Source organism: Microcoleus sp. B3-D2 (assembly GCF_036705345.1).
Classification (GTDB): Bacteria; Cyanobacteriota; Cyanobacteriia; order Cyanobacteriales; family Microcoleaceae; genus Microcoleus.
In genome coordinates, this window is record NZ_JAUBUG010000003.1 from 115,343 (window position 1) to 170,929 (window position 55,587).

Annotated in this window: 61 protein-coding genes and 1 pseudogene (1 of these 62 running past the window's edge); 21 read left to right on the plus strand and 41 right to left on the minus strand. The window is 45.9% G+C overall.

All coding sequences use genetic code 11. The annotated features are described in order from the left end of the window. The 3 genes from QUB14_RS02155 to QUB14_RS02165 form a co-directional block, all read right to left on the minus strand. Positions 1-337 carry the 5' end (the start) of a hypothetical protein gene (locus QUB14_RS02155; RefSeq protein WP_333214036.1) on the minus strand. It extends 545 nt beyond the left edge of the window, so only the first 337 of its 882 coding nucleotides appear in the window; the start codon lies at positions 335-337; its stop codon lies beyond the left edge, outside the window. Between the two features lie 243 nt (positions 338-580). Next, entirely contained in the window at positions 581-1,186 is a 606-nt protein-coding gene (locus QUB14_RS02160; protein ID WP_190657330.1) for a DUF1517 domain-containing protein, read from the minus strand. A 459-nt stretch (positions 1,187-1,645) separates the two neighbouring features. Beyond that, positions 1,646-2,188, minus strand: coding sequence for a hypothetical protein (locus tag QUB14_RS02165; protein ID WP_333214039.1), 543 nt, complete (start codon positions 2,186-2,188; stop codon positions 1,646-1,648). 357 nt (positions 2,189-2,545) lie between these two features. Here QUB14_RS02165 and rfbB point away from each other — a divergent pair, with 357 nt between their 5' ends. From rfbB to hpsJ-A, 4 genes are all read left to right on the plus strand, one after another. Next, positions 2,546-3,652, plus strand: a complete 1,107-nt coding sequence (gene rfbB / locus QUB14_RS02170; RefSeq protein WP_190657334.1) for a dTDP-glucose 4,6-dehydratase — start codon at positions 2,546-2,548, stop codon at positions 3,650-3,652. A gap of 387 nt (positions 3,653-4,039) precedes the next feature. After that, the gene (gene crtA / locus QUB14_RS02175) at positions 4,040-4,891 is read left to right on the plus strand and encodes a cyanoexosortase A (RefSeq protein ID WP_333214042.1); all 852 of its coding nucleotides are present in this window, start codon (positions 4,040-4,042) and stop codon (positions 4,889-4,891) included. Beyond that, positions 4,891-5,559 carry a cyanoexosortase A system-associated protein gene (locus QUB14_RS02180; protein WP_333214043.1) on the plus strand — a complete coding sequence of 223 codons (669 nt, stop codon included), beginning with the start codon at positions 4,891-4,893 and terminating at the stop codon, positions 5,557-5,559. Before crtA ends, QUB14_RS02180 begins: the two co-directional genes overlap by 1 nt. Positions 5,560-5,738: 179 nt before the next feature. Continuing rightward, positions 5,739-6,416 (plus strand): HpsJ-like protein, cyanoexosortase A-associated, encoded by a 678-nt coding sequence (hpsJ-A, locus tag QUB14_RS02185; RefSeq protein WP_333214045.1) that lies wholly within the window; start codon positions 5,739-5,741, stop codon positions 6,414-6,416. Positions 6,417-6,447: 31 nt separating this feature from the next. Here hpsJ-A and QUB14_RS02190 read toward each other — a convergent pair whose 3' ends face one another. The 3 genes from QUB14_RS02190 to rpaB form a co-directional block, all read right to left on the minus strand. Then, positions 6,448-6,744: a hypothetical protein gene (locus tag QUB14_RS02190; RefSeq protein WP_333214047.1), complete on the minus strand. Its 297-nt coding sequence runs from the start codon at positions 6,742-6,744 to the stop codon at positions 6,448-6,450. A gap of 342 nt (positions 6,745-7,086) precedes the next feature. After that, positions 7,087-7,728: a cofactor assembly of complex C subunit B gene (locus tag QUB14_RS02195; RefSeq protein ID WP_333214049.1), complete on the minus strand. Its 642-nt coding sequence runs from the start codon at positions 7,726-7,728 to the stop codon at positions 7,087-7,089. A 122-nt stretch (positions 7,729-7,850) separates the two neighbouring features. Then, entirely contained in the window at positions 7,851-8,582 is a 732-nt protein-coding gene (gene rpaB / locus QUB14_RS02200) for a response regulator transcription factor RpaB (RefSeq protein WP_071587789.1), read from the minus strand. Positions 8,583-8,745: 163 nt separating this feature from the next. On the opposite strand from rpaB, the gene radA reads away from it, so the two are divergent. The 6 genes and pseudogenes from radA to QUB14_RS02225 all read left to right on the plus strand — a co-directional run bounded on the left by radA (position 8,746) and on the right by QUB14_RS02225 (position 12,459). Next, complete coding sequence (radA, locus tag QUB14_RS02205; protein ID WP_333214050.1) at positions 8,746-10,302, plus strand: DNA repair protein RadA; 1,557 nt, start codon at positions 8,746-8,748, stop codon at positions 10,300-10,302. A gap of 84 nt (positions 10,303-10,386) precedes the next feature. Further along, complete coding sequence (locus QUB14_RS02210) at positions 10,387-10,569, plus strand: DUF2281 domain-containing protein (protein WP_333214052.1); 183 nt, start codon at positions 10,387-10,389, stop codon at positions 10,567-10,569. Positions 10,570-10,661: 92 nt separating this feature from the next. Then, complete coding sequence (locus tag QUB14_RS02215) at positions 10,662-10,886, plus strand: hypothetical protein (protein ID WP_333214054.1); 225 nt, start codon at positions 10,662-10,664, stop codon at positions 10,884-10,886. Positions 10,887-11,013: 127 nt separating this feature from the next. Next, positions 11,014-11,094: pseudogene (locus tag QUB14_RS28680) on the plus strand (type II toxin-antitoxin system HicA family toxin); the annotation flags it as partial. A gap of 109 nt (positions 11,095-11,203) precedes the next feature. Continuing rightward, complete coding sequence (locus tag QUB14_RS02220) at positions 11,204-12,058, plus strand: TIGR02587 family membrane protein (RefSeq protein WP_333214056.1); 855 nt, start codon at positions 11,204-11,206, stop codon at positions 12,056-12,058. After that, positions 12,055-12,459, plus strand: coding sequence for a TIGR02588 family protein (locus tag QUB14_RS02225; protein ID WP_333214058.1), 405 nt, complete (start codon positions 12,055-12,057; stop codon positions 12,457-12,459). Before QUB14_RS02220 ends, QUB14_RS02225 begins: the two co-directional genes overlap by 4 nt. Positions 12,460-12,601: 142 nt before the next feature. On the opposite strand, the gene QUB14_RS02230 is transcribed toward QUB14_RS02225, so the two are convergent. The 10 genes from QUB14_RS02230 to QUB14_RS02275 all read right to left on the minus strand — a co-directional run bounded on the left by QUB14_RS02230 (position 12,602) and on the right by QUB14_RS02275 (position 21,102). After that, complete coding sequence (locus QUB14_RS02230; protein WP_333214060.1) at positions 12,602-13,195, minus strand: CPBP family intramembrane glutamic endopeptidase; 594 nt, start codon at positions 13,193-13,195, stop codon at positions 12,602-12,604. A 31-nt stretch (positions 13,196-13,226) separates the two neighbouring features. Further along, positions 13,227-14,309: a DUF3326 domain-containing protein gene (locus QUB14_RS02235; protein WP_333214062.1), complete on the minus strand. Its 1,083-nt coding sequence runs from the start codon at positions 14,307-14,309 to the stop codon at positions 13,227-13,229. Beyond that, the gene (locus QUB14_RS02240) at positions 14,306-14,497 is read right to left on the minus strand and encodes a hypothetical protein (RefSeq protein WP_190738159.1); all 192 of its coding nucleotides are present in this window, start codon (positions 14,495-14,497) and stop codon (positions 14,306-14,308) included. The genes QUB14_RS02235 and QUB14_RS02240 overlap by 4 nt, the downstream gene beginning before the upstream one ends. A gap of 57 nt (positions 14,498-14,554) precedes the next feature. After that, positions 14,555-14,872 (minus strand): 2Fe-2S iron-sulfur cluster-binding protein, encoded by a 318-nt coding sequence (locus tag QUB14_RS02245; protein ID WP_333054544.1) that lies wholly within the window; start codon positions 14,870-14,872, stop codon positions 14,555-14,557. A gap of 245 nt (positions 14,873-15,117) precedes the next feature. Continuing rightward, positions 15,118-15,663 (minus strand): Uma2 family endonuclease, encoded by a 546-nt coding sequence (locus tag QUB14_RS02250; RefSeq protein WP_333214065.1) that lies wholly within the window; start codon positions 15,661-15,663, stop codon positions 15,118-15,120. Positions 15,664-15,796: 133 nt separating this feature from the next. Further along, positions 15,797-16,978, minus strand: coding sequence for a GTPase (locus QUB14_RS02255; RefSeq protein WP_333214067.1), 1,182 nt, complete (start codon positions 16,976-16,978; stop codon positions 15,797-15,799). A 195-nt stretch (positions 16,979-17,173) separates the two neighbouring features. Next, positions 17,174-17,713, minus strand: coding sequence for a Uma2 family endonuclease (locus QUB14_RS02260; protein WP_333214069.1), 540 nt, complete (start codon positions 17,711-17,713; stop codon positions 17,174-17,176). Between the two features lie 241 nt (positions 17,714-17,954). Next, the gene (locus tag QUB14_RS02265) at positions 17,955-20,180 is read right to left on the minus strand and encodes a Z1 domain-containing protein (protein WP_333214071.1); all 2,226 of its coding nucleotides are present in this window, start codon (positions 20,178-20,180) and stop codon (positions 17,955-17,957) included. A 15-nt stretch (positions 20,181-20,195) separates the two neighbouring features. After that, complete coding sequence (locus QUB14_RS02270) at positions 20,196-20,651, minus strand: hypothetical protein (RefSeq protein WP_333214073.1); 456 nt, start codon at positions 20,649-20,651, stop codon at positions 20,196-20,198. 7 nt (positions 20,652-20,658) lie between these two features. Continuing rightward, the gene (locus QUB14_RS02275; protein ID WP_333214075.1) at positions 20,659-21,102 is read right to left on the minus strand and encodes a hypothetical protein; all 444 of its coding nucleotides are present in this window, start codon (positions 21,100-21,102) and stop codon (positions 20,659-20,661) included. 149 nt (positions 21,103-21,251) lie between these two features. Between QUB14_RS02275 and QUB14_RS02280 the strand changes: the two genes are divergently transcribed. Further along, the gene (locus tag QUB14_RS02280) at positions 21,252-21,464 is read left to right on the plus strand and encodes a helix-turn-helix transcriptional regulator (RefSeq protein ID WP_332958465.1); all 213 of its coding nucleotides are present in this window, start codon (positions 21,252-21,254) and stop codon (positions 21,462-21,464) included. Positions 21,465-21,736: 272 nt separating this feature from the next. On the opposite strand, the gene QUB14_RS02285 is transcribed toward QUB14_RS02280, so the two are convergent. The 9 genes from QUB14_RS02285 to QUB14_RS02325 all read right to left on the minus strand — a co-directional run bounded on the left by QUB14_RS02285 (position 21,737) and on the right by QUB14_RS02325 (position 28,738). Beyond that, the gene (locus QUB14_RS02285) at positions 21,737-22,687 is read right to left on the minus strand and encodes a F0F1 ATP synthase subunit gamma (RefSeq protein ID WP_006631110.1); all 951 of its coding nucleotides are present in this window, start codon (positions 22,685-22,687) and stop codon (positions 21,737-21,739) included. A 128-nt stretch (positions 22,688-22,815) separates the two neighbouring features. Then, positions 22,816-24,333, minus strand: coding sequence for a F0F1 ATP synthase subunit alpha (atpA, locus tag QUB14_RS02290; protein ID WP_333214077.1), 1,518 nt, complete (start codon positions 24,331-24,333; stop codon positions 22,816-22,818). Positions 24,334-24,561: 228 nt separating this feature from the next. Then, entirely contained in the window at positions 24,562-25,107 is a 546-nt protein-coding gene (gene atpH / locus QUB14_RS02295) for an ATP synthase F1 subunit delta (RefSeq protein ID WP_333214079.1), read from the minus strand. Positions 25,108-25,110: 3 nt separating this feature from the next. Next, on the minus strand, positions 25,111-25,638 hold the full coding sequence (locus QUB14_RS02300; protein ID WP_333054531.1) for a F0F1 ATP synthase subunit B: 528 nt from the start codon (positions 25,636-25,638) through the stop codon (positions 25,111-25,113). Positions 25,639-25,725: 87 nt separating this feature from the next. Beyond that, positions 25,726-26,211: a F0F1 ATP synthase subunit B' gene (locus QUB14_RS02305; RefSeq protein ID WP_006631106.1), complete on the minus strand. Its 486-nt coding sequence runs from the start codon at positions 26,209-26,211 to the stop codon at positions 25,726-25,728. Positions 26,212-26,308: 97 nt separating this feature from the next. After that, positions 26,309-26,554 (minus strand): ATP synthase F0 subunit C, encoded by a 246-nt coding sequence (atpE, locus tag QUB14_RS02310; protein WP_006631105.1) that lies wholly within the window; start codon positions 26,552-26,554, stop codon positions 26,309-26,311. A 128-nt stretch (positions 26,555-26,682) separates the two neighbouring features. Next, a complete protein-coding gene (atpB, locus tag QUB14_RS02315; protein ID WP_333214081.1) occupies positions 26,683-27,441 on the minus strand; it encodes a F0F1 ATP synthase subunit A in 759 nt (252 codons plus the stop codon). A gap of 55 nt (positions 27,442-27,496) precedes the next feature. Beyond that, complete coding sequence (locus QUB14_RS02320) at positions 27,497-27,958, minus strand: ATP synthase subunit I (RefSeq protein WP_006631103.1); 462 nt, start codon at positions 27,956-27,958, stop codon at positions 27,497-27,499. Between the two features lie 330 nt (positions 27,959-28,288). Beyond that, positions 28,289-28,738: a nitrate reductase associated protein gene (locus QUB14_RS02325; RefSeq protein WP_333214082.1), complete on the minus strand. Its 450-nt coding sequence runs from the start codon at positions 28,736-28,738 to the stop codon at positions 28,289-28,291. A 186-nt stretch (positions 28,739-28,924) separates the two neighbouring features. On the opposite strand from QUB14_RS02325, the gene moaA reads away from it, so the two are divergent. Further along, a complete protein-coding gene (gene moaA, locus QUB14_RS02330; protein WP_333214084.1) occupies positions 28,925-29,914 on the plus strand; it encodes a GTP 3',8-cyclase MoaA in 990 nt (329 codons plus the stop codon). Between the two features lie 37 nt (positions 29,915-29,951). On the opposite strand, the gene QUB14_RS02335 is transcribed toward moaA, so the two are convergent. From QUB14_RS02335 to QUB14_RS02360, 6 genes are all read right to left on the minus strand, one after another. Further along, positions 29,952-30,170, minus strand: coding sequence for a type II toxin-antitoxin system HicA family toxin (locus tag QUB14_RS02335; protein ID WP_333214086.1), 219 nt, complete (start codon positions 30,168-30,170; stop codon positions 29,952-29,954). Then, on the minus strand, positions 30,167-30,370 hold the full coding sequence (locus QUB14_RS02340; RefSeq protein ID WP_172184525.1) for a type II toxin-antitoxin system HicB family antitoxin: 204 nt from the start codon (positions 30,368-30,370) through the stop codon (positions 30,167-30,169). Before QUB14_RS02340 ends, QUB14_RS02335 begins: the two co-directional genes overlap by 4 nt. A gap of 151 nt (positions 30,371-30,521) precedes the next feature. Next, positions 30,522-30,887 carry a DOPA 4,5-dioxygenase family protein gene (locus QUB14_RS02345; protein ID WP_333214089.1) on the minus strand — a complete coding sequence of 122 codons (366 nt, stop codon included), beginning with the start codon at positions 30,885-30,887 and terminating at the stop codon, positions 30,522-30,524. A 329-nt stretch (positions 30,888-31,216) separates the two neighbouring features. Beyond that, entirely contained in the window at positions 31,217-31,489 is a 273-nt protein-coding gene (locus QUB14_RS02350) for a DUF5615 family PIN-like protein (RefSeq protein WP_333214091.1), read from the minus strand. Next, a complete protein-coding gene (locus QUB14_RS02355) occupies positions 31,486-31,710 on the minus strand; it encodes a DUF433 domain-containing protein (RefSeq protein WP_333214093.1) in 225 nt (74 codons plus the stop codon). The genes QUB14_RS02350 and QUB14_RS02355 overlap by 4 nt, the downstream gene beginning before the upstream one ends. Before the next feature lie 56 nt (positions 31,711-31,766). Next, positions 31,767-32,072: a hypothetical protein gene (locus QUB14_RS02360; RefSeq protein WP_333214095.1), complete on the minus strand. Its 306-nt coding sequence runs from the start codon at positions 32,070-32,072 to the stop codon at positions 31,767-31,769. A gap of 227 nt (positions 32,073-32,299) precedes the next feature. Here QUB14_RS02360 and QUB14_RS02365 point away from each other — a divergent pair, with 227 nt between their 5' ends. Then, positions 32,300-33,070 (plus strand): hypothetical protein, encoded by a 771-nt coding sequence (locus tag QUB14_RS02365; protein ID WP_333214097.1) that lies wholly within the window; start codon positions 32,300-32,302, stop codon positions 33,068-33,070. Between the two features lie 413 nt (positions 33,071-33,483). Beyond that, complete coding sequence (locus QUB14_RS02370) at positions 33,484-33,921, plus strand: hypothetical protein (RefSeq protein ID WP_333214099.1); 438 nt, start codon at positions 33,484-33,486, stop codon at positions 33,919-33,921. Between the two features lie 151 nt (positions 33,922-34,072). Here QUB14_RS02370 and QUB14_RS02375 read toward each other — a convergent pair whose 3' ends face one another. Next, entirely contained in the window at positions 34,073-34,318 is a 246-nt protein-coding gene (locus QUB14_RS02375) for a hypothetical protein (protein ID WP_333214101.1), read from the minus strand. A gap of 405 nt (positions 34,319-34,723) precedes the next feature. Beyond that, on the minus strand, positions 34,724-35,953 hold the full coding sequence (locus QUB14_RS02380; RefSeq protein ID WP_333214103.1) for a class I SAM-dependent methyltransferase: 1,230 nt from the start codon (positions 35,951-35,953) through the stop codon (positions 34,724-34,726). A 683-nt stretch (positions 35,954-36,636) separates the two neighbouring features. On the opposite strand from QUB14_RS02380, the gene QUB14_RS02385 reads away from it, so the two are divergent. Beyond that, complete coding sequence (locus tag QUB14_RS02385) at positions 36,637-39,411, plus strand: phycobilisome rod-core linker polypeptide (RefSeq protein WP_333214105.1); 2,775 nt, start codon at positions 36,637-36,639, stop codon at positions 39,409-39,411. 581 nt (positions 39,412-39,992) lie between these two features. On the opposite strand, the gene QUB14_RS02390 is transcribed toward QUB14_RS02385, so the two are convergent. After that, positions 39,993-40,445 (minus strand): hypothetical protein, encoded by a 453-nt coding sequence (locus tag QUB14_RS02390; protein WP_333214108.1) that lies wholly within the window; start codon positions 40,443-40,445, stop codon positions 39,993-39,995. Positions 40,446-40,604: 159 nt separating this feature from the next. Beyond that, positions 40,605-41,945: an alkaline phosphatase PhoX gene (locus QUB14_RS02395; protein ID WP_333214110.1), complete on the minus strand. Its 1,341-nt coding sequence runs from the start codon at positions 41,943-41,945 to the stop codon at positions 40,605-40,607. A 576-nt stretch (positions 41,946-42,521) separates the two neighbouring features. Between QUB14_RS02395 and QUB14_RS02400 the strand changes: the two genes are divergently transcribed. The 4 genes from QUB14_RS02400 (at position 42,522) to QUB14_RS02415 (ending at position 46,550) form a co-directional block, all read left to right on the plus strand. Then, a complete protein-coding gene (locus tag QUB14_RS02400) occupies positions 42,522-42,908 on the plus strand; it encodes a hypothetical protein (RefSeq protein WP_333214112.1) in 387 nt (128 codons plus the stop codon). 552 nt (positions 42,909-43,460) lie between these two features. Continuing rightward, the gene (locus QUB14_RS02405; RefSeq protein WP_333214114.1) at positions 43,461-44,825 is read left to right on the plus strand and encodes a P-loop NTPase fold protein; all 1,365 of its coding nucleotides are present in this window, start codon (positions 43,461-43,463) and stop codon (positions 44,823-44,825) included. Between the two features lie 172 nt (positions 44,826-44,997). Next, positions 44,998-46,011, plus strand: coding sequence for a shikimate dehydrogenase (locus QUB14_RS02410; RefSeq protein ID WP_333214115.1), 1,014 nt, complete (start codon positions 44,998-45,000; stop codon positions 46,009-46,011). A 107-nt stretch (positions 46,012-46,118) separates the two neighbouring features. Next, positions 46,119-46,550, plus strand: a complete 432-nt coding sequence (locus tag QUB14_RS02415) for a hypothetical protein (RefSeq protein WP_190657424.1) — start codon at positions 46,119-46,121, stop codon at positions 46,548-46,550. A gap of 260 nt (positions 46,551-46,810) precedes the next feature. Here QUB14_RS02415 and QUB14_RS02420 read toward each other — a convergent pair whose 3' ends face one another. The 3 genes from QUB14_RS02420 to QUB14_RS02430 all read right to left on the minus strand — a co-directional run bounded on the left by QUB14_RS02420 (position 46,811) and on the right by QUB14_RS02430 (position 48,249). After that, the gene (locus tag QUB14_RS02420) at positions 46,811-47,098 is read right to left on the minus strand and encodes a YggT family protein (RefSeq protein WP_190657426.1); all 288 of its coding nucleotides are present in this window, start codon (positions 47,096-47,098) and stop codon (positions 46,811-46,813) included. Positions 47,099-47,352: 254 nt separating this feature from the next. After that, positions 47,353-47,676: a hypothetical protein gene (locus tag QUB14_RS02425; RefSeq protein WP_190657428.1), complete on the minus strand. Its 324-nt coding sequence runs from the start codon at positions 47,674-47,676 to the stop codon at positions 47,353-47,355. A 198-nt stretch (positions 47,677-47,874) separates the two neighbouring features. After that, positions 47,875-48,249, minus strand: coding sequence for a YkgJ family cysteine cluster protein (locus QUB14_RS02430; RefSeq protein ID WP_190735392.1), 375 nt, complete (start codon positions 48,247-48,249; stop codon positions 47,875-47,877). A gap of 344 nt (positions 48,250-48,593) precedes the next feature. On the opposite strand from QUB14_RS02430, the gene psb30 reads away from it, so the two are divergent. Then, a complete protein-coding gene (gene psb30, locus QUB14_RS02435; protein ID WP_333214118.1) occupies positions 48,594-48,734 on the plus strand; it encodes a photosystem II reaction center protein Ycf12/Psb30 in 141 nt (46 codons plus the stop codon). Between the two features lie 121 nt (positions 48,735-48,855). Here the strand turns inward: psb30 and recJ are convergent, their stop codons facing one another. After that, entirely contained in the window at positions 48,856-50,952 is a 2,097-nt protein-coding gene (gene recJ / locus QUB14_RS02440) for a single-stranded-DNA-specific exonuclease RecJ (RefSeq protein ID WP_333214120.1), read from the minus strand. Between the two features lie 363 nt (positions 50,953-51,315). Between recJ and QUB14_RS02445 the strand changes: the two genes are divergently transcribed. Continuing rightward, the gene (locus tag QUB14_RS02445) at positions 51,316-52,221 is read left to right on the plus strand and encodes a bestrophin family ion channel (protein ID WP_333214122.1); all 906 of its coding nucleotides are present in this window, start codon (positions 51,316-51,318) and stop codon (positions 52,219-52,221) included. 74 nt (positions 52,222-52,295) lie between these two features. Here the strand turns inward: QUB14_RS02445 and lnt are convergent, their stop codons facing one another. Together lnt and psbA are read right to left on the minus strand one after the other, a co-directional pair. Beyond that, a complete protein-coding gene (gene lnt, locus QUB14_RS02450; protein ID WP_445251806.1) occupies positions 52,296-54,047 on the minus strand; it encodes an apolipoprotein N-acyltransferase in 1,752 nt (583 codons plus the stop codon). Positions 54,048-54,234: 187 nt separating this feature from the next. Further along, the gene (gene psbA / locus QUB14_RS02455; RefSeq protein WP_190657438.1) at positions 54,235-55,317 is read right to left on the minus strand and encodes a photosystem II q(b) protein; all 1,083 of its coding nucleotides are present in this window, start codon (positions 55,315-55,317) and stop codon (positions 54,235-54,237) included. Positions 55,318-55,587 lie beyond the last annotated feature (270 nt).

A 55,587-nucleotide genomic window follows, 5' to 3' on the forward strand; every position in this document is an offset into this window, starting at 1 on the left:
GATTGTTATCCACATTTAGATAACTTTTCTTGCCTGCCGATATTTCTTCATCTGTTAAGCGAGCCATTTGCAAATCCCTAGTGCGGTAAACTGGGGGACTGCCGGGGGGAGTATTCAGCAACATCAAACTGTATTCGCCATCAGCATCGTCGTAGGTAGCTTGCTGTACGGGATATTGGCCTTGAGCCAAGTTATTGTTTGGTGCCGGGCGCACTGTGTTAATATTTGGATTGCCAGCAGGATTTGTATAAGTTTGTGTGCGAGGTGAACCGCAGCCGATTGCCGTCCCCAAAAAAGTTAAAGCCATTAAATAAATTGTCAGTTTTCGCAGCATCATAAATAGTAATTGGTAATGAGTAAATACAGCCTATTCCATCTTTAACAAGTACAGTAGCAGCTATATTGTGTGGTGTTAATCTGTAGGGTGCGTCGCTGCACTATTTTGGATAAAACTTGCAGATTTTTGCGAGCGACGCACCTTAATCCCTAGAAAATTCTGTGTACTACATATACAGGGAATGTGCTGTGGTAATTTTGGTAAATAGTAATTGGTAATTTCTCCCTCTTCCTTCTTCCTTCCTTAAATGGGAATAAGTTCGGGGAAATTGACCAACACTTGGTCGTTGGTAAGTTCGTCTCCCAACTGTGCGGGAGAAAAGTGAACTTGCACAGCTCGGAGCCTTTCTTGGTAATGTAAATTAATCAGGGCTTTTAAACCGACTTTCAGCGTGCTGATGTCAGCGAGGTCAGTTTCTAGGGCAGGAACTTCCCCTTCATACGCAACTGTCAGCATCACTACGATATTTCTAGTTATCGGCAAAGACAAGGGGGATTTTTGATCGTAAACAGATGTGCTGTATTGAGGCTCGCTGAGATAGCGATCGGCTGAATCAATGAAAAGTTCATCCACATAATCGCCGGCTTCCCCTTCATTCCAAAAAACATCGCCCTCATTGGCGGCTGACTGCCAGTAGTTGTCGTACTGCAACAGGTGATTGCAAATTTCTACAAGACCTTCTCCTAAAACTACTATGTCGCCATCGGCATCGATTGCTTTTCTAGCGGTGCGGTTGAGAACTCCTAACAGCGGTGCAACTTCTTCGCCTGTTAGGTGAACGAACACGCGGCAAACTGCCAATCTAGTTTTACCTGTAAATTGATTGAATCGATCGCGCCAAGCATTCATAATAACCTATAGTTGTAATCTGTAGGGCTATATTTTCCACCATAGCAGGGGATTTGAACTCTTGCCGTCTACCCTCAGATTGATCTGAAGAGTATTTTTAGCGATCGCCTCTGCCGGGTACTGTTTCGCTTTGAGTCATCTAATTTTATAGCAGTTTTCACTCGGATCAAATACAGTAGGGAAACGCCACAGCCTTGTCCTGACAAAGAGCGGCGACTTTTAATAATTAATTAGTATGAGATTGATGATTGTAGCAAGAGTTTTTTTAATTGATATTAATTCAGCGCTCGTTTGCTTGGCCGGAATATAATATTGTGTGCTATCGATTCATCTGTCTATTGTTTGCAGTGCTTCGCGATCGCAATGACAAGAAATTGTAGGGTAGAGAATTTCCACTCAAAAAACCTCCAATCTTGGAAGATTGGAGGTGCGCTAAGCGAATACTTTGGTTTGAGATAACTATTTGACGATCGCGCTTTGGACTTGTTCAATCGCAATTTCAGAACTCAACTCAGCAACTGGCGAAACTGGCAAATCCAGCTCACCACCCGGAGCTTCCGGGTGTTCGCGAACGGCTGCAACCGCGTCTGCTGACTCAGCTACAGCACCCGCCGGCGCCAAATCGAGCAAGGCAGGAACTTCCATGTGTCCAGAAACACCTGCATCTGCGATCGGAGCCGACTCTTCAAAAACTTCAAAATTATCGGTCATCGCAGCGCAAGCAGCAGAAGCGCGCTTGCCGGCGCGGTAGCTCATGTAGACCGCACCTGCGCCCCCAAGCCCAGCCATACCGAGGAAACCGAGAGCTGCTGTTTTGTAAGATTTCCACGGATTCATCCGCTCCGAGCCGCCGGAACCTAGGATCGTTGTCGCAGAACCAGATTTAGCCGCCCCAGATTTGCTGTAGGAACAGGGGAAAGCAGATGCAGCGTCACCTAGGGCGATGCTGCTTGCGATCGCGACGACGGAAGCAATGCCAGCTAACACTTGAAACTTCTTCATGGTGCTCTGGAGATTGTAAAGGATAATTAAAAAATTAATGGTAACAGCTCTTTACAAATGTATCAACTCTGCGCGCCGCCCATATCGAGGATCGATCGCAAATATCAACTATAGCCTCACGCAATTCAAATTTAAATTTGCCAGCTTAAAAATTTGCAATGCTTGCTCTGTAAGCGTTTCGGCTAACAGATCGGTAGAAGTTCAAGTTTTGTGAACCAATACTTCGATCGCGCCCAAATTAGAAAATCTGAGGTGAGACTGTAGAAAATTTAGTTACATGGCCGCAAACACTTGGTGACAAACTACTTTTAAGGCTACTTTTGTAAAGGCTTAGTTATTGGAATAACTCTTATTTTTATGACAGACAACGCGAATCAAGGCATTGAGCGAGCCCCTCGCCGATTGTTGGTGACGGGCGGCGCTGGATTTATCGGCTCGAATTTTGTGCATCACTGGTGCAGCAGCTATCCGGGCGATCGAGTAGTGGTACTGGACGCTTTAACCTACGCCGGAAACCGACAAACCCTGGCAACTTTGGAAGGAGGCGAAAATTTTCGGTTTGTGCAGGGGGATATTTGCGATCGTACCCTAGTCGATACCTTGCTCAAAGAAGAAAACATCACCACAGTCGCCCACTTTGCCGCAGAATCCCACGTTGACAGGTCAATTATCGGGCCAGCAGCCTTTGTTCAAACAAACGTTGTCGGAACCTTCACACTTTTAGAAGCCTTCCGCAAGCATTTTGAAGCAATTGATGAGGCATCTCTCAAAGCACAAATGCGCTTCCTTCACGTTTCTACCGACGAAGTTTACGGCAGTCTCGGCCCCGATGACCCAGCCTTCACAGAAACAACTGCCTACTCGCCCAACAGTCCCTACTCAGCCTCCAAAGCTGGCAGCGACCACCTCGCCCGCGCCTATTTCCACACCTACGGCGTCCCGACAATTATCACCAACTGTTCCAACAATTACGGCCCCTATCACTTCCCAGAAAAGCTCATTCCATTAATGTGCATCAATATGCTATTGGGCAAACCGCTGCCAGTTTACGGCGACGGTCAAAACGTGCGAGATTGGCTCTACGTTCTCGACCACTGCCGCGCTTTAGATGCCGTTATTCACCGTGGTCAGCCTGGGGAAACCTACAATGTTGGCGGCAACAACGAGGTAAAAAATCTCGATCTAGTAAAAATGCTGTGCCAGCTAATGGACGAATTAGCTTCTGATTTACCCGCCCGTCCTTGCGAACAATTGATTACATTTGTCAAAGACAGAGCCGGGCACGATCGGCGTTATGCTATTGATGCCACCAAAATTAAAACTGAGTTAGGTTGGACTCCCTCAGTAACAGTTGAAGAAGGTTTGCGGCAGACTGTAGAATGGTACTTAGCCCATCGGGAGTGGTGGGAACCCCTGCTTTCGGAGGAATATCAAACTTACTACCGGAAAGTTTACTCTAATTAATCTACTCTTGGACGCACGGGCTACCAAAAACCAGCCCCGGTAAAAAACTGGTTTTCAAGCTCAAGAGTGCGTCCAAGAAAGGTTTCTGTCTTGCCTTCAAGCTTTACATTTAAACTCTAGGCGCAGAAACCGGGTTTGAGGGAAGAAAATCTTTCGTGGAGTGCGATCGATCACAGTTAAAAAACCTGTTTTCTTTAATCTTTGCGCCTAACTTCAGATTTAATTAGGTGGAGGTAACTATCACACACATTCGCCATTGTCAATCTTTGTGAAGATTTAGTTAAAAATCACCCCAAAGGCATAAATTCAAGTGTTTGTAGCTGATAATTTTAATAGAGTTACAAGATTAAGCATTTTAGAAGCTTTTAGGAAAAACAAAAAGCACCAATGACCGAAATAAACTGGCTCAAGCACGTCCAAGAACCTAAATACTGGCTGTTAGGCATCGCCTCCGGTTTGATTGTCCTACACCTAACTCTGACTTCCAGAACCAACGACACTGACCTGTTCGGTACAATGTTCCTGTTTTGGGGAGTTGTAGCATTTCTCATTTGGGAAAGGCACGAATCCTTAACTTTTGAAAGCGGAATTTTCGCCAGCTTCTTTGGGTCATCCTTAATTGCTTTAATATTGCTCAAAAGTTCGTCGATATCTGGATACGACTTTTTTATCAGAGCAACGCCTTTTTTGTCTGGAATCAGTCTCGCCTTGCTGGCTTCTGGAACAAAAGGACTGAAACAATATAGGCAGGAACTTCTAATTCTTGGCTATACAGCTATTCCTCCCGGATTGATCGGAGTATTCGTTGATGTCGCCCTATTAACAGCAAAATTTTCAGCTTTCCTCCTGCACTATCTAGGCTTTGAAGTTGTGCGGAAAGGGGTTTTGCTAATTCTGGAAAAGGGCAGCGTGGAAGTTTATCACGGCTGTTCTGGCGTAAATTCGATGCTACAATTGTTAGGACTAGCTCTGGTTTTCTTACTGATGTTTCCTACCACTACGGGTCAGAAAATTATATTGCCCATCGTGGCAGTAATTACTGCATTTGTAGTGAATTCAGCGCGAGTTGGTCTCATGGCCGTGCTGGTATCGCTATCTCAACCCGAAGCATTTAAATACTGGCACGAAGGAAATGGTTCGGTAATCTTTTCTATGATTGCTGTATTTATTTTCGGGTTATTCTGCTGGTTTGCAATTTTGAAAGACCAACCCCAAAATAAGGAAGGACAGAATTGCTAATGGCTCTTACCTCTTGGAAACCACTTAGGCTTTCCCTGTTGGCTGTTACTTTGGGAGGGGTTTTGTTGGTGGCCGGAAAATTGGTTTTCTATCCATCTCCCAACAAGAATGTGGCAACCCCGTTTGAGTTTCCCGAGTCGGTGCCTCTAGCCGACTGGAAACTAAACAAGAGCGCGCTTCTGGAAATTAAGGACAATTCAGGATTAAAAGCTGCCAGGAAATATGAATATCAAAAGAATAGCATGGCTCTAGAAATAGAGATGCGGTATGCGGTAAACACCATTGGAGATGTGGAAGGCCTGATGAAGGGACATACTATTCTCAAGTCGTCTCCTGGTAAACTAGCATTGGCAAACACTCAAGCCGCGGGGTTTCACGGAATTTTGCAACAGCAAAATCGACTTTATTTGAGTTCGTGTATCAATCCTAATGGCAGTGCTACAGTAACTTCCCAACAGTTTAGATATAATCGAAATACTCGCGATTGGCAGCCAAACCGTATTCTGTTTTGGTTGTTGGGTAGGGGAAATATTCAAGACCGGCGCTGTTTGTGGACTCAGATGTCTGTGCCTTTGGATAAAACAACTCCAGAAGATGCCAAAAAAATTCTAGAGAATGCTTGGGTTTCTTGGTATGGGTGGTGGCAGCCGCGATTCCCCGAGCCTTGAGTCGAGTCAGTCGATTTTAGCTTTTAGCTTTTAGCTTTTAGATTTACTCCACAGGTGAATCGGGAAGCTGGAACAAGAGTCAAAAATTTTTGACTCTCCACGACTGTTGTCGGTGACTTGTATCCGTTCTTTGGGCGGGGTCAAGAGAGATTTTTCTTAACAACAACTCTGATTATTTTATGAATGACTTACAAGGCGAACAAGGTTTTTCTATCTACAGACTGCGTTGGATTGGCTACGGTCTATTAATTCTGTCTGTATTAGATGCGATTGCAGTTCTTATACCAGCAAATTTTGGCAATCGCCTCTGGGAATTGCAAACGATTGGGGCTGTAGTGGAACGGGTGCCAGTTCCTTTACTGGCAATGGCGCTGATATTTTTTGGAGAAGGGTACGATCGCAGAGGCTTGGAAGACGTTTTTTTGAAGGTTTTGTCTTGGGTGTGTCTGCTGCTAGGTCTGGTTTTTCTGTTGATGCTACCTTTGGGAATTTTTGGCACTATCTACGTCAACAACCAAAACAACCAGCAAATTACTACTCAAGCCAACCAACAATTAGCTCAGTTGCAGCAGGTGGAAGAACGGCTGAATAAGGGTAGTCCTGAAGATTTAAGGAATTTGGCCGGGGAACTTACCCGTTTGGGGGTACCAGCGGATACGCAAAACCCACAGCAATTGAAAGAGCAAATTCTTTCGAGAATTACTCCGGCTAAGGACCGGTTGCAGACGCAAAGCGCTGCGGTTAAGTCAAGTCAGCGCTTGGGGTTATTTAAAAATGCTATTAAGTGGCTGCTGGGCGCGCTGATTTCTAGTGTTTTGTTTTTTACGCTGTGGCGCGGTACTGACTGGGCTCGGTAGTAGTTTTGAGTTTTGAGTTGAGAGTTTTGAGCTAGTAAGGTGCGCTGCGGCGCACCCGGAGAGCGTTGTTGAGGACTAAGAGCCGCCCTGTGCACACAGCCGGCTCAGGAGTGGCGAAGAATACCCTCAAACCCTGCAAATTTTGTTGGGGGGCTCGCTCGCTCTTCTTCTTTTCAAAAGATATCGGTATTGACATACTCACGCCCGCTAAAGCAACGGTGATTCTTGACACTTCGCTCAGATGTGCTAGCAAGCCAGTCTTACCTTCTCTCCATGTCCGTTTTAAGTCTCCCAATGCCCTACGGCGACTTTTCTGTTTTGTACGCAAGTAAAATACTTGTTTGCTTTTAGGGTTGGACTTCCATTGCCCTTTTTGCTTCCCCTGTTTCTGATCGCAACTCTGACAGGACTTTCAACCAAGCTGTTTATTTTGGAGTATCTCAAATCTGGGCGGGTCTGTGACCAATCCTATTTTGACACAAAGCCGTGCTAGAAGCACGGGGTTTTAAACCCAATTTTCCGATAAATCTTGTTTATTGCCGATAGCCAACACCTAGAATGAGGCAAATCCGTCGTTAGCGCAGCCCTCGAAGACGATCGCACCTTGACAGAGCTGGCATTGTGCAATCCACAATCTAAAATCCACAATCTAAAATCTAAAATCTAAAATCTAAAATCGATTGATGGTATTTTCTAGTTTGTCGGCAATCCCTTCAATCCAGTTTTCATCTTGTTTGGTGTAGCTGCGGGGCGCGTTAGCACCTAAGATTAAAACGCCTTGGCTGCCGATAGGTTGACAGATAACTCCTTGAGTATTTTCTGGCAAATAGTCAAATTCAATTCGCCCGGGATAAATATTGAGATTTACTAAATAAACTGGTTTGTTTTTGTCGAGCACTCGCTGCAAAATCGACCCTGGTTTGACTTCGGGATTGATGCCTAAAATACCGCGCCGCAATAAAACTTTTCCCTGATACACAATTACGATCGACCTTGTGGCGGTATTTGTCAACAGCAAACGCGACGCCCAGGCTAATTCTATTTTCACAGCCTCCGGCAAATCCGGTGCAAATTCAAAACCTTCTTCGCCGATAAGTTTTACGGAATCGGGCGATCGCGCTTGCACCTGCTGCCACAGCAAACCTGTTAAAATCAGCAAAGCGCTAATAATTACTCCCAAAGCGTCCGATCGAGCTTGAGAATCTGTGATTTGCTCTGTCAGCAAGCGGTTGACCATTAGCAGCGTACCTGCTAACCCTCCTGCAACTAAGGGCAATTGCCGCAAAACTTTATTGGGATCAGATTTAGTCATTTGTCAGTTGGCTGTTCACTGTTGGCTGTTCACTGTTGACTGTTCACTGTTGACTGTTCACTGTTGACTGTTGGTTGTCAACCGTCAACCGTCAACCGTCAACTGCCAACTGCCAAGTGACTTTATCCTACTTCTCCAATTTCGACAATTCGCTGGAAGAGATAGCCGGTGCCGCGGGCGGTAAGAATTAATTCGGGATTGCTGGGGTCGTCTTCCAACTTTGCCCTAAGCCGCGAGATGTGAACGTCCACTACGCGGGTGTCTACGTGGCGTTCTGGCGTGTATCCCCACACTTCCTGCAAAATTTCCGATCGCGAAAAAGGCTCTCCCGAACGGCTGACAAGCAGTTCTAACAGGCTGAATTCCATGCCCGTGAGCCGAATTCGTTCGTCGCCTTTGTAAACTTGGCGCTTGTTGGTGTCAATCCTAATATTGGTGACGTGGATGACTCCGGAGCTGGGAATGCCCGATGCTCCGTTTTTGTCAACCCTCCGCAGTACCGAACGGATGCGGGCTTCGAGTTCTTTGGGAGAGAAAGGTTTGACGACGTAATCGTCGGCGCCCAATTCTAAACCGGTGATGCGATCGGCTACGTCTCCCAAAGCAGTTAGCATGATGATGGGTACGTCTGACTCTTTACGCAACTCCTGACAGACGCCGTAACCGTCTAGCTTCGGCATCATCACGTCCAAAACCACTAAGTCGGGTTCGGTGTTGCGAAATGTTTCGAGAGCTTCTTCGCCGTCAGCAGCGGTGACGACATCGTAGCCAATCATGGAAAGGCGAGTCTCCAGAATGCGGCGGATACTGGCTTCGTCATCGACTACCAGAATTTTTTCTTTATGGTTTTCCAAGTTACCGAGCACTCCTTAAGTTACATTTCAGATAATGTTAATTTTTTGTACCCTATCATAGAGGACACAAATTGAATCATGGGCGGCGATCGGTCTGAAAGCTTGATAATTGCTTTAAATCAGACTTTTCTAAATTTTTAGGGTGACTATTTATCATAAAACAATGCCTAAGCCTCGAATACAATATATTTGTCGGGAATGCGGGTATGATTCACCACAATATTTTGGCAGGTGTCCTAGCTGTCAGAAGTGGGATTCTTTTGACGAGCAGTTAGAACAACCTACTGCTGCTGTGTCGCGGGCTGGTTTAACAGGGGTGACAACTAAGACAGTGGGCGGTTCGCCCCCTGATAAGTCGAAGGGTCAACCAAGGGTATCTTTCAGATTATCGCAGATTTCCGACCAAACTCAGTCTCGCTGGCCTTCTGGTTACGGGGAACTCGATCGAGTTTTGGGAGGCGGGATTGTTCCCGGATCGCTGGTGTTGATTGGCGGGGAACCGGGAATCGGGAAATCGACGCTGCTGTTGCAGGTGGCGAATATGTTGGCCCGCAAGGATAGAATACTGTATGTGAGTGCGGAGGAGTCGGGCCAGCAGGTGAAGTTGCGATCGCAGCGTTTGGGCGTGGCTAATCCGGTTGAGTTGTCAAGCAACGGCGGGCATAAATCTGGCAGCAACGGGGAAGCTAAAAAGGATTCGGAGGACAATTCAGCGGAGAATTTCTATTTGCTTCCCGAGACGGATTTAGAAGTTGTTTTGCGGGAGTTGGAAGCGCTGAAACCGAATGTGGCGGTGATTGACAGCATCCAAACTATTTATTTTGCTAGTTTAACATCGGCTCCGGGTTCGGTGGCTCAGGTGCGGGAATGTACGTCTGCTTTGATGCAGGTTGCGAAAAGGGAAAATATTACTTTATTTATTGTCGGTCACGTTACGAAAGATGGAGCTTTGGCGGGGCCGAGGGTTTTGGAACATTTGGTAGATACTGTACTGTATTTTGAGGGCGATCGCTTTGCTTCTCATCGACTTTTGCGATCGATGAAAAACCGTTTTGGCGCGACTCACGAAATCGGTGTTTTTGAAATGGTAGCCAACGGTTTGCGAGAAGTAGATAATCCGTCGGAGTTGTTTTTAGGGAATAGAGATGAATTTTCTCCCGGTACTTCGACGACTGTTACTTGCGAAGGAACTCGACCGATTTTAGTGGAAATTCAGGCGTTAGTCAGCCCTGCAAGTTTTGGTTCGCCGCGCCGCACTACTACTGGTGTGGACAATGCTAGATTGCAGCAAATTTTAGCTGTTTTGGAGAAAAGGGTGGGGATTCCTTTATCTAAATTAGATGTGATTTTGGCGACGGTGGGCGGGTTGAAGGTGGATGAACCGGCGGCCGATTTGGCAGTTGCGATCGCCGTTGTGGCCAGTTTTCGCGATCGGGTGGTTGATGCACGCACTGTCTTGCTTGGGGAAGTTGGTTTGGGGGGACAGGTGCGGCCGGTTTCCCAATTAGAGTTGCGGCTGAGGGAGGCGGCGAAATTGGGTTTTAAAAGGGCGATTATTCCTAAGAATCAACCGGTGCCTGAGTTGGGGATGGAGATTATTCCGGTGGCGAAAGTAATCGATGCAATTATTGCGGCGATTCCGGCTACTCCGGCTCAGTTGCAGTCTGGTGAGATGGAGTTACAGTCTGTTGATTTGGAGGAAGATGATTTGTTGAATTGAGTTAAAATAGTGATGTTTGAAATTGATAGTAAGTAGCCACGAATTATGTATCAAGTAGACATGGTTGAAGCCAAATAAAAGCTTTTGGAATTAATCGAAGCGGCAATGAGAAGGGAAGAAATTGCGATTACTCAAGATAACCAGCCTGTTGTAAAATTGGTAGTAATTCCCAAACAAGCTAAACCCAATCGACAAGCAGGAAGTGCTAAAGGAATGGTTTGGATGTCCGATGATTTTGACGAACCGCTAGAAGAGTTTAAGGAGTAGATGGAATGAGGCTGTTGGACACTCATGCCTTTATTTTGATGCTTATGCGCGGCTGTAGTGAATTAAGTTAGTTGAAAAATAAAGAGGCGAAGATGAAACAATTTAGAATCATCCTTGAAAAACATCCTGATGGTTATGTAGCCTATCCCCTCGGAATCAAAAGTACCGTCGTTGGTGAAGGTGACACCTATGAGGAAGCCTTACCTGATGTCACGTCAGCTATTCGTTGCTACATCGAAGTATTTGGCAAAGAAACAATGGAAAACGAATCACCTGCGATCGAGACTTTTTTAGTAGAAGCAGAGGTGGCTATTTAATGTCAAGTTTCCTGTCGATGCTTCTAAAAGACGAGTCATCAAAACATTTCAGTTGTTGGGTTTTCGGATTATTAGAGAACGCGAACATATTGTCATGGTGCGATAGAATCAGGATGGAACGGAGACTCCGTTAGTAATGCCTAACCACGATCAAATAAAATCAGGTACACTGAGAGCAATTTGTACTCAGGCGGGAATTTATAGATAGTAATTTTTAATAGCTTATGCACAAAGTTGAGTGCAAATGCTATCTACGATAACACTTGAAATATGTTAAATTATAGATTGCCTTTTTTGAGGTACGTTTTCACTAAAAAATGAAGAAATCAAAAAGACGTAAAAATCAGTGGTCAAGTGAACTAAACGACATCATTCGAGGTGCATCGGGCGGCTTTTTGTTCGGTACTCCCCTGCTTTATACGATGGAGGTTTGGTGGATCGGTTCGTATACTACACCAGCGGAAATGTCGATCGCGATCGCAACTACTTTTATCGTGGTTTTCTTGCTGACTCGCACTGAAGGTTTTCGCAAAACTAAGGACATCCGCTGGCTAGATGCTGCAATCGATACCGTAGAAGCGATCGCCATCGGCATTGTCTGCGCGGCTTTGATCCTGTTTTTGCTCAGGGAAATTACGCCGGAGACTCCACTGCAAGAAACTCTAGGGAAAATCATCTTTGAAGGCCTGCCGTTTGCGTTGGGAGTAGCCCTGGCAAACGGTTTCTTAAGTGGCGATCGCTATCAAAGTTCAGACAGCGACAACGAACCTACCATTAATCCAACTGTAGCAGATATCGGCGCTACTTTAATCGGCGCGATGATCATTGCTTTCAACATCGCCCCAACAGACGAAATTCCCATGCTAGCGGCAGGTATTTCGCCACCCTGGCAATTAGCAATTATCGCCGCCTCGCTGCTAATTTCCTACGGTATTGTATTTGTAGCAGGCTTTACTTATCAAGCAAAACGGCAGCAGCAGCAAGGGATTTTTCAGCGTCCCCTCAGCGAAACTGTCATGGCCTATTTAGTGTCCCTGGCGGCTTCTGCATTTATGATGTTTTTCTTCCAGAAACTCAGTTTTGACGACCCGTGGTCGATTTGGTTGAGCTATACGTTAGTATTGGGATTGCCGGCGAGTATTGGCGGCGCGGCGGGGAGGTTGACGGTATGAGTGAAAGTAATAACGAACAGCAACAAAAAAGAACTGCTGCTGAATGGGTGACATTTGCGATCGCCTGCTTCATCCTTTTTACCCTCACCGGACTCGTACTTTATAACTGGCTGACTAAAAAACACGAACCTCCGATTATTTCTGTCAGTCGCAACACGCCTATTCGCGAAACTCAAGGGCAATTTTACGTGCCGTTTACAGTAACTAACGCTGGCGGCGAAACGGCAGAAGCAGTGCAAATTATTGCCGAATTGCGAGTCAACGGCGAAGTCTTGGAATCCGGCGAGCAGCAAATTGATTTTTTGTCAAGCGGCGAAACTCAAGAAGGAGCTTTTATCTTCAGCCGCAACCCCAGTCAAGGTCAATTGATTGTCCGATCCAGTAGCTACAAACTACCTTAACAAAGTTTTCAAATCTCGTGTCCGGTAAGTGTGACCCTAATAAAATTTTGTCGCTGGGTGGGGGCGGGTTTAAAAATACTTTGGTTATTAAGCAGAGATACGGGTGAACCCGCCCCGACCTCAATATTGTAGTGCGATCGATCTACCGCTTCACGGCATTGTGTTCCCACTTCCAAACACAGCTAGAAATCAAATTCGTACAGATATGAGCCGTAATTGGCACTAACAAATTCCCAGTAGCTAAAACGCTGTAACCCAACAGCAATCCGACAGCCGTTGCCCAAACAGCATAAGGCCACTGATCCATGCCTCCCAAGTGCAGAATGCCGAAACAAAAACTCGATAAAACTAAACCGATAACATTCAATCCTAAAGCAGACAGCATCACGCCTCGAAATAGCAATTCTTCGCTAAGTCCCGGCAGCAGTCCCAGCCAAATCAAATCCGGCCAAAACAAAGGTTTGAGCACTACTTCCAAGTAAACGTCTGCACTGCGGCGATAACCGGGCCAGAGGTGATAAACGATCGCACTACCGCCTGTAATTGCCAGTCCGATCGCACATCCGTTGAGCAAGTCGATTCCTATCAATTTGACTGGCAAAAGCGATACCGATCCAAATAGCAACCACAATTTAGCTACCGCCAGCAACATAATTGCTGTCACGCCCATTGCTACTAAAACTTGGGTGCGCGTCAAGGGTTCAATTTCAGGGTTTTCGGGAATTTTTTCTGCCACTTAATCACTTTTAGATTGGAGGTTTGAGATTTTAGATTTGTTTTGTTGAGTCAGACAAACAACGCAGGGAGGAGATGTCTGCACCCAAGGAAGCTGGACTGATGCCGGCTCGCAAAGCGACCAAAACTCCGATCGCCTCTAAATATGAGTTTACCTGCAAAGCTTTGATTCCGAGTTTTTCTGGAGTCGCCTGCATCTGGGTTTTGTTGTCCCCCACAGCGATGATTTGTACGGACGATCGCGCACTCAAACTCAGAATAGCACTGCCGCCGCAGGCTGTGGCGGGTATCACCACCGCATCGACTCGATCGGCGGTAATTGATAATTGATTGTGCTGCTGGCTTTCTGGCGCTACCAATTGGGGAGCTTTGCTGAGGCCGGCAAGCACGCAAGGTAGGAAAGTATAGCCGATTTCCTCAGCAGCCGATCGCGGGGACAGGTGCGGATCGAGGGGAAGCGCAGACAGCGCCGGGGCGTGGGCGCAGGGGATTTTAAACGTCCTGACGATGAGGTGGCTGATCACAGCTTCCGCGCCGGCGAGGGGGTCAACTCCTTTGCCGCGGCGGTAGTTTTCGAGGGCGAGGCTGCCTTCATCGTCGGGAAATCTGGCTACAACTGCGATCGCCTCTACTCTTGCTTGTTGGATCAATTTTTCCGCAGCGCGCAATAAACTGTCGGGATTGCCGATCGTCCCCCAAGATGCCCCTGATTCAGAAATACGCAATTCTACTTGCAGAGGGCGATCGGTTAAAACACAATCGGTTATATTCAAACCCAATGTAGCTCTAGCAGCATCAACGGCTTGCAAGTGGCGCAACTGCAAGTCTGGTTCAATGCCGGCATCGAGGATTAAGCCGATGCGATTTTGATGTACCGGTTGCAGACCCCAGCATCCGGCAGCAAATTTGTCAAGGGCGTAACCTTCAACGTAGAGAGCGTTAGGTATCGGCCAATAAAGTTGAGCGCCGTTGAGGACGTTGGGGTGAGTGATTAGGGTGTCTGAAATTTGGGCGATCGCCCTAGCCACCGGCAGCGCATCTCCTGCAAACCCACCAATCGAGGCTCCAACGCCTGTGGGGACTATCAAAACCACTGTCAAAGGGGGGGGGTTCACGATGTTGCGGGGGATGCTTCCACGAGCACGTAGCCTTCTACCACAGCCTTTTGCCGATCGACATCCACGTCTGTGACTGCCCACCGCAGGGGTTCGCCGTACTTTTGAAGTTCAATTTCAATAGCCGAGTGCAGTTGCTCGGCCGTCTCGTGGAGGTCAACTTCTGCGGAAATGAAATGGGTGGTCATAGGGCGATCCATAGTGGTTTTACCGCTAACGGTACTTAGGTCAATTTTAGCTTAGTCCTAGGATTTACCGAATTGGCGATCGTACACAATGTCTTCTTTTTCGGTTTCTATCTTCAAGTTCGATCGGGGATAAGCAACGCACAGCAACACATAACCTTCTGCCTGAAGTTCGGGACTAACGCCCATGCCATCAACTTGATCGACTTGACCCTCAATAATTTTAGCAGCGCAAGTAGTACAAACCCCCGCATTGCATGAACTCGGCAACTCAATGCCTGCGGCGTTGGCGGCGCGGAGAATTTGTTTATCTTCGGGTACTTCTACGGTATAGGTAGAGCCTTGGTGGATCAATTCAACAGTGTAAGTCTTAGACATATATCAATTATTGGTTTTAATTCCCCAATTGGAATTTACGCTAGATTTGGAAACAAAGCAATCAGTATTTTACCGCTGTTTGTGCTTTTGTGCAATTTTACAACGGCATTTTTTATTGATAATTTTTTTTATTCATTGGCTAGGGCGAGCGAGTGGCATTTTGTCAATGACTTTTTCACAAATTATTACAAACCTCACGGCGGAACTGTGCCACAAAGCACTTATACCTAATTATTTTTTTGCCTTCAAGCCAACAACTCCTCAACCGCAACACTAAAACCCGCCAGCACTAACTGAGTGCTGATGGTAGAACCCTGGTTAAAGGTTAACTTTTGAGTTTGAGTCATTATCATTATCCAGCGACTTTCTGGAAAAATTATCCAAACTTCCAGACAACCAGAATCTAAATACTCTTGTGCTTTCATAAAAATTTCTTCCGCAATATCAGTAGGAGAAACTATTTCTGCAATTAACGGCGGACTTTGAGGCAAAGTAGGAACATCGCCAAATTGATCAACAAGTTCAGGAGTCAAATAGGCTACATCAGGACGGCGCACTCGCCTGTCAGTACGACAAGGAACCTCCGTATAGACTTCGCCACCTTGTCCGCTAGATATCTTATAACTTCTCCAAGAATAATCTAGTTTAGATTGGATGCGACTGTGTTTTACTGTCATGCCATTTTTCTCCGCAATTTGCCCGTCCACCCATTCCATATCGTCGGGGGGATTAGCTATAAAATCTTCTAGAGAAACATTGTCTGATAAAACGGCTGCCATTACCATAGCCATTTACTCCCTTTTGCAAAATTCACTCATATTGTAGCAATCAATTGGTAATGGGTAATTGGGAATTGGGAATTGGAACTAACAAATAACCTATGCCCTATGCCCTATGCCCCATGCCCTATGCCCCATGCCCAATTTACTCAATATTAATTTGATTGGGAGGCTTAGGTTGATTCTGTTGCTCATCCTTCAAAGTTTTACGCCCCGAACTAGCATACTCCTTGTACATTTCCACAAACATCTTGGTTAACTGTTGCAAAGAAAGTTGTTCCCCATTAATTTGAGCTTTCATATAAGCTTTAAGCACTTCAATGTAAGCCAAACCGAGGGCAAGCGTGAGAGTTGCTGCGGTTGCACCGGAGATAGCACCGCCGACAACTGTACCCGCACCAGGAATCATTTTAATCAAATTAGTAACAATACTTCTGCCGACAGCAGTCACCCCGCCAGCGCCGCTAATAGCAGACAGCATCGCCGAAATAAACCCCTTATCAAAGGGCATTCCAAAAATAACAGTAATATTAGCAATCATTGCCGTTTGCATGGTCATCAAAATCGGCGCATCAGCAAACGGTACAGGAGTCGCACCGACAATGGCAGAACCTGCAACATAAGCACTTAGATACTTAAATGCCATATCGGATTTGAGCGCAATATTAGCAATTTGTTCTTTAACAAAAGCTTTTTTAGCTACTTCCGGCAGCAGTTGAAAAGTTGCATCTACCAACTTATCTAAACCGTGAGATTTTACTGTATACTCCTCATCAATTTCTTCCGGTTCAGCCATGACGGGGATAATTTGACTGACCGGCAAATTCATGTGTTCCAGTTGCTTGAAAAACTCGCCCGGCTTTTTAGATGTGGTCTGAGTCAGCACTAAAAGAACTGGTACGTCTTTGACTTCCATTTCTTTTAGCCAGTTTTCCTCGACAGATTCTATTCTATTGGCGCTGTGATTGATGCAGTACCAGATGACGTGAATGTGTTCTTTTGGGTGCAGGAGTCTTTGGTCTTCAATCAGTTTAGCAACGTTTAATTGAATAACTTTAATTTGTTCGGCGTTGAGTTCGAGTCCGGGAGTATCGTAGACGGTAATTGGGCAATTCGGTTTGGTATATTGGCGAATGCCTTGAGTGATGGGGCGGCCGACTCCGGTTTCTGCTAAGCGTTGGCGAAAAACGGAATTTATCAGGGTACTTTTGCCGACGCCGGTTTTGCCGATGACTAAAACATTGCACTGTCCCACTTGGTTTTCTGCGTCTTTGAAGGCGTAGTAACTTCTATTTAAAAGCTCGTCTAAGGAAAAGTCGTCTGACATGGCGGTTTGCTCCGATAATGGTGGGATATTAATTCAATACCACCGAATAGAATTCCGATGCTCTACAAACGAAGTCCGCGAAGGCGGACTGAGGATTCTTAAACATATTGTAGCAATTTGATTTCAGAACTGGTGCAACGGGTAGAGGAGAGTTTTGTGTTGCGTGCTGCTACATGAAAGGTTGTAGAATTTAGTTTAAGCTAGCAATCGATCGACATCGATGCTAAAACCTATGAGGATTTGTTGAGTGCTGGCGGTATCGCCGGATCTAAATGTCAATATTTGATTTTGAGTCATCACGAATATTAAACGACTTTCGGGAAAAACTAACCAGACTTCCTGACAGCTAGATTCTAAATATTCCTGTGCTTTGAGAAAGACATCTTCAGCGATATCGGTTGGTGAAACTATTTCGGCAATTAAAGGGAAACTTTGGGGTAAAGTGGCAAGATTGCCAAATTGTGCAACTAATTCTGGTGTGAGATAAGCGACATCGGGCCGGCGAATTTGTTGGTTGGTGCGGCAAGGAACCTCGACATAAGCTTCTCCCCCTTGTCCGCTGGAATCTTTGTAATCTCCCCAGTAACGACTTAGCCTTGACTGAATTTTACCCGTCTTTAGTGTCATGCCATTTTTCTCCACAAGTTGGCCGTCTACCAATTCCATGCGATCGGGCGGAGCGACCGTGAACTCTTCTAGAGCTAAATTGTTTGATATTATGGTAGCAGTGACCATAGTTATTTCCTCGTTTTTACAAAATTCACTTGTTACTATTATGGTTGATACCATGAGAAGTTATTGCGTGATGAGTACCCGCACTTTACTGTAGTTTCTCCTTTCCATCTTCTGCAAATAAAAATTGACCCTCTACCTAGCGCCCGAAGGTTTTTCATAAGCTTTTTTCTAGCTCTACCAAAAATTATCATCCTCCTTCTCTGACGGCTTATGGTGAATTATATGATGCTTGTGATATCAATTAATTTTCGTCTATTTCCTCTGAATCATCCCATTCTAGATCATCTTCTTGCTGCTCTTCTACTTCTTCTGATTCCTCTGAGTAATTGAACATAAAGACGAATTTGTTCTTAGGCAGAATTAGTGTTGGCAAATAGAGAGGTTGATTATCCCAATTCTTTTGTGGTTTTTCACCTTTTTCATACATAACAACGAGTACAGGGACATCAGTGTATTTTTGTCTGGGCTTACTTAGCCACTGACTTTGTGCAAAACCAGAAACCCAAGGTCGAGTTTGGTTTTTCAAGTCCAGCCCATCACCCTTTTTACCTCGACGAACGTTGAGAATACCCTTATGGATACCTTCTGCTTTCATTGCTTGAAGTGCCTGTTTGACTCGCTCATCTTCCCAGGGATACCCCGAACAGAAACGGCTTGGCATTTCTGAAATAATCTGGATTAAATAGTCGATGTCTACTTCATGGTCTTCATCATCATCTCCCTTAAATTTAGACAGAAGTTTATCAAGTTCTTCTGTGTGCTTTTTAACTTCAGAAGCTTTCCACAATGGATCGCGGGGGTAAATAGAAGATCCTGGGGTAAAAACACCAATGGCTGCTGGATTAAGGACATTTGCACGGGTGGGTCTAAGTTTTCGACCAACCCACACTGGCGTAAGCTTAATTTTGCCAGTGTTCTCATCAATTACTTGACGCATACCCTCATCTGACTCATGGATAGCGCGGAAATCGTCTAAAATGTTTTTGGGTAAAAAGAGGCGAGTAACATCTAACAATTCCTTGCGATAACCAAACATTCGTGCGTGCTGATGAACTGTGTCCATTGTCTTTTGCTTGGCATCACGCCCGTAATAAGTAATCATCAATCCTTCAATAGTTACACCACGCCCCAAGCGGTTTCCTCCAATTAGAATGTTTATACCTGGGCTGTATTTCGGTTCCTTATCTGGATTGGTGGCATCAATAACTTTTGGTATAGTATTTCGTAACTCATACTCTAGCTCCACAACAAGGTCATTGAGAGGTGGTAAGTTAGAAGCTGTTTTGCTTAACTCTGCATGAGCTTGACTTAGCCATTTGAGCGCATCCTCTCGCTTTGTGACAGATGATTTAGATCGCAGAGCCTTGTCAAGCTCTACAACAAAGCTGCCAATAACATTTTCCAACGTGCTATGAGTAATGCGCTTGTGGTCAATATGAGCTAGAAAAGAATACTTAGCATCTTTATTTGGTGCTGATTTCATTTTGTATATCGAACCAACAAAAAAACAGCACAAAGCTAATTTCAGCCCTGGCGGCATATCCCAATTATCTCCAGGGTTGATTTTTCCTCTCTGTTTTTTTAACTTATCCAGTTCTTCGGCTTCCACCGTACAGCAATGTTGGCTATTTTGTTCAAAAAAAATGTCTCCTCCTATATAAGTATTGCCTGGTTTAGAGAGTACGCAAAAGGCTGGTTTACAGGGGTGATCCAGATTTTGCAGCAACAAGCTTTGAGGGGGAGCTGTAATTTGTAAATATATGTGATTAGCAACTTGTTGCCTAATTTTGGCTATTAATTCAAATATCTTACTATCAGGAACTGTATTTTTTTCCTTCTTAGCTTTCTTGGCTTCGTTGGTATTTAGACTAGCATGGTCAGCCTCATCATCAAAGATCAGAGTGGGTACGCTACTGGCTTTAGCAGACTTTAGAACCTTAAGCAAGTTCTCAAGATGACGCACATTTTTTGTGGATACTAAGACAACACCAGTATCATTAATATAGTGGTGCAGTTGATTACCGAATTCTACGGGATCATTTTTCCATTGTTCCCAATTACGAACAACAGGGCCACCTTTGATCTGATTCGTGAAACGCTCTGCTGTTTGTTTACCTAGCCATGTATTATCAGATGTTAATACAATGAAGCAACGGAATTTATTAGCTTCAGCAAGTGCCAGCGTAGCAATGGTAGTATTAGTTTTGCCGCTTTGGACTTTCCCATAGATTAGTCCAGTCGTACCATCAGGTATTTTGCCTTTATGAGGATTGCTAACAATACCTGTTCCTGTAGCACCAACATCACCAGGGTCAAATTTTGTTGAGTAAACATCAACGCAATTTTGTACAATTTCAACACCAACTTGCTTTAACTGCTCTGTTGCTGTGTCTCCAAGTTGGCTCTTCACCCTGTCAAGAAAGTTGTTGATACAATAGCCATCATTTTTAATAGGAATCTTACTCATGGCGGTTTTTTTATTTTACAAAACTACGCGAGGCCAATCATTCTGAGGTATAGTCTGATTCATCTGCTGCCTGCCTGGGCCACTTACATGGTAACTTCCGTGAGGTCGCCTAGACACGGATATGTGTTGAACACTAATATCTGCATTTTTATCAACTATACTCCACAATCGCTCTTCAGCTATACAGCAGATACCGTCTTTGTGACAAACTAGCGCGATAAATGCCGAAAAGTCAGGATACTTGTCATACACAGTAGCTAGAGCAGATTTTTCCTGAGCACTCAATGTGAAAGACCATGCAGAAGTAGCTTTCTTAGAAATTTTGAAGAGAATAGCTGACTTACGGCTATCACTTTCAACTAAGTATATTGACTGATGTATTTCAAAGGCATGGGTGATAGTAATCCTAGAGCCAGAGTTAATTAATCTTAAGAACGCTGCACCATGCAGAAAATCCTGATCGTTAATCATTTAGTATTTAGAAATGTTCTAGCAGATATTTCTCTTGTGCATAAACCTTTCGCAGCGACTCCACGGCTATTGATCGCAACATAAACTTAATCACCCCCACCATTTCCCCCCACTCCAACAATTCAGAAACACAAACAGCTTTCTGAAATCTCGCCGCATAAAAATCCACCCAAAAATCCGGCGCGTGTCTCTCTTTCTGACTCGCCATCCGCCGCTTCCAATAACCAAAATCTAAACCAGACGGCGATTCCACTCCCAAAACAGGCGGAAAGTCGGCATAACTCACAAACCGACTCATCCCTTGGGCGTGCACGTACAGGATATGCGCCCAGCACTCGAAGCGATATATTTGTTCTACCTTGATTTTCAGCAGCCGCGCGATCGCCTCTTTCGTCACAAACCGGCTCAATCTGTGTCTGGGGGTTGATTTTATCGAAAATTTTGTTAACATGATGTTAAGCAAATCCTTTGTAAAGAGTGCAAACTTTTGTAAAGGGATTGAATTTGGATAGGCGATCGCTTTTTAGTTTTCCAGACCTGGGGGCGATCGCTTTTTACATTATAACTCTATGACTTATATTAGTCACTTGTCAAGAGGTTATGGGATTAATTAAGTTGCGGGTTCGAGAATTTGCTGCCGAGAAAGGCTGGACTCTAAAAGAAGTTTCAGAGCGATCGGGAGTAGTTTACAGTACGCTCAGAACCTATGCCCGATCGCCCGGATTAGCAACTGTTGACGTGACAGCCTTGCACAAGTTGGCGAGGACTTTTGATTTGTCGATCGAAGATTTGTATGAGATTGTGCAGGAATAGTCGATCGCTTTTACGAACTAATTATCCACTCAATACTGCTCGACAGTTGCTAGCATCTGATTGACAGACTCACCCCGTTGTAGGGCTTCCCAATCAGATGTAACAGGTTGATAAGAACAGTAACACACCACAATTCGCTCCTCAGTATCGGAAGCAAAAAACAGAGGGACTTCGTTTGTGTAAAAGCAGTTTCAACCGCCGAATTATCTTAAAAAAAGCGCCTGAGTTCCCTCAGACGCCTAGCATAAAATCAACAAATTGTCAACCCTAACCTAACCGTTCAAAGCCTCAGCACCGCCGCAAACTTCCAGGATTTCCTGAGTAATTGCCGCTTGCCGCGCCTTGTTATAAGTCAGCGTCAAACTACCGATCAAATCGCTAGCATTCTCACTAGCATTGTTCATCGCCGTCATCCGCGCAGCCAACTCGCTAGCAGCAGACTCTTGCAAAGCCCGCAGCAATTGGTTGTTCAAATACAAAGGCAAAAGAGCCTCCAGAATTTGCGCCGGATCTTGCTCGAAAATCATGTCTCTGGGCAAACTCTTCGTAGGTGAAGCAACCTTCTCGCGCGATACTTGAAACTGTCCGCCTTGCGATGTCAAGCGGAAGATTTCATCATCAGGAGTTTCCAAACCTTGGGGGTCGAGGGGCAGCAAGGTTTGAATTACCGGACGCGAACTAATTAATGACACAAACTTGGTGTAAATTAGCTCAACTCTGTCCACAGTTCCTGACAGGAACAAGGAAAGCAATTCATCAGCAATTTGTGCCGCTTCCGGTGCTGTGGGAATTTGTTCCAAGTTAGCGTAAGTAGCATCAATCGGCTGTTCGCGGCGCTGGAAATACTGAGTAGCTTTGCGTCCTACCAACACGTATTTGTAGTCTAAGCCTTCAGCTTTGATTTCCTTAGCGCGATTTTCGGCGTATCTGATGATGTTGCTGTTGTAGCCGCCGCACAAACCCCGATCGCCCGAAACTACCAACAGTCCCACCGATCGCACTTCGCGTTTTTTCAGCAGCGGCAAATCCAGGTTTTCAAACTGCAAGCGTTCCGCCAAACCGTATAATACCTCTGCCAGTCGATCGGCAAAAGGCCGAGTAGCAGTCACCTGTTCTTGAGCGCGGCGCACCTTTGCAGCGGCCACCAAGCGCATTGCTTCTGTAATCTTTTTAGTGTTCTTGACCGACTTAATGCGATCGCGAATAGTTTTCAGATTTGCCATAACTTTCTCCTTACATCCTTGCCCGCATCTTCTTAATTAAAACCGCAGATTAACGCAGAGTAACGCAGATTAACTTCAGATTATCTGCGTTAATCCGCGTTCATCTGCGGTTCAAAATTCCTACTTGTCTACGCAGAAACTAGAAAACTTTGCTTGTATTCAGTGATGCCTTCTTTCAGCAGCTTCTCAGCTTCATCAGTCAAAGCTTTTCCGCCTTGAACAATTTCGCCGTACTTCGGCTTGCTAGTCCGCAAATAGTCGCGCAAACCAACAGTAAACTTGCTGACTTTTTCCACCGGAATGTCATCCATATAGCCGTTAATACCGGCATAGATTACAGCCACTTGTTCGTTCATCGGCAAAGGCGAGCTTTGGGGCTGTTTCAACAGTTCCCGCAAGCGCTGACCGCGCGACAATTGATTCTGAGTAGCTTTATCCAAGTCAGAAGCAAACTGAGAAAATGCTGCCAGTTCTTCAAACTGCGCCAATTCCAATTTCACCTTACCGGCTACTTTTTTCATCGCCTTAGTTTGAGCCGCCGAACCTACCCGCGATACCGAAATACCGGGGTTTACTGCAGGACGCAAACCAGCGTTAAACAAGTCAGAAGAAAGGAAGATTTGACCGTCGGTAATCGAAATTACGTTCGTCGGAATGTAAGCAGAAACGTCACCAGCTTGGGTTTCGATAATTGGCAAAGCAGTCATGCTGCCTTCGCCCAAATCGTCGCTCAATTTAGCAGCGCGTTCTAGCAAGCGAGAGTGCAGGTAAAACACGTCTCCGGGATAAGCTTCGCGACCGGGAGGACGGCGCAGCAACAGAGACATTTGGCGGTAAGCTTGTGCTTGTTTGGAAAGGTCATCGTAAATGACCAAAGTGTGCTTGCCTTTGTACATGAAATACTCGGCTAAGCTAGCACCTGTGTAGGGAGCTAAGTATTGCAGGGTTGCGGGGTCACTAGCGTTGGCTGCTACTACGATCGTGTAGTCCATCGCGCCCTTTTCTTGCAGGACGTTGACGATGTTAGCTACTGTAGAAGCTTTTTGACCGATCGCTACGTAAACGCAGATCACGTTTTCCGATTTTTGGTTAATAATCGTGTCGATCGCGATCGCAGTTTTACCGGTTTGTCTGTCACCGATAATCAGTTCCCGCTGTCCTCTTCCCACCGGAATCATCGCATCAATAGCGGTAATTCCTGTTTGCATCGGTTCGTAAACAGAACGTCGAGAAACAATCCCCGGTGCCGGAGATTCAATCAAGCGAGATTCAGTAGTTTTAATTTCTCCTTTGCCGTCAATCGGACGGGCCAAAGCATCAACTACCCGTCCCAACATTGCTTCACCCACGGGGACTTCAGCAATTCTGCCAGTAGCAGTAACTGCCGAACCTTCTTGAATTCCCAAACCTTGGCCCATCAGCACTGCGCCGACGTTATCTTCTTCCAAGTTCAGTGCAATGCCCACGGTGCCGTCGGCAAATTCTAGCAATTCCCCAGACATAGCTTTATCCAAGCCATAAATCCGGGCAATGCCATCGCCTACTTGCAGAACAGTACCGACGTTAGAGACTTTTACGTCTTGGTCGTACTGCTCAATTTGCTGGCGAATAATGCTGCTAATTTCGTCAGGTCTGATTGCTGCCATGTTAGTTATTATCTGTCAGTTGTCAGTTGTTAGTTGTCAGTTATCAGTCGATGTTTTCTGCCAGAAAGAATTGGGATTTGGTAATAAACATTTGGGAATAACAGCTCGAAAACAGAAATTAATTTATTCCTGATTCCTGTTTAATTCTTCCCTTGTTCTTTCTTCCTTCTTCCTTCTATCCGTTACATCCCGTACATTGCTCGTTGCCGAACTTCCTGCTTCCTTAAATCAGGAATTCAAGCGAAGTCCCAGACGGCGCAATTGTCCCCGCAGGCTGGCATCAATTACTTGAGAGCCTACTTTGATTACCACACCGCCGATTAAATCTGCGTCTATTTTGGTTTCAATTTCTACTTGACTAGCGCTGGTCATCGCCTGCACTTTCTCGCGAACAGTCTGCTGTTGAGCGTCTGAAAGCGGGACTGCCGATGTAACTTCAGCCAATACTGTTTGGTTTAGTTCTCGGAGCCTTGCCAAGTATTGTTTGCCAATTCCTTCTAAAAAAAGAATTCTTCCTTTGTCTACTAATAGCTTCAGAAAGCTGTGCATCAAGGGGCTCATTTCTTCACCCGCTATTTGCCCAATCACGGCTTTTTTAGCATCCGGTTTTACCAGCGGATTGGCTAAAAATTGACGCAAGTCTTCCGAACCTTCTAGCAGGCTCAGTAAGGAACGAATATCTTCGCCAAACTTCTCTGAGAGATTGTTGGACTGAGCCAGTGACATCAAGGCAGATGCGTAAGGCTGTAAGACTTCTGTGCTGACTGTACTCACGTTTTAGCCTCCCAGTAACGCAATGCTGCGATCGATTAATTGGTGTTGAGCGCTGTCGTCCAAGCTAGTTTTTAGCTGGCTTTCCACCTTTGCTAATGCCAGAGATACAACCGCCGATCGCAGTTGGGCGATCGCTCTTTCCCGCTCCGCTTCCAACTCTTGACCTGCTGTTGCTCTCATTCGTTCAACGTCTTGCGCTGCCTGAGCTAGAATTGCTTCTTTTGCTTTCTTGGCAGTTTCTTCAGCAGCGGCACGAATTCGTTCGGCTTCTGCTTGCGCTTGAGTCAGTTTTTGCTGTTGCTCTGCTAGAGCTGCTGCTGCATCTTTTTGGCGTTTTTCTGCATCTTGAATCGCCTCTTGGATGGCCGAACGCCTCTCTGTCAGGATTTTACCTACAAATCCGCGCCCGAAATAAAACAGCACTGCAATAATAATGACCAGGTTAATCAGGTTGGTTTCTAAAATATCGAAATTTAAACCGAAACCACCTTCGCCGCTAGCTTCTGTGGCTAGCAATAAAACAGTCCCCATGATACTCTTCCATAATTGCGCGTGCAGATTGGGTGAAGCGATTTTAGATTTGAGATTCCCTCAAAAATCTAAAACTCTTCTGTCTCGCTATTTGGCCAGCGACTGCCCTAATAGCTTTTCGAGAATTTGGCCGCTGAGCGCGTCTACTTGTTGTTCTAGTGAGCGCATTGCTTCTTGCTTTTGCTGCTCTATTTCTTGCCCAGCCTTTTCTCGCGCGACTTGAGCTTCTTGTTGAGCCTCAGCTACTTTTGCTGCCCCAATTTTTTGGGCATCAGCTTGAGCAGCAGCAATTACTGATTGAGACTGTTTGCGAGTTTCTCCCAGTTTTTGCTCGTACTGCTGCGCTAGTTGCTGAGCTTTTGCCAAGCGTTCTTGGGCGGAGACTTGAGTGTTGCGAATGTAATCGGCGCGATCGTCAATTGACTTGCTGAGCGGCTTGTAAAAAATTACATTCAAGACTGCGACTAGAATTAAAAACTGCACCGCCATCAGAGGCAGCGTAGCATCTATATCAAACAGTCCGCCTTCCTTAGCCGCTTCTTCAACTGCTAGTAATACTGTCCAGTGCATCATGATTTTTTGACGGCTTCCATCTAATTCGCTTAATCGATTTTAGATTTGAGATTTTGGATTAGAATCGCCAAAACCTCAAATCTAAAATTTCCAATTATTATGCGAAGGGGTTGGCAAACAGCAGCACTAGGGCTACGACCAAACCGTAAATTGTGAGCGCTTCCATGAACGCCAAACTCAACAGCAAGGTGCCGCGAATTTTACCTTCTGCTTCCGGCTGACGGGCAATCCCTTCTACAGCCTGACCTGCTGCATTTCCTTGACCGATGCCAGGGCCGATTGCAGCTAAACCTACTGCCAAAGCGGCGGCAATTACGGAAGCGGCAGCAACTGTTGGGTTCATGATGATTTTCCTTATCTAAAGTACAAAATTGAGAACAGATAGTCTACAGAATTGTCCGATTTAACGGGAGGAAGTTTGAGTTCAGAATTTTTCTTTTTCCTCCTTCATTCTTCGCCGTTTATCGTTAGTTAATCGTGGTGTTCTTCGCCGTGACCGCCTTCTAGAGCTTCACCTATGTAGGCTGCGGCTAAGGTTGCAAAAATCAAAGCTTGAATTGCACTGGTAAATAGTCCCAGAACCATCACTGGCAGAGGAACAAATAAAGGCACTAGCAACACTAGCACTCCGACCACCAATTCGTCCGCAAGAATGTTGCCAAACAAACGGAAACTTAGGGACAGAGGCTTAGTGAAATCTTCTATGATTTTGAACGGCAACATGAAAGGCACCGGTTCAACATAGTGGGCGAAATACCCCAAGCCGCTTTTGCTGAGACCTGCATAAAAATATGCTAGAGAAGTCAGCAGTGCAAATGCTACCGTCGTGTTGATGTCAGCGGTAGGAGCTCCCAATTCACCTGATGGCAGCTTAATTAGCTTCCAAGGAATTAGAGCGCCAGACCAGTTTGACACAAAGATGAACAGAAATAATGTACCAATAAACGGTACCCAAGGGCGATATTCTTTTTCCCCAATTTGGTTTTTAGCCAAGTCCCGAATAAATTCCAGCGCATACTCCATAAAATTTTGCATTCCGCTGGGAATTCGCTGGATTTTGCTGGTTCCTAAAATCGAAACTACGACTAAAACGGCAATTACAAACCAGGAGGTTAGAAAAACCTGCCCGTGCACTTTCAGATTGCCGAGTTGCCAGTACAACTGCTGGCCAACTTCCAATTTGCCGAGGGGGAAACGATTAAAGGTGTTTAGAACGTCAAGCATTGCCATTCAACGGGCTTCCCCATACAAATCGATGAGTTGAGTTTTGCTCGAATTGCCTGACCTACCTGTAGTCTAGTGCTAATGCACTTCGGATCACGTAAACCAACAGCGCAGCTTTGTAAGTCAGAAATCCCAAAAATATCGGTAAAATCTGTAGCTGATTCCACTGTGTTCCTACTATCATCACCGCTAAAAACACACCGAGCCTTGTCTTGCTGATGCGCTGATTTTGGCTGCCGATTCGTTCAACGTCTCTAGCCAACATCTTTAAGTAAACCACACCTGTGCTCGCCCCAAGCAAATAATTCAGGGCAATATTGAGCGAGTAAAAAATCCAAACGGAGATAAAAATAATCGCCGTAAAAGCAAGGGTGTACGCCAACAACTCTTGTTGGAGGCGATAAAAGTCTTGCATGGGATTGCTAGTCTCGGACGAGGCTGTCGAGACTGTCGAGACTGTGCCAGCTTGAGGAATATCCTCGTTTGCTGCTGCGGGTTCGGTGGGTGTGTTTTGCGTGTTCACGAAGCTCAGAAACTAATGCAGGTAGCAGGCGAGTGCTTTGCAAACTCAGAAAAATCATACCACGCTGCGGTAACAATACTTAAAATAAAATTAATCATATTTTCGGAATTTGGTGTCGGGCGCGTCGGAAACCTCAACCCGTTAAATGTCCGATCGACCTCACCCTACCTCTCCCACCGCCACACTGCACTTTGTTACACATTGTTCTGCCAGTTCTCACTAAGTAATTCTCACTTAGTGAGAAGTGAGAAAGGACGATCGCCCGAATCGATGAGGTAACTCTCCCTTGTCTGCCTCTGCGCGGTACAAGAGTTAATTCTAAATTCGATCTCATTCAATAACCTTAAACTCTTGAAGCGCGGGGACGAAATTTTTATTCTCGTGGCTCGATCGACTAAGCTTAATTAAAGCAAATCGCTGTAGAGGCTGCAAACTCGCCCACTGTGCCAAAGAAAGTGTCACGCCGAGCTCTTGCGCTTTTGCAGAAACCGACTCCGGTACAGTTGCAGCATCCATCCACGGGGGATTTTCATCAACCGCCAAATCAGTTCCCGGTTTGCCTGTCTGTTGAATTAATATTTGATTTAGCTTTTCTCGGTAATCAATAATTTCTGCTTCTGTCAAGCAAGGTTCCTCTACAAGACTTTGCCGTTCTGCTTGGTTGAAATGATTCCAATCCTGCAACTTTAATTTAATGCCGCAAGTATCTAACTTGAGACGTACTTGCATGGGGATGCAGCGCAAAGCTTCGACAAAATCAGCTTCAAATTCAAAGAACATATATTTAGCAAGTTTATTTCAGTTGTCAATGAGATTTTTTTTATTAACCGCAGAGGGCGCAGAGGGCGCAGAGTAAGAGAGGAGGGGGAAGGTGAAAAGAAATTGATGCAGGTTTATTGCTCTCTATCAATAATTGCAGAAAATCGAGTCAGCATTTATAATTAAATAATATTACAAACTATTGACATGGATACCGTAGACTACCTTCGGATTAGTTTAATCGACCGCTGCAACTTCCGCTGTCTCTACTGTATGCCGGAAGGTAGCGAGTTGGACTATGTATTGCAGCAGCAGTTGTTAACTCACTCGGAATTGCTAACTCTGCTGCGGGAAGTTTTTATACCGGTGGGATTTACCAAGTTTCGGTTGACTGGTGGGGAACCGCTGCTGCGGCCTGGGGTGGTGGAATTGGTGAGGTCGATCGCATCTTTGCCGGAAACGCGAGATTTGTCAATGACAACCAACGGCTTTTTGCTGGCGGGAATGGCGGAAAATCTCTACAATGCTGGTTTGCGCCGGATTAATATTAGTTTGGATTCCTTGGAACCGGAGACTTTTGATAAGATAATTGGCAGTCGGGGACGATCGCGGTGGACGCAGGTTTGGGAGGGAATTCAAGCGGCTTATCAAGCTGGATTCGACCCGCTGAAACTGAATGTTGTGGTAATTCCCGGTGTGAATGACAGCGAAATATTGGATTTAGCGGCGTTAACAATTAACCGCAATTGGCACGTTCGTTTTATTGAGTTTATGCCGATCGGGAATGGGGATTTATTTGGCGATAAAGGTTGGGTAGCTTCGGCAGAATTGCGGCAACAAATTAGCGACAAATACGGGTTAGCCGAGTCGGGAGTGCGCGGTAACGGGCCGGCGGATGTGTTTCAAATTCCGGGGGCGAAAGGCACTTTAGGATTTATCAGCCAAATGTCCGAGTGTTTTTGCGATCGCTGCAACCGGATGCGTTTGTCTGCTGACGGGTGGCTGCGGCCTTGTCTGCTGAACGAAACGGGTCAAATTGACTTAAAAACTGCTCTCCGCAGCGGGACTCCTACAAGCGAATTGCGCGATCGAGTGCGGCAGATATTGGAGATGAAACCGGAGATTAATTTCAAGCAGCGAGATTCGGGAACTACTCAAGGAAATTACAGCCGCACCATGTCTCAAATCGGCGGGTAAACTACCCGAAATCGATCGCTCTCAAAATACATTATAGTTAAGACAAACTTTGTAAATCTTCCTCAGATAGCTGGACTATTTTCATCAAGGCTCTTAAGGTTTCAACTTTCAAATCTTGATTCCGGTGAACTGGAATTGACAAAATTTGTTCTATTTCGGCGTTTTCATAGATATGATGACTGCCAGTAACTCTTTTCAAAACCCAACCTTTCTGCTCTACTATTTTGCACAGTCGCTTTCCTGAAATAGATTTCATACAGCAATTTCAACAACTTTATCTGTGGAGGCAATTGCTTCACGACTATTAGCAACATCGAGCCAACCTTCAATCGCATCTTTTAAATTAGCCACCACTTCTTCCATAGTATCTCCTTCGGTAATACACCCGGGAAGTGCGGGAACTTCAGCCCAATAGCCACCTTCTTCTGCGGGATGGATGATTGCTCTAATTTTCATACATTTATTCAGTCATTTGTTAAGGATATTATAACTATTATTAGTAAATACAGGAAATTATAGCCGCACCATGTCTCAAATCGGCGGCTAATTATCTATTATCAGGGATAAGTCAGTCTGGAGAAACGCCCTCGCCTTGCGCGCGGATCGATCATAAGCTGGCGTTACCTGTCCTAGGTCGCAGGACTTCGACATTCAACTCTAGTTTCTCTCCTAGCCACAAAGAATGTTTCGTATGGTCTGCCACATCGTCGCCTGTTTCAGGGTGAATGAGAATATTGAGCCCCTCACGATTCAGCATTAACCAGGGAAGCACTTTGCCAAACTGGTCTGGTAAAAATGCAACTTGATACATTGCTTGCGGGTGGGGGCCAATGGGTTTGTCATGCCAACGCCCAAGCTGCACCTCAAACTGAGTCAATCCTTCTCGTACACGCGCTGCGGCATCGCGATTATCAGCGTCGAAGTAAATATGTCCATGAAAACCAACGATGTTAATGGTGTCTTCTTTCATCATTTTCAGTGGATTATTGAGCAGAGATCAACAACTTTATATTAGCTTATACCAATTTTTTATGAAGCTGCATAGAATCTGATCCCCCCTAACCCCCCTTAATAAGGGGGGGACAAGATTTTTCTCAAAGTCCCCCTTCTTAAGGGGGATTTAGGGGGATCGAGATATGTGCAACTTCACATTAAATTGGTATTAACTTGCTGGATATTTTCTTCACTCCTGTAAACTCCTTAAGTTGATATCTCCTCAGTCTTTGCTTTTTTGGTTTTATACTACGACAATACCAGCATACTCTCTGATTCTCTCTATCAAAACTGACTAATTATGTCGATTTACTCTCGCTGAATTTGAACAATTTTAGATGTTGAGCAATTGCCAACACGGAGATAAATAAATTTGTGAGGATGACCGTAAAGTAAACTCCGTTGATGAATGTCAGAATCTTTGGAAACAATCACAAAATCATTTGCCTTTGCATATTCCCAAATTTCTGCATCATCAGTATTTGTCAGTCCTAGGGTTTTGACATGAGCAGAATCGGGATACAAACCGATAATTCTCTGAAGAATTCGGTCTGAGAGGTTTTCGTCCAACAGTAGTTTCACAGGGATGCCACAAATAACTTTTTTTCACGATCCGCTGCAAAAGCAAGGCAGGCTTTGATGTCTGCCGAAGTTAGTTCGGAAAAATCTTCCAGAATTTCTGCTTCCGTCATGCCACCTGCGAGATATTCTAAGATGTCGTAGACGGTGATTCGCATTCCCCGAATACATGGTTTGCCACTGCGTTTTCCCGGTTCAATTATGATGATGTCGTGGTAGTCCATAAAGCAATATTTTGTACTAATAAGCGTAATTATAGCTGCAAATAGTCCTGGTTTGTTTAGGTCAGGATTTCAGGTTTGAGCAAGTAGTGAGAAAAAAAGAACCCTGACGTTGAAAGTAGCCAAGGCGGATCAGTTTTCTCATGGTCTGCGGCAAAAGCAAGGCAGGCTTTGATGTCTGCCGAATTTAGTAGGGTTTTCCACCAATAAGACTCCAAAATTGGCGGCAGTCCGATCGACACGGGGCGATCGGCTTGACACTTGCCACGGCTGACATGGGTGGCACGGCTCCAAAATTGCAGGATAGACGCCCTGTTGTGAGGTTTTGGGATCGATTGCACGTCTGGCACTGGCACGGCTGCCACAATTGCACCCTAAGCACGTCTGACACGGCTCGGAGTGTTGGCAGTGTCGGAGCGGTTGCACCTTGCCACGGTGGGAATGTTGCGGGTCTAGCGCTGTCGGAGTGTTGGAGCGGTGGCGGGGTTGTGTCAGTCTAGCTTTTTTGCATCAAGTGTCGAGATGTAAATAGTTGATGTCTTTAAAAATGTTTTGTGTTAAACTACTTTACTGTAATTTAGGAATGTTCTGTATGATTACTTCACATATAATGATGCCTACCTTTAGAAAGGATTCTTTATTTCAATCTGTTGAAGATAGTTTTACTTTGACAGAGGTCGCTAGGTACGATTTTGACTTAGGTTTAGAAGTAGGTGAGTTAATTAAGATTAGTAATTTTACATCTTTATCTTTAGAGCTAGATTACATTATTGAAGCTAGAGTTAAAAATAAATCAAAAATTTTTAAAGAAGAAAGGATAATTGTTGATGAGGTTGAGAAGGCTAAGTTTATAGTAAGAATTGAGTACGTTGTAGAATTTGAAAACAAAAAGAATTTAGACACATCTTATACGGGTCAAGAAAAAAGTTTCCTCTCATCAGATTCAGATTTGTTTTTAATGGAACTGGTAGAACTAGCGTATCAAGATAGCATAACTATTCCCATCACTCTTTTTGTTCAAGGTATAGTTGTTAAAGGGTGGTTGAGTAATGAAAATTGGTATTTTGTAAACATAAGAAAACATATCAAGAAGGCTATTAGTATTTATCCTACAGATGAAAGTAGAGTTAAATTTTTAGATTCCTTTAGAGAAGGAAGAAAACTGAGAAATCAAGAATTTATCTATTTATCAAGTGCTGAGATTCAATTTGGCAATTCTAGAACTAGAACAACCGATTGGGGTTTTTGGAGAGGTCGTTTAAGCCATGTTGATGGATTTTTGTTAGGTCACGTGACAAACGAAAGTTCATTCAGTTTAGAAGAAGATGAATATTGGAATGATGATGCTTATAACGATCTTTAATTAAACTTAGTAAAGTAAAGTTTTCGATATCCTTCCATCACTTGTACATACACACAGTTCTAGATGTTTGACGCTCTAAATCAGGAAATCACTCTTTCCTGATTTAGTAAAGTAACGTGCCTGATATTTGTTGGTCTTCTTAACTGGTTCCCAGGCCTTAGCCTGGGAACCGAGATCCAGAGGCTCTGCCTCGCTAACGGATAAAAATAAAAACAGGAGGCAGAGCCTCATGGAATGTGTTCGGACTGTCACACTGGTACGGCTGGCATGGTTGGCAAGTCTGGTGATCGTTTCGCTGGCACGGTCGGAGCGGTGGGAGTGTTGGTAAGGTTGGAGCGGTTGCGGGTCTAGCTTTTTTACGTTAAACCTTCAGGTGTATAGGGTTTTTTGGTCAGGTGAGGTATATCGTTCTTATGTTTAAAAATCTTTTGATTGGTCTAATCTCTACTGCCGGAGTTTTCTTTCCTTCTTTTTCTGGTGGGAGTGTCGCTACTCCGTTGCTCCAAGTTCAAAATCCCAACACATATCCAGAGGCTGACAAAAATGGAGACTACCGCATTGTCAACGGAAATAGTGTAGTCATGCCTTGGGTGTGGGAAGCCGTAGATCCAGAAGGTTTGAATGTTCGCTGTCAAGATAGGACTGGTCCGAGTAACCGACTGGATATGCTTGAGTTGCCCGTTGATAGAGTTATGCCACCTGGAGAAAGATTTGATACTGTTGGAATTTCTCTTGACCGACGGGGAAAACCTTGGCTATGGGTTGGTACTTCATTCAGTCGATTTCGCTGCTGGGTTAGAGCTAATACAAATTACGTCCGACCGATTCAAAGAATTAATCGCAACCTATAGCTTTTTTTGTTGGTCTTCTTAACTGGTTCCCAGGCTAAGGCCTGGGAACCGAGATCCAGAGGCTCTGCCTCGCTAACGGATAAAAATAAAAACAGGAGGCAGATGCTCATGGAAGGTGTTCCCAAGCTAAGGCCTGGGAACGAGCAAACATCTAGGCTTTGCGCTTCCGACGGCGAATCAGCACACTCATCACTTGGTTCGGATTAGCTGCACGTTGTAGGGGACTCCAATCGCCAACTTGGGCAAATCCCAGGCGGTACAAAGTGAGTATGGTTTCCCTGACACCCGATTGCGAACCTGTCACCGTTACACACACCACATCCTGTTCCGATTCTGCTGCTGAGTCGTCATTTGGCCGTGCAAATTTGTTGTCGTCAGGCAAGAATTCCTGTGACATAATTATGTTCTCCTGGTTTTAGGTTTTCTAGAAAAACCCAAAAACCCAGCCGCCCCGCTTTTCAACGCATAGCAGGGCGGCTACAGAGGATGTTAAGATACTCCGTTAGCCTCCAGACTGCTGATATCAGTTTGGCGGTTATGCTGTCCATTGCTGTTACCAGCAGCTTTGGGCAGTGCAACTAGATTTTTGGGCGACGCGGGGTACTTCCTCTACAAGCAAAGCAACCTCTAACTTCAAAGCGTAGCCGCAGACGGGGGCCTGTGTCAATCCATTTGGGATTTTAGGAGTAAGATAAAATGAACCGCGAAGGCACGAAGGACGCGAAGGAAGAGAAAGAAAGAGATGCAGTTCTTCCTTCGCGCTCTTGGCGTCTTCGCGGTTCGTTCAAATAATGAAAAAGCCCTATAATTTCGGTGTTAGCAAAATTAGCTGTTTTGATAAGATCGATCGCACTTCATCCAATCCCATCTCCACATCCGCCAAAATCTCCCCAACACTCTTCCCACCACCTTGTAGGGGCGGTGCCCCCGTGCCCGCCCTGTCTGGGGGGGGTACACAACCTTGCAAAAACTCAAATTCCGCACTTGACAAATTGAGCAATTGGTAGTTGCAATCAAACACTTGTTGACTAGGCCAACCGTGCATACAACTACTCAACTCTGGAATTGCCGCCAAAAGTGCCCGATCGTCCGACCAATCAATTTTATTAACAGGCTTTTTGCCCAAGAAAAACTCGTAATGAGTGATTTCCGTATCCAACAATTCAATTAATCGATAAAGCTCTCGTTCCGTCAAACCCTGAGCTCTTTCTATCAATTCTGGTGCTTTCCCCAAAAGTCTTTCTAACTGCCAATATCCCGGATTTGAGAAACCGATAAATTCCAATCCCGAAGCGTCAATTAACTCGAACAAAGTCTCGATATTGTAGTCAATTTCCTGCGGGTGAACGTACATATCAGCAAAACATTCGTCCCGCCGATTTTCTCCTGCCCAACGCTGTTTTTCGTACTTGACAAGACGGTTGTTTTCTGGTAAGGAAGCAAAGATTTGACGGCCTACTTTCACACCATCGGGATAGTCACCTTTTTGCGGGCCTTGAAGAAGCCCGATCGCCCTTTGCATGAGTTGAATTTCCCAGCGTCCGAGCTCAGCATACACAAAAATGTGCATCAAACCACCCTCCGCCAACTTCGCCGCCAGCGCTTGAATGCCCCGGATCGGATCGGGTAAGTGGTGCAGCACGCCGACGCAGTTGATCAAATCAAACTCGCCCTCTAACTCGGCGGCATCGTACAAGCTGAGGTGGCGAAAATCTGCTTCACGCGCTCCCGAGCGCCGACAGCGTTCTTGTGCTACTTTCAAAGCACCTTCACTCAGGTCGATCGCCGTCACCGAAGCTTCAGGATTGAGGTGAATCAGATAATCGGTGCTCGAACCAGTGCCGCAGCCAGCATCTAAAATCCGAATATCCAGTTTTGGCGGCTTTTGCCCGGTGCAAAAATTGTAAGCATCAGGCCAACTCCAGCGCCAGTTGTATCCAGGCGGCGGTTCATCTGACAAAGGATCGGGCGGGAAAGGGAAAGTATCGTAAAGCCGCCGCACGGCAGCGCTGATATCAGGCGTAGTATCCATAGGTGAGGTAATAGTGCGTGGGTTTTGAGATTGGTTGTCAGTAGCTACGGGGTAACAGCGCTACGCCATGCACTTCTGTGGCTGCGTTACTCGCAACAAAAGTGTCGCTTCGCGATAGTTGGGCAAGCCTCAAACAGAGGGATCGGGCGATCGACCAACCCATGACTGCCAAGCCCTGACAGCTCGTGCGTAATAAAACTTATCATTTTTTCTCATATACGCTCTCTTAAATCTATACAATAAATGTCGGCAGGCTTTTTAACAAACAAGGACTGTCAATAACCCACCGCTGAACTGTCTGGTAAAGCGGAGGCGTCTTTAAGCAGAAAGTTAAACGCCCAGAAAAAGGCCGAAGAAAATTTTTGATTTTCTTTTCCCTTAATTGACGGCACTTGCTGCAATCGCCCAAAGGCAACTCTCCTGCCGAGTCTTTTTTTCCACGGGTATGCCGGCGGAGCGCAGCGGAGGGAGTACCCCGTGCCTGCCTTCGGATCGGACATTTCCCGGCAGGCAGAAAGATGAAACCAAAACATTTTAATCTAAGAAAGTAAGCGCGCCCGAACCTCGTGACGGGTAAAGGCAAAAAGTAAACAAAGCAAAAATACCTACTTTGCCCTGCATGAGAAGGCAAGGTTAGTCGGGTTAAATGCTGCAACTATTTAGATAGGGAGCGAAGGAGTCTAATGACTGTAAAGGCAAGTGGTGGAAGCTCGGTTGCGCGTCCGCAACTATATCAAACTGTACCGGTCGCAACAATTTCGCAAGCAGAACAGCAAGACCGCTTTCTACAGCGGGGCGAACTCAGCGAACTGGCAAGTTATTTCAGTTCAGGGGCTCTTCGGATCGATATCTCTGCGACGCTGACCCAAAACTCGGAACTGATAGTATCCCGCGCAGCCAACCGGATTTTTACCGGCGGTTCCCCGCTGGCATTCTTGGAAAGACCACAAGAACCTGCGATGGCTGTAGCAGGCGCGGCTCGCGGCGGCTCGGGGAATGTCACTGAAGGCATGAAACTGGGAACTGTTACCTACGTTGAAGGTCGCGCAGGCGGCGGCAACGGCTCAGGCGGCGGCGGATTCTTGGGGCTGGGAAATCTATTTTCTGGCAACGGTGGCGGCTACAGCGGCCCAATCCCAGCAGGATTTCAGCCGATCAATGTCTCGCGCTACGGCCCGGGCAACATGACCAAATCTCTGCGGGACTTGAGCTGGTTTTTGCGCTACATCACCTACGCGATCGTCGCTGGCGACCCGAACATTATTTCGGTGAACGTGCGCGGATTGCGGGAAATCATCGAAAATGCTTGCTCTTCGGCGGCCACAATTGTGGCAATGCAGGAAATGAAGGCAGCATCTTTGGGCTATTTCAGAAACAATGCAGAGGCCGCTGCGATCGTCGGACAGTATTTCGACGTAGCAATTACCGAATTCAAAGCTCCCACACCTTCAGACAAGGTGCGGCAGCGTGAAAGCAACGACCAGCAAGGGCTGCAACTGCCCCAAATCTACTTCAACGCCTCCGAGCGACGGTCGAAATTCGTCATGAAAACCGGCCTGTCTGGGGGGGAAAAGCTAGAAGTAATCAAAGCAGCTTACCGCCAAGTTTTTGAGCGCGACATTAGCCGCGCATACAGCCAAAGCATTTCTGACTTGGAATCCAAGGTCAAAAATGGCGAAATCTCGATGAAAGAGTTTATTCGCCGCCTTGGCACATCTCCTCTGTACCGCCAGCAATTCTACGAGCCGTTTGTCAACAGCCGCGCTGTAGAATTGGCCGCCCGCCACTTCCTAGGCCGCGGTTTGAGCTCGCGGGAGGAATTTAGCAAGTATTTTGCGATCGTCAGCAAAGGCGGCCTGCCAGCCCTTGTAGACGCGATGGTCTATTCCCAGGAGTATTCCGATTACTTCGGCGAAGAAACAGTGCCTTACCTACGCGGTTTGGGCCAAGAAGCTCAGGAGTGTCGCAACTGGGGCCCGCAAATTGATTTGTTCAATTTCAGCGCTCCGTTCCGCAAGGTTCCTCAGTTCATCACCTTGTTTGCCGGGTACACCCAGCCTCTGCCAGACCAGCACGTTTACGGTGTTGGCAACGATCCGCTGGAAATTCAGTTCGGCGCGATTTTCCCGCAAGAAACTCGCAACCCCAAGAGCCGTCCCGCTCCCTTCGGCAAGGACACCCGCCGCATCCTGATCCGTCAAGGTGCGGGGATTGACAATCAGTTGAGCAATCCGGCGGCTCGCGGTGCTGCTCCTGGTTCTCTGGGCCCCAAGGTCTTTAAATTAGACCAGTTACCAGGCGGCTATGTGGCTTCCAAGAAAACTGCTCGCGGTGTCTCTAGCAGCTACAGCAACAGTTCCAGTGTCAAATTTACCGAAAGTTCCACCCAAGCGGTGATTCGGGCAGCTTACCTGCAAGTGTTCGGTCGCGACGTGTTCGACGGCCAGCGCCAAAAGGTAGCGGAAATTAAGCTGGAAAACGGCGAGATTCCGATGCGCGAGTTTATTCGGATGTTGGCGAAGTCGGACGTGTTCCGCAATATGTACTGGAGCAAGCTGTACGTTTGTAAGGCGATCGAGTACATTCACCGCCGACTCCTGGGACGCCCTACCTACGGCCGCCAGGAAATGAACGCTTACTTTGACATTTGTTCCAAGAAGGGTTTTTACGCGCTGGTCGATGCCATCCTCGACAGCACGGAGTACAACGAAGCTTTTGGGGAAGATACAGTTCCCTACGAGCGCTATGTGACTCCCGGTGGTTTGTCGATGCGGACGATGCGATCGGGTTCCGTCGCTGAGCAAAATGTCCAAGCTCAGACGCCAGAAACTCCTCGGTTTATCGAACTCGGCACTGCGCTCGATCGGGGCGAATTCGAGTTACAAAATAGCCTCGCTCAAGGTGTCAGCAAGCGGCGCGAACAAACTAAGGTGTTCAAGCTGACGAATACTTCGGACAAAGTAGCTTTGAAAACTTTAATTCAAGCTACTTACCGTCAAATTTTTGAGCGCGACATCCATCCCTATGTTGTGAAGAATGAATTCACGGCGCTGGAAAGCAAACTGGGCAACAATGAAATCAATCTCAAGGAGTTCATTGAGGCTTTGGGCTGCTCGTCCCTGTACATCAAACAGTTCTACGCACCTTATCCCAATACTAAGGTGATTGAGTTGGGAACGAAGCACTTCTTAGGCCGCGCTCCCCGCAATCAAGCGGAGATTCGGACCTACAACCAAATCTTGGCAAGTAAAGGGATTAAGGGCTTTATCAACGCAATGTTGAACAGCGTTGAATATGCCGAGGCGTTTGGCGAGGATACTGTTCCTTACCGTCGCTTCCCGACTCTGCCTGCTGCGAATTTCCCGAATACCGAAAGGCTGTACAATCTACTCACCAAGCAGAATGATGAGTTGGTGGTTCCAAGCTTTGAGCCAGTAGCTGCTACTGACAGAAGCTAGATTGATTTGAGGTTTGAGATGTTAAATTAGCAATAATTTAACATCTCAAATTAGTTGAAGGGCTGGCGTAATTGCCAGCCCTTTTTTATGACAGGTTTGTAGTTGCGCTGTCTTGATGAATTTTGAATTTTTAACCGCTGATGAATGCTGATGAAGAGGATATTATACCAGTTGTCATTAGGATGAGGTACAGGCTCAGAATGCCCAAAAGAAGAAGTTCCTCGTTTGGGGTGTACTTCATCCAATTGCCAACCGCTATAAGTTGAGATGAGAACTCAACCAATGCGTATCAACCAGCAGCGCCTAGAAATCTATAGAAGCACTTGTACTATGAGGGTTCAGCTTGGTTTTCACGTGACCGCATTTAGCCAATTCGATTATTTGCTTTGATAATGTAGAGGCAACTTATTTATATAGAGGTTCCTTACTACGAAGGTTTGTCACCGTTAATCGGCTCGGCTAAATTCATTCTACATGGCATAAAGACATCTTGTAAATGTAAGTGATTGTTAGCAAATGTTAGAAAAAGTCTTACAGTTAATCAACCCTTTATTCCCTTCAAAATCTATTTACTTCCTTGCTCAGTCGTCAAACTCAGAGCAGTAATATTTAGGAGCCAGAGCGTTAAGCGCATCAACTTCAGCATTGCCTTGAGGTTGCAGCAAGTCGATCGACATTCCCGCACTGAGCGCATTACATATCCCGCGCGCACGTTCGATAGCCGCTTGGGGATTTCGCTGAACGCGAGACACGGCATCGGATGAGGATGAATTGAGCCGTTTGCTCAACGATCGTTGATAACTATTAAGAAACGCCTGGTCATTGGGATCTAAAGCGATCGGGAGGCCTCTGCCACTACTTCCACAAAGCTTACCTAAGTCGATCGTTCGACCATCACTCGTCTGTATATAGCAAACATAATCAACGGGTATTTGAGCGACTGAATCCCTAGATTGAGATAAATCAACGCCAAAGGCGATCGACATCATTACCAGAGTATAAAACACTCGTTTCGACTGGCGGACGTATTGCACTACTCTTCAAACTCCCACAAACCGTTAAACTTTCATAGGCTTATAGAGAACCCACACCGGATGTTGCCACAATCCGGCGTGATTCACCATCTTCTGCATAGTGCGAACATAAGAGCGTTTTACAGGCAAATAAAATGCTCGCACTATAAGACAGTAATGTTATGCTCCTCGTTGAGACCTCCAAGGACCCCAAATGGCAAACGTGATGCCTGGGGTTTGGATATTAACGAACATAGTTCGACCATCCGGCGAGAAGCAGGCTCCGGCAAACTCCCGATCGTTGAGCGCATTTTTTGCGAAACGATACAGTTCCCCGTTAGGAGTTACACCCACCACGAACTGCTCATCATTGCCATCTTCGCAAATGATCAGATCACCATGAGGTGCCACAACAATGTTGTCAGGGCCATCGAGTTCGTCACGCGATTTAGCCTCAACAAAAAGTTCGATCATATCTTGATCGGGAAGATACCGCCAAACCTGACCAAATCCGTTCGGTCTGCCAGTGGCAGCATCAACAGAGCCACCATTCGAGCAACAGAAGTAAACTTCACGATTGCCGTACCAGATGCCTTCCCCACGAGTAAACTGGGCAGCACCTTTACCGAAACCTTCGACCCGTACTGTATCCGTAGCCGGGTCAGGATTGTCAATTGTCACCCATTCCACGGACATCGGTTGGCCCTTGGGAAAGCCTGCAAAAGTCTTTGCCTTAGGCATATTCTTAATCTTCAGCGCTTGCAGAGTACCCCCGGCGCTTAAATTGTTCCGTTGATTGGGGATAAAGCGATAGAAGAGGCTATCTCCTCGGTCTTCAGTCTCGTAGACAATTCCGGTTTTGGGGTCGGTCGCCACCGCTTCATGGTTAAACCGTCCCATTGCAACTAAAGGTACGGGATTCACAGGAACCGTTGCGAGAGCCGGAACTTCAAAGTTGTAGCCGTGAGATTTGGAGACATTTCTCGCATCGCCCGGTGCTCTATTAGTCGCCACAGTCGAGACATCCTCCTCGCAAGTAATCCAAGAACCCCAAGGAGTCGGGCCGCCCGCACAATTTCGATAGGTGCCGGTAAGCGAAGCGTAGTGCTTGATGAGCTGACGATTGGGTCCAACCTGTAGTGTGGTTGTCCCTCCTTTGCAAAGAGGATCGTAAGGATTTGGACCCACAACTTGTGTTGAAGAATTCGGACTCAGTTCGTGATTGCGAACCAGAATCACCGTGTTTTGGGGACCTGGGAAAGCCGCCATGCCATCGTGACCACCGGGCACAGGGGAACCGTCGCTCATCATTTCGCCCGTTCGTGAAAAAGCCCGATACTGAAAGTCATCGGGTAAATCTAACAATCCATTCGGATCGGGTACGAGGGGTCCATACCCTCCTCCAAATACTGATTCACCATTGGCCTTTCTGGCATAAAGCGCTTCTAGAGGAGACATCATCAAAGTGCCAGCAGCGCTCGCTCCTGCCAATGTAAAAAACTTTCGTCGTGATAGTTGCATGAGCTTTTCCGGTGAATTAAACAAAGCATACTAAACTTGCATCAAGGCTAAGATAAGGTTGGTTTAACTTCTCATTAAGGTTGTTTCATAGTTGTTAAATGTCAATCCCAGTGGCTCGTAATTGCGCTGCTAACCGGGCTGTTCGCTGCTCTATTTTTTCAGCCTGTTGATGTTTTTATTCAGTAGGAATTTGCAGGATGGACATTACCTTAATCGGCTTTCTTCAAGAGATTCTTATAAAAAACTCTCTCTGCCTTAATATTTTAAAATTAAAATAAGTCACTAGAAGTTATGAATTTTGTGTTGATCGGGTAATTTTTTCGTTGAGATTCTATATCTTTTTTAACAGCTTGTATTTGTAAAAATCTACCCATAAAATCGGTTTAAACTTCTACAAAACTCGACTGAGTTCAAGGATTTATAGGAAAATGACCCATTGAAATAGCCGTTTGCAAGTGGATAAAGTACACCCCAAACGAGGAGCTTATTATTTTCTGTTTTTTTTACCCAAGCAAACTGCACACAAGTAGTCGGAAAGAACCCTAAAGCCCAATCCCGATGCAACGGCTTGTCTAATTGCTCTTAAATTGGGTACAAGGAGTTTTGGATGAACGTCAATTATTCTGCGAAATACAACTGGCCAGAAGTGGTGGGCGGCAGGTGGCGCGAGTGGAACATACTCTCAATCCTGCACAAATTGACCCCGCAGAACATGGCGCTATTTTCTACGCTGGGGGACACGGTACAATGTGGGATTTTGCTGATAACCAGGAACTTGCTGGGATTGGTGCTATTTATGAAGCAGATGGCATTGTTGGTGCTGTCTGTCACGGGCTGGCGGCGTTAGTTAATCTTAATTTTCAAGTTGGCGTTGTGGCCAGCGAGAGGCTCGTCACAGGCCAAAATCCCGCTTCGGCTGCAGGTGTCGGTCACAAAATGGTAGAATTGCTCAAAAATAAGTAGATCCAAAAAAAAAATCACACCGAGAAACCCGGTTTCTTACACAACACCTTCGCGCCTAAGTCAAAATGCTCTAAGAAAGTAGGTTGGGTTGAGGCACTCGTACCCAAAATTTTAGATTTTACATTTTTGCTTCCATCTAAAATAGCCAATCTAAAATCTTTTGTTGGTTTCGCTCCACTAGGGTTCAACCTACAAGGTATTATTTAAAAAACCTGGTTTATGGATACCTGATTTCTACCTGTTTTTTATTCGGTTAACCGTACTTCAATAATCACTTTATTGGAGAACCTTACTGTCATTTTTTCGTCTGTACTGTCAATGAAGTCGCGTTCGCTATACGAGGATACATTACTGATTTATGGGAGGTTTTAGTGGGTTTTATTTATTTCCACTAGCCAAAAAAAGTATAATTTTGGAGTGCTGATTTAGGCAGGTATCAAGATATTGATTGCCCCGTAAAACAGCGAAATCAACTGAGAAGTTGTGCTGATTATTACCATAGCGAAATGAATAAGCTATTAGGGCATAATGTTGTGAAAGATGGAACAGGGTATGGAACTAAATTTACAGAAATTTTATAGCGCCTGCAATCCCAGCTACACCCTGGCAGTAGCAAATCAAAAAGACCGACAATACTATATCGATTTCTCTTCAGTGCGGGGCGGCACAATCGTCGAACAATTGGAGCGCACCATCAGCCGTCTGTCCCCCGATGCACCTACCTGTCAATTATTCACCGGCCACATTGGCTCTGGTAAATCAACTGAATTGCTGCGGCTGCAAGCTCAATTGCAGCAACAAGGATTTCATGTTGTTTACTTTGAGTCGAGTAAAGACTTAGACATGGCAGATGTAGATATCACTGACATTTTGTTGAGCGTTGCTCGTCAGGTGAGCGAAAGCATTGAGAAAATGAAAATCAAGCTGCAACCGACGGGTTTTAAAGCTTTGCTCAAAGGGGTTGCTGATGTTTTTCAAACTCAAATAGACTTGAGGGCTGAAGCTAATGTCCCTGGTTTTGGGGAAATAAATGCCAGCACGGAGGGAGAGTTTTCTCTGGCGCTGGGAATTGGCAAAATTACTGCTAAGGCGAAAGATGCTCCCAATCTGCGATCGGAGTTGAGGCAATATTTGGAGCCGCGAACTAATGTAATTTTAGATGCACTGAATAAGGAGTTGCTGGAGCCGGCTAATCAAGAACTCAAACGCCAGGGGAAACAAGGACTTGTGGTAATTATCGACAATCTCGATCGCATACACCTGTGCGCGAAACCGACGGGGCGGCTTCAGCCGGAATACCTGTTTGTCGATCGCGGCGAACAGTTGGCAAGACTAAATTGTCACGTCGTGTATACAATTCCTTTGGTGCTGATTTTCTCTAACGATTTGGGCCAGTTGACCAATCGATTTGGGGTAGATCCGAAGGTTTTGCCGATGGTGCCGGTGCAGTTTAGCGACGGTTCTGAGTGCTCTGAGGGTCTGGAATTGCTGCGTCAGATGGTTCTGGCGCGTGCTTTTCCTACAGTGCAGCCTTCGCAGCGCTATGCTTTGGTTGGCAAAGTTTTCGACTCTGCGGAAACTCTCGATCGCCTGTGTCGAGTCAGCGGCGGTCATGTTCGCAATTTGCTGCAACTGCTGTATAGCTGTCTGCAGAAACAAGACCCTCCTCTGTCGCGGGAAACTTTGGAAAATGTGATCGTCCAGCGCCGCCACCAGCTTACTTTGGCGATCGAACCCGATGAGTGGCAATTGCTGCGCCAAGTATCCGCTACCAAAACTGTGAGTGGGGAAACTAAATACCAAATCTTGCTGCGTAGTCTCTGGGTGTTTGAATACCGTTACGGCGAGGATTACTGGTTTGATGTCAATCCGATTTTGGCTGACGCCAAAGAGTTTCGGGAAACAGTTAACAGTTGACAGTTAACAGTTGACAGTTGATAGTCAATCGGCGATTGAAATCGCTTAAGAGTCAAACGAAGTCCGAGCAGAGGGGGACTAAAGAATAAGGGCGGTATTCTAGCAGGATCTGGTATGAAAACTCACAACAGTCAACCGTTAACAGTCAACAGTCAACACTCAACTAACAAAAATGATTAAAGGCACTACTAAACTGTTGGGAGTAATTGGTCATCCCGTCGAACATTCTCTGTCGCCGGCGATGCACAATGCTGCTATTTCCCACTTGGGAGTCGATTTTGTTTACCTGCCGTTTCCCGTAAAACCAGGGGATTTAAAAGCTGCTCTTGCAGGATTTGCGGCGATCGGCGTCCGGGGATTTAGCATCACAATTCCGCACAAACAAGCCATCTTACCGCTGCTGTCGGAAGTTTCCCCGATCGCCCGAGCGATCGGCGCAGTCAATACCGTATACCTGACTGACAAAGGTTGGTGCGGCACAAATACTGACGTTGAAGGCTTTCTCGCGCCGCTGCAAACCCCCCCAACCCCCCCTTACCAAGGGGGGGCTAAAGACGCGACCTCTCCCTTAGAAAAGGGCAATACGGCTGTCGAATCTGATTCGCCTCCTTACGAAACACGGGCTGTGGAATCCTGTCCCCCCCCTTACCAAGGGGGGGCTAGGGGGGGTTCCGATTGGAGTCAGAAAGTAGCGGTAATTTTGGGGAATGGCGGGGCAGCGAGAGCTGTTGTGGCTGGATGCGCTCAATTGGGATGTGCAGAGATTCACGTTGTCGGCCGCAGCGAACAAAATTTAGCGGAATTTCAGCAGAGTTGGGTCAATTCTCCGATGCCCGTGCAGAATTTGCAGGTTCATACTTGGGAGAATTTGTCAATGTTAATCTCGCAGGCAGATTTGCTGGTGAACACGACGCCTGTGGGGATGTATCCGCAGGGGGAAAAGTCGCCGGTTGCGGAGGGTGCGATCGATCGAATTTCAGCAGGTGCGATCGTCTATGATTTAATTTACACCCCTAATCCTACCCAGTTTCTCAAAGATGCACAGCTTCGGGGAGCGCGAGCTATTGACGGACTCGAAATGCTAGTTCAACAAGGAGCAGCCGCCTTAAAAATTTGGCTGGATAAAGAATCCGTCCCAGTTGATGTGATGCGCCAAGCCTTGCGACAGCATTTAGGTCTAGACTAATGCCATTTATTCAAAAAGTAGCGGTAGTTTTCAGAATTCCTATAAGTAGGAATTAGAGGCTGAATTCGCGCTAAGCTGAGAATTAAAATATACTTGCCCCGCCATTTATGAAATTTCGAGCTATCAGCCTTTTTTTTGCTACTTGCCTAATCGGAATTTTTAGTTTGGTATTCACTCCACCTGCTTGGGCTCTGACGCAGATTAAACTTTCCGACCTTTCTTATCGCGAATGTCCTGCCGAAATGGGAGAAGGAACAGTCACCAGCGGCAGTTCTATGGAAGCTACCTGCTTTTTGATTACTGGGAAAGCTGAAAATAGCACCGGCAAACCAGTTGTCAATGCCGATATTTTCGGCCGCATTTATGATGCCGACGACAATCCGGTGATGCAAAATCGCACTCGCTTGGGTTCTATAGAAGAAGTTCCTCCCGGAGTTAGCGATTTTCAGCTCAGAATTTCCGTTGCCGCCAATCAACGAACACCTTTGAAGCTCAAGCAATTTAAAGCTACAGGTTTTACTGGCGTGGTTCGCCGCTAACAAAACTCTTTGAGATTTTAGATTGCTGAGAAAGAGATTTTGGGTTGGCTGCCCGTTAAACCGATCTGCAGTTTTAGATTTGAGATTTGTGATTTGAGATTGTTGAGTGGCTGGCAATTTCTCATTTCTAATGTACGATGAACTCCCCAGCTTTTCAACCAGGGAGTTCATCTAAAAATGTCAAATCTAAAATTTAGTTGCAGGCAGCTAGGTCTGCCAAACAATTTACGCTCGATGCTTAAAAACTTAAGCTTTTCAAACTACAAGGATGTTTGCAAGCTGGTCAAAAGACCGATCAAGAATTCCGAGCCGAACTGAAGTACAAAAAACGCAATCAGTGCCGAAAAGTCAATCCCTCCCAAGGGGGGGATAATCGATCGGAATAGATTTAGGTAAGGATCTGTTAACTGACTCAAAATCGAAAACGGGGGGTCGTACCAATTGATATTGGGGAACCAGCTTAACAGCACCCGAAAAATCATCAGGACTAGATAGATTTGCAGAAATGTCGCTAGCGTGGTTGCCAAAAGGCCTATTGAAGAACTCATAAATTTTGCTTGTAGTTTGAGTAAAGTTTACAGACACTTTAACTGTGAGTTTAGCATAGCTGGGGGAGTGACAGAGGAGGGAGAGGGGGGAGAGGGGGAGCATCAAGCTTTTTACGGGCGGGCAGGATATGATAGCCACCCCACAATAAAATTCACTCTTTGTGGAACAGGCCCAAAAGCCAGTTCTTGAGAATGGCGCAAGATGTTAGTAGCCCCCATGGAGCTGCCAGACTAATCTAAAATTTTAAATGGATTCAGGAGTCTGGGGCGATCGAGCCCTCGTTGCCCGGCGCCGGCGCGTTGCCGTTTACGTCGCCGAGTTGCAGCCGCACGTCATCTATTGCCTGATTTAGCTGGGCAATTTTATCTTCTAAACTCAGCCTTGCTACTTCCATCCCGTCGGCTTCGAGTTGGCTGGCTTTCCTCTGGCGGATTTTTCTGGTTTTTGCGTCTGAAGGTTCACTCAGCAAAGCTTCAGCAGCGCGCCGCGACAGCACTGTGCCCAAAACTGCACCCACCAAGCCGCCAAGGGCAGCTCCGGCAATAAATCCCCCTGTAAAACCCTCTCGATTACTCATAGCTCAACTCAACTGCGCGATATTTCCTTAATTTGTTTATTTTGACACTCTCCCGGTGAGAAACCGGGAGATTGTTAGTTGTCAGGTAGGCGTTGCACAATTTGAGAAGGATGCTTGTGGGGTGTCCCGCCTGCTGTGAAAATACACACCTTCGGGTTCATGGGCCCATCCCACAAAACAATCAAAATCATCCCGCAATTATGCAACACCGTCAGGTAAGGCGAGAATTCCGACTTCAGAGTTAAAGCGGATCATTTCCAAAGATCGATCGCCATAAAGATCTTCAATGTGTTCCAAGCAGCACTCGATCGCGAAATCGTTTAATTGGGCCGGCTCAACGCCGTACATCTCCTCAAACACCTCTGAGTCTACCCGACAAAAGCGCGGTCGATCGGCGTAAATTCCGCATTCTCGGGTCGCTTTGTCAAAATTGATACACCAACCGTCATCTCCGACTAAGCTCAAATAGAGCGATAATTCGTCTTCAGATAAATACTCGTCTAAGTCGGGGCGCTCTGTTGGGTCGAGGTAACAACAAGCACCGCACTGCTTTACGCAACGCCAAGTAGCCATAGTTTGATTTTAGATTTTAGATTTTAGATTTTAGATTCGGAGCATTATGTGGAAAATGCCAAACTTTAGGAGACTGGAGCTCTTCAAGTATATCAATTGCCAGTGCCGGAGACGGAGATTCCGAAGGGGGGGGTTCGATTTTAGATTTTAGATTTTAGATTGGGGGCACTTTCCGGGAAGGGGCATCAAGTCTCTGGTTTCCTGTGACTGAGAGGTCGATCCTAGTTTACATTTTGTTGAATTTTGTAAAGTTCCTTAAAAAATATGGTCGATCGCCCGGTAAAATCAGAAGCGGATTTTCTAATTCAACAATCTAGACTTAATCACTACAGTCAGGAGGACACATGGACTTTATAACCAATCTTTTCAGTGGTATGGCTGGTGTAGACTACCAACTCATTGTTCAGGTAGCTTTACTCGCAGCCGTCGTGCTTTCGGGCCCGATCGTGATTTTTCTGTTGGCAGCTAGAGGCGGCGACCTGTAATTATAGCACGCTCCGGGGCGATCGAGAGTTGGGAGTTTTGAGTTTTAAATTATTCAAAATTCACAACGCTCGATCGCCAATTTTCCATGATGCACGAAATTTTTTATCAAATACCGAGTTATCAAATACCCAGGGCGTGTTTAGCAGTTTGAATCAAATTCTCAAAAAAAGGTAGAGATACATCGACTTCTCTAGCATCTTTGCGGGAGTTACCTAACAAACCGATGTTTTGTCCGGGTGAAACAGCCAGAACTTGCCCTTGAGAGTTGCGAATTCTCAATTCCTCGATCGAGCCTGCTGGAGACAGACTGCAAGCATAAGTGCGATCGCAGTAATCAAACTCAACTTTTCCCAACCTCGGTGGCCTGGAAGTAGCAGCATTTGCCGGTAGCCGAACACCCAACAATTCTAACTCCACCGATGTCTTGCCATTAAAACTATTTTCCCGCAATCGGTAAGCAATATCAACCCGCCGAGGCAAAGGAAAATATTCGCCCCAACGCCAAGCAATCGCCTTCACACTAGCCGCTACTTTTCCATCTTGAGTTGCAGTTAGTTTAACGTGACCTCCTTTACCAACAATTTTCTGTTCAGTTATGCAAACATTAGGCGTCCAAAATACAGGAGCCTTATTTTCAATTCCGCAAGGTTCCAGAGCATCAATTTGTCGGTAAAGGTCAAGATTAATCTCAGCCAAATCTGCTCGCACGTCAACTGAAACCAGCGGTTTTAGGTGTTCCGGCTGCAAGCATTGATTGGCAAAAATAGACAGTTGATTGCGGAATTGTTCGAGATTCTGGGCCGGCATCGAAAAACCGCCAGCCGCTTTGTGTCCGCCAAATTTAGTTAATAAATCCGCGCAAAAATTCAGCCCGTCAAATACATTAAACTCAGGAATTCCCCTCGCCGAGCCCCGGACAATTTTATGGGCGACCTTCCCTACAGCCTCGTTTTCGCCAGCCTCATCCTCAAAAGTACCAATAAACACAGGTACGCCGTAGCGTTCCACCAACCGAGAAGCTACAATCCCGATCACCCCGTGGTGCCAACCGGGTTGCACGACAACTAAAACTCGTTCTTGCTGCAAATCGAGATCACTTTTCTCGCACCAAGCGATGGCTTCCTGCTCAATTTCCTGGCACAACTCCTGCCTGCGCTGATTGATTTGTTCGCACTGCATCGCGTTTTTCAGAGCCAATTCGCGATCGTCCGTGGTCAGCAACTCTATCACAATTTGAGGGTCAGCCAGCCGCCCCACAGCATTAATCCGGGGGCCAAGCCTAAAACCAATATCTTCAGGCTTTAAGGAATTATTAGTTTTATTTTGCGAGTTAAGAAGTGAGGGACTTTCCGTACTTCCCGGCTGCACTCCAGCCACCTGAATCAAAGCCTGAATCCCCGCCAATTGCGAGTGAGGCAACAGCCGCAAACCCCGCTTCACCCAGCGCCGATTAACTCCTGTCAAAGGCGCTAAATCCGCAATAGTTCCCAACGTAAATAACTCCAGCAGCGGATTCACCAACCCGCCCACTTTCTGCATATCAATCGCCAAAGTAATCGCCAAAACATAAGCAACGCCTACGCCAGCCAAACCGCGATAAGGCGAAGATTCTGCAATTAATTTCGGGTTGAGAATAGCATCGGCCGGGGGCAGTTTTGGTGGCAAATCGTGGTGGTCTGTAATAATAACTTTGACACCGAGTTCTCGTGCTCTGGCAACCGGGCCGTAAGCTGCAATTCCGTTGTCAACCGTGAGAATGAGAGCGACACCTTCCGAGTGAAATTCTTCTACAATGCGATCGTTAATCCCATAACCTTCTCGCATCCGGCTGGGAATAGCATAATCCACATTCGCCCCCAGAGCCCTGAGAGCTCGCAGCAACAAAGCGGTGCTCGTCATCCCGTCAGCATCGTAGTCGCCGCAAATCGCAATTTTTTTCCCTCCCGAAATCGCTTCCCGCAACAATTTGACACTCGCAGCCAAATCGGGAAACTCATCGGTTGGCGCGGGCAAAACCAGAGATTCCGGTTCGATAAACCCTTGCACTTCTTTCAGAGAATCGATGCCCCGGTTAATTAGTACCTGTGCCAGCAAGGGCGACAAACCGATTTCGGCGGCAAATTGTTCGGCTTGTTGTGTTTCAGGCGAATAAATTTGCCACCGTTGGTTTGGCAATCGGTGAAAATGCGGAGGCACAGATGTCGGTTGCTCTTGCACGGAAGCTGAGGTTTAAAGATACATAGTTAATCTTACCGAATTAAGTCACTGCGTCAATCAATTCTAGATTTTAGATTTTAAATTGAGCCTAAAGATGAGTTTTTTGGGTAAAATTCAAAGGTTGTTTGTAGGAAAGCTTTTTTCGGAAGCTCTCACCGCACCCAAATAGGGATACAAGTCCTGACAGCAGTTGTGGAGACCAAAAAATTTTAGACCAAAGTTCAAATCCCCCAGATTTATCTGTGGAGTCAATCTAAAATCTCGAATCTCAAATCGACTGGCGGGAGCCGAAGAACTAAGTGTAGCAGGCATTTGCGCTGCCCGCCCTAGGCCGCAGACTACTAATTTAATGAGGAGACTTGCATGAGTGGCGATCGACCACCTTGGTTTAAAATTGCATTACAGGTTCGGGGGTCTGTCATTCCCTCAATTTTGCCCCGCGTTTTGCTGTGTGGCGGCTTTGGAGTTATTATTTCCCTGCTGCACTTTTTTAAGTTGCCAGTTTCCATGCCCATTTTGTCGAGTATTGTACCGAGTATTGTCCTGGGTTTACTGTTAGTTTTTCGGACAAATACAGCCTACGAAAGATTTTGGGAAGGTAGAAAAATGTGGGGTACTTTAGTCAACAACGTCCGCAATTTAGCGCGCCAAATCTGGGTAGCAATTGAGGAAAAAGAGCCGCAGGATATCGTAATCAAAAAGGCAGTCCTGCGCCTGTTACCTGCCTTTGCAGTGGCGATGAAACTGCACTTGCGGCAAGAACCAATAAATCCAGAATTGGAGGCGTTAATGTCCCCAGCGCAGTACCAAAAGCTCAAGTCGATGAACAATCCGCCCCTAGAAATTGCCTTTTGGATTGAGGATTATATGCACGAGCAGTACGAGCGCAATTGCCTGGATGTCTATCAGTTAACAGGTATGAATGAGTTGCTCAACTCTATGATTGATGTATTAGGTGGCTGCGAGCGGATTTTGAAGACGCCTATCCCTTTGGCTTACGCGATTCACCTGAAACAACTATTGTTGCTTTACTGTTTGGCACTGCCCTTTCAAATGGTGAACGATTTGAGTTGGGGAACCGGCCCAGTTGTGGCTTTAATTAGTTTTACTTTGTTCGGTATCGAAGAAATCGGCATTGAAATAGAAAATCCCTTCGGACACGATGCCAATGATTTGCCTTTGACCAATATTTGTGCTGCCATGCAGCGCAATATCGACGATTTAATTTCTTTATCTCCTAGCGTTCACGAACAGGTGAAAGATAAGTAGAGTCATTCCATTTTAAATTTTAGATTTTAGATTTTAGAGTTGTATCGAAAATCTAAAATCGTATAACCTACTGGTTAATTTCTAACAATCAACCGCATTAACCCAGCCAATACTAACAATACAGGCGTCAGCCAATCTCCCCACCGCACGTACAAAGTCCGAGTTTGCCGCCGATAAATAGTAGCATCTCGGACTTCATAGGTATTAATTCCAGACTTCCAAACCGTCTCGCCGCGAGGATTTACAAAAGCAGAGTAACCCGTATTAGTTGCTATAACTGCCCATCTATCAGTTTCAATTGCCCGCATCACATCTAAAGCGTGATGTTGATCCAACATTGGCGGTTTGTAATGGGCATTGTTGGAAGCTGTGATCATAAATTCGCCTCCATTTGCCGCCTGATATCGGAAATTTTCAGCAAAGGCTGAATCGTAACAAATTCCCACAATGGCGCGACCAAACGGCGTATCAAACAATTGTTGAGAATTGCCGGGTACTAAATGAGCATCTAAGGGAGAAAGGCGATTAATAATCCCGCCTAAAATTTCGTAAAAAGGGATATATTCGCCTAAAGGCACTAGCTTTAGTTTATCGTAGCGACCGACAATTTCTCCAGTGCGATCGATCGCCAATAAGCTGTTAGTGATACTATTCTCTTGCTGTCCGAATCCTCCAATCCAAGCCACCACACCGCGATCGAGAATAGCTTGGTAAAACGAAAGAGTAGAACGCTGATACTCGTTTGTCCAGATAAAAGGCAAAGCTGTCTCTGGAATTAACACAGCATCGACTTTTCTGTCTGCTAACTGTTTGTATCCAGTGGTGTAACCTTCCAAAGCGCGCCCCCAACCCGCTGAGTCAAACTTAATCTCGTTAGGAATATTGCCTTGAATAATGCCAATTTTTAAAGCGGTTGCAGCTTCTGGATTCAAAGGGCGGTTGTATAAACTCCATCCTGCAATATGCAAAACTAAACACAAACTCGCAGGCAAAATATAAGCAACCCAATTCTTCCTTCTTCCTTCTTCCTTCTTCCTTCTTCCTTCAATAAAAGCTTCGGCAATTAAGCCATTTACTGCTACAATAGCGGCTGTTACTGCGCTGGGGCCGGAGAGTTGACCGAGGTGCAATATTGCTAAATTGTGGGGGCTTTGCGTGTAAGATAGTGATGTCCACCACAGCGAACCTGTACTCCAAATACTTTCTAAGGCACACCACAAAGCTGTGCCAATTAAAACGCGAGTTAATGCTGAAAATTTAGAGCTACTCCCGCCAGCCACCCCTTGTAAAGGGGGGGAGTTAAGAAGAGTAAGATGAGAGCTACCCCCCCCAGCCCCCCCTTGTAAAGGGGGGGAGTTAAGAATAACAATAGGATTTTTGCCGGGTAAAGTGAGGGAGTTGAGAATTAGAAATAGCCACGCCCAAACGGCTACTAATGCGGCTCCCCAGAGGGTGATGAAGACCCAGCAAAAAAGTGCGATCGCCAAACTCGGCCACCAAGGAACTCCCAACCAAATCATCGGGTGAATTCCCATAATCCAAGATAAAGCTAATCCGTGATAGCCAATTCCCCAGAGTGAAGGAAGAAGGAAGAATGAAGCAGGAAGAAGGAAAAATTTTGGTTGTTTTACTTCTTGAAGAGGCCTTTCATAACTAACAACCAAAACCCACAGGGGAGCTAATGCTACCCAAGCCAATAGCCAAGCATTTACTGGTGCGGTTGTCAATGCCATCAAAATGCCGCTCAAAAATGCGATCGCCCAGGCTAATGTTTTGGATTTATGAACCACGAGTTTTTCAAATTTGTGCCTGTTAAATATCGCCACTTTGATGATTGCCAAAAATAATAATTCTTAATCAATATATCAGATCGATCAGGAAGAAGGAAGCTCGGCAACGCGCCGTGTATGGGATTTAACGGATTTAACAGAAAAAAATCTCTCAAATTTTACTTGCCAAAACAAAAAGCGCCCCTATTTCTAGGAGCGCTTTTTGTCAATCAAAAGCTAAAACTTAGCCGTTGATAGAAGGAGCAACCATTGCTACTGGGGTGACTTCACCAGCGGCCAAGTCGAGAGGGAAGTTGTGAGCATTGCGCTCGTGCATTACTTCCATACCCAGGTTAGCGCGGTTGATGACATCAGCCCAAGTGTTGATGACGCGACCTTGCGAGTCGATAATCGATTGGTTGAAGTTGAAACCGTTCAAGTTAAACGCCATCGTGGAAATACCCAAAGCGGTAAACCAGATACCGACAACTGGCCATGCACCTAACAAGAAGTGCAAGGAACGGCTGTTGTTAAAGCTCGCGTATTGGAAGATTAACCGACCGAAGTAGCCGTGGGCTGCAACGATGTTGTAGGTTTCTTCTTCTTGACCGAATTTGTAACCGTAGTTCAAAGATTCAGTTTCGGTTGTTTCGCGAACCAAAGAAGATGTTACCAAGCTTCCGTGCATGGCGGAGAACAGAGCACCGCCGAAGACACCAGCAACTCCCAACATATGGAAGGGGTGCATCAGGATGTTGTGCTCGGCTTGGAACACGATCATGAAGTTGAATGTGCCGGAAATACCCAAGGGCATACCGTCAGAAAAGCTGCCTTGTCCGATCGGGTAGATCAAGAATACTGCGGTTGCTGCTGCAACTGGTGCAGAGTAAGCGACGCAGATCCAAGGACGCATTCCTAAGCGGTAGGACAGTTCCCATTCACGACCCATGTAGCAGAAAACGCCAATGAGGAAGTGAAAAACTACCAATTGGTAGGGGCCGCCGTTGTACAACCACTCATCGAGGGAAGCTGCTTCCCAGATGGGATAGAAGTGAAGCCCGATCGCATTCGATGAAGGAACAACAGCACCAGTAATGATGTTGTTGCCGTACATCAAGGAACCTGCAACTGGTTCGCGGATGCCGTCGATGTCCACAGGAGGAGCAGCGATGAAGGCGATGATGTAGCAGATGGTGGCACTCAGCAAGGTGGGAATCATCAAGACGCCGAACCAACCCACATAAATGCGGTTGTCAGTGCTAGTTACCCACTCGCAGAACCGTTCCCAAACGTTGCCGCTTTCGCGACGCTGTACGGTTGTTGTCATTTGGTTTATGATGGCTTAATTGAATTTTCAAGGTTCGTTGTGGGGATGCCCCACGCTTATATTAGTAACACCATTCACTAAAGTTTGCCAAGGGATTACTGCGGACAATTTAAAGATTTTACAAACATTTACAAAAATTAGATTCTTGATAAATATTTATTGTTTTTTACAAAGGAATATTACCCACCTAACACGTTAAATATAGCGACCTGAAGAACTGAATTTATTATCTGTAGCTTAATCCAGCACTTCGAGCTAATTATTTTTGTT

What these genes read in the sequence shown, in the direction of transcription:
- QUB14_RS02160 (WP_190657330.1), bottom strand. Translation starts at nt 1,186, where the DNA reads ATGAATGCTTGGCGCGATCGATTCAATCAATTTACAGGTAAAACTAGA.
- QUB14_RS02165 (WP_333214039.1), bottom strand. Translation starts at nt 2,188, where the DNA reads ATGAAGAAGTTTCAAGTGTTAGCTGGCATTGCTTCCGTCGTCGCGATC.
- rfbB (WP_190657334.1), top strand. Translation starts at nt 2,546, where the DNA reads ATGACAGACAACGCGAATCAAGGCATTGAGCGAGCCCCTCGCCGATTG.
- crtA (WP_333214042.1), top strand. Translation starts at nt 4,040, where the DNA reads ATGACCGAAATAAACTGGCTCAAGCACGTCCAAGAACCTAAATACTGG.
- QUB14_RS02180 (WP_333214043.1), top strand. Translation starts at nt 4,891, where the DNA reads ATGGCTCTTACCTCTTGGAAACCACTTAGGCTTTCCCTGTTGGCTGTT.
- hpsJ-A (WP_333214045.1), top strand. Translation starts at nt 5,739, where the DNA reads ATGAATGACTTACAAGGCGAACAAGGTTTTTCTATCTACAGACTGCGT.
- QUB14_RS02195 (WP_333214049.1), bottom strand. Translation starts at nt 7,728, where the DNA reads ATGACTAAATCTGATCCCAATAAAGTTTTGCGGCAATTGCCCTTAGTT.
- radA (WP_333214050.1), top strand. Translation starts at nt 8,746, where the DNA reads ATGCCTAAGCCTCGAATACAATATATTTGTCGGGAATGCGGGTATGAT.
- QUB14_RS02215 (WP_333214054.1), top strand. Translation starts at nt 10,662, where the DNA reads ATGAAACAATTTAGAATCATCCTTGAAAAACATCCTGATGGTTATGTA.
- QUB14_RS02220 (WP_333214056.1), top strand. Translation starts at nt 11,204, where the DNA reads ATGAAGAAATCAAAAAGACGTAAAAATCAGTGGTCAAGTGAACTAAAC.
- QUB14_RS02225 (WP_333214058.1), top strand. Translation starts at nt 12,055, where the DNA reads ATGAGTGAAAGTAATAACGAACAGCAACAAAAAAGAACTGCTGCTGAA.
- QUB14_RS02240 (WP_190738159.1), bottom strand. Translation starts at nt 14,497, where the DNA reads ATGACCACCCATTTCATTTCCGCAGAAGTTGACCTCCACGAGACGGCC.
- QUB14_RS02245 (WP_333054544.1), bottom strand. Translation starts at nt 14,872, where the DNA reads ATGTCTAAGACTTACACTGTTGAATTGATCCACCAAGGCTCTACCTAT.
- QUB14_RS02250 (WP_333214065.1), bottom strand. Translation starts at nt 15,663, where the DNA reads ATGGCTATGGTAATGGCAGCCGTTTTATCAGACAATGTTTCTCTAGAA.
- QUB14_RS02255 (WP_333214067.1), bottom strand. Translation starts at nt 16,978, where the DNA reads ATGTCAGACGACTTTTCCTTAGACGAGCTTTTAAATAGAAGTTACTAC.
- QUB14_RS02260 (WP_333214069.1), bottom strand. Translation starts at nt 17,713, where the DNA reads ATGGTCACTGCTACCATAATATCAAACAATTTAGCTCTAGAAGAGTTC.
- QUB14_RS02265 (WP_333214071.1), bottom strand. Translation starts at nt 20,180, where the DNA reads ATGAGTAAGATTCCTATTAAAAATGATGGCTATTGTATCAACAACTTT.
- QUB14_RS02270 (WP_333214073.1), bottom strand. Translation starts at nt 20,651, where the DNA reads ATGATTAACGATCAGGATTTTCTGCATGGTGCAGCGTTCTTAAGATTA.
- QUB14_RS02275 (WP_333214075.1), bottom strand. Translation starts at nt 21,102, where the DNA reads ATGTTAACAAAATTTTCGATAAAATCAACCCCCAGACACAGATTGAGC.
- QUB14_RS02280 (WP_332958465.1), top strand. Translation starts at nt 21,252, where the DNA reads ATGGGATTAATTAAGTTGCGGGTTCGAGAATTTGCTGCCGAGAAAGGC.
- QUB14_RS02285 (WP_006631110.1), bottom strand. Translation starts at nt 22,687, where the DNA reads ATGGCAAATCTGAAAACTATTCGCGATCGCATTAAGTCGGTCAAGAAC.
- atpA (WP_333214077.1), bottom strand. Translation starts at nt 24,333, where the DNA reads ATGGCAGCAATCAGACCTGACGAAATTAGCAGCATTATTCGCCAGCAA.
- QUB14_RS02300 (WP_333054531.1), bottom strand. Translation starts at nt 25,638, where the DNA reads ATGGGGACTGTTTTATTGCTAGCCACAGAAGCTAGCGGCGAAGGTGGT.
- QUB14_RS02305 (WP_006631106.1), bottom strand. Translation starts at nt 26,211, where the DNA reads ATGATGCACTGGACAGTATTACTAGCAGTTGAAGAAGCGGCTAAGGAA.
- atpE (WP_006631105.1), bottom strand. Translation starts at nt 26,554, where the DNA reads ATGAACCCAACAGTTGCTGCCGCTTCCGTAATTGCCGCCGCTTTGGCA.
- atpB (WP_333214081.1), bottom strand. Translation starts at nt 27,441, where the DNA reads ATGGCAATGCTTGACGTTCTAAACACCTTTAATCGTTTCCCCCTCGGC.
- QUB14_RS02325 (WP_333214082.1), bottom strand. Translation starts at nt 28,738, where the DNA reads ATGTTCTTTGAATTTGAAGCTGATTTTGTCGAAGCTTTGCGCTGCATC.
- moaA (WP_333214084.1), top strand. Translation starts at nt 28,925, where the DNA reads ATGGATACCGTAGACTACCTTCGGATTAGTTTAATCGACCGCTGCAAC.
- QUB14_RS02335 (WP_333214086.1), bottom strand. Translation starts at nt 30,170, where the DNA reads ATGAAATCTATTTCAGGAAAGCGACTGTGCAAAATAGTAGAGCAGAAA.
- QUB14_RS02340 (WP_172184525.1), bottom strand. Translation starts at nt 30,370, where the DNA reads ATGAAAATTAGAGCAATCATCCATCCCGCAGAAGAAGGTGGCTATTGG.
- QUB14_RS02345 (WP_333214089.1), bottom strand. Translation starts at nt 30,887, where the DNA reads ATGATGAAAGAAGACACCATTAACATCGTTGGTTTTCATGGACATATT.
- QUB14_RS02355 (WP_333214093.1), bottom strand. Translation starts at nt 31,710, where the DNA reads ATGGACTACCACGACATCATCATAATTGAACCGGGAAAACGCAGTGGC.
- QUB14_RS02365 (WP_333214097.1), top strand. Translation starts at nt 32,300, where the DNA reads ATGATTACTTCACATATAATGATGCCTACCTTTAGAAAGGATTCTTTA.
- QUB14_RS02370 (WP_333214099.1), top strand. Translation starts at nt 33,484, where the DNA reads ATGTTTAAAAATCTTTTGATTGGTCTAATCTCTACTGCCGGAGTTTTC.
- QUB14_RS02375 (WP_333214101.1), bottom strand. Translation starts at nt 34,318, where the DNA reads ATGTCACAGGAATTCTTGCCTGACGACAACAAATTTGCACGGCCAAAT.
- QUB14_RS02380 (WP_333214103.1), bottom strand. Translation starts at nt 35,953, where the DNA reads ATGGATACTACGCCTGATATCAGCGCTGCCGTGCGGCGGCTTTACGAT.
- QUB14_RS02385 (WP_333214105.1), top strand. Translation starts at nt 36,637, where the DNA reads ATGACTGTAAAGGCAAGTGGTGGAAGCTCGGTTGCGCGTCCGCAACTA.
- QUB14_RS02395 (WP_333214110.1), bottom strand. Translation starts at nt 41,945, where the DNA reads ATGCAACTATCACGACGAAAGTTTTTTACATTGGCAGGAGCGAGCGCT.
- QUB14_RS02405 (WP_333214114.1), top strand. Translation starts at nt 43,461, where the DNA reads ATGGAACTAAATTTACAGAAATTTTATAGCGCCTGCAATCCCAGCTAC.
- QUB14_RS02410 (WP_333214115.1), top strand. Translation starts at nt 44,998, where the DNA reads ATGATTAAAGGCACTACTAAACTGTTGGGAGTAATTGGTCATCCCGTC.
- QUB14_RS02415 (WP_190657424.1), top strand. Translation starts at nt 46,119, where the DNA reads ATGAAATTTCGAGCTATCAGCCTTTTTTTTGCTACTTGCCTAATCGGA.
- QUB14_RS02420 (WP_190657426.1), bottom strand. Translation starts at nt 47,098, where the DNA reads ATGAGTTCTTCAATAGGCCTTTTGGCAACCACGCTAGCGACATTTCTG.
- QUB14_RS02425 (WP_190657428.1), bottom strand. Translation starts at nt 47,676, where the DNA reads ATGAGTAATCGAGAGGGTTTTACAGGGGGATTTATTGCCGGAGCTGCC.
- QUB14_RS02430 (WP_190735392.1), bottom strand. Translation starts at nt 48,249, where the DNA reads ATGGCTACTTGGCGTTGCGTAAAGCAGTGCGGTGCTTGTTGTTACCTC.
- psb30 (WP_333214118.1), top strand. Translation starts at nt 48,594, where the DNA reads ATGGACTTTATAACCAATCTTTTCAGTGGTATGGCTGGTGTAGACTAC.
- QUB14_RS02445 (WP_333214122.1), top strand. Translation starts at nt 51,316, where the DNA reads ATGAGTGGCGATCGACCACCTTGGTTTAAAATTGCATTACAGGTTCGG.
- psbA (WP_190657438.1), bottom strand. Translation starts at nt 55,317, where the DNA reads ATGACAACAACCGTACAGCGTCGCGAAAGCGGCAACGTTTGGGAACGG.